The organism is Myxococcus sp. CA040A, from assembly GCF_013336725.1.
Taxonomy (GTDB): Bacteria; Myxococcota; Myxococcia; order Myxococcales; family Myxococcaceae; genus Myxococcus; species Myxococcus llanfairpwllgwyngyllgogerychwyrndrobwllllantysiliogogogochensis.
The window spans coordinates 918,467-960,455 of the sequence record NZ_JABUMR010000006.1; the positions used below are offsets into that span (position 1 = coordinate 918,467).

Here is a 41,989-nt window from a genome sequence, read left to right on the forward strand (position 1 = left end):
CGTAGACTCGCCCCCAGGGTCGCCGTGAGGGGGAGGGGACCTCTATGCTGTCCACCATGGCCAGCGTCGCGAAGCACAGCTCCGTGCTCGTCGTGGAGGACGAGGACGACATCCGTGCCGCCATCGCGGAGATTCTGGAGAGCGAGGGCTACGACGTCACCATCGCGACCAATGGGCGCGAGGCGATGGAGGAGCTCTCCGACGTGCGCTACGTGCCCCGGCTCATCCTGCTGGACTTGATGATGCCGGAGATGAACGGGCATGAGTTCCTCGCGCGGCGGCAGACCATCCCCCGGTTGCGAAACGTTCCGGTGATGGTGCTCACCGCCGTCACCACCGACATTCCACCCGGCGCCAATGCGCTCCTGCGCAAGCCCTTCTCCGTGGAGGAGCTGCTGGAGGCGGTGCGCAGCATGTTGCCCATCGCCGCCTGAGTGGCGGGGGGCCGGTGCTCACGGCTCGCGCTCCACGGAGAGCAACGTCAACGTGCGCGAGCGCTCGTCCCACGAGTAGCCCAGGGCGAGCCCATGGTGCGCCAGCACGTGTCGACCCAGGCCGCCGCCTTCGGGCAGCGGACCCCGCACCGTGGTGTCCCCCAGCCGCTCCAGCGCGCCCTGCAGCGCCCCGAAGGCCTCCGCGCTCATACGCCCCACCTCTCGCCACGCCTGGGGCGAGTAGTGGATGCGGTGCGGTCCGGGTGGGCGTTGGCGGAGCTGCGGCATGTCCTGGCGTCGACGTTCCTTTCCAGGGGGACTCCCTTGCCAATCCCGTGCCCGCGCGGATCCACCCCGTTCGTCCCCTCTGGGTGCGGGGGAGATGGTTCGAAGCTGAAGGAGTTACAGGAGGAAGCGAAAGAGGCCGGAAGAAACGACAGGTGACGAGGGGTCCTCTGCTCGGGAGGAGGGCGGGGGATCAGCCTCGCCGTGCCCTCGCCCGAGAAGGGGACGAGCCCGCCCGGGTGGCCGGGGGGGAGGCGGCACCCCGAGCCGTCGTCGTGCCCTGGCTGCCCGCTCGCGGCCCGCGTGCTCACGTTTCGACACACGGGGAGGCACGTGGCCCCGGACAAGGAGAAGCCATGGCGGCACGGCGCAGATACACCCCCTGGTCTGCCACGAACGGGCTGCTGTTCGGCGTCATCGCGGGCGTGGTGTTGGGGTTGGCGGAGGTGGTGATGGCCCTGGCCGCGGGTGACAGTCCCTTGCGGCCGGTGCGCATGTCCGCGGGCATGGTGCTGGGGCCTCGAGTCTTCGGCGAGGGCTTCCCGGTGGGGACGATGGTGCTGGTGGGCGTGGGCCTCCACCTGGCCGTGTCCGCGCTGGTGGGCGTGTTCTATTCGTTCCTCGACGCCATGCTTCCGGTGGATGGACGGGGACGCTGGGAGTTCCAGGCCGCGGTGGGAATGTTGTTCGGCATCGCGGTGTGGCTGGTGGACTTCCAGTTCATCGCGCGGGGCTACTACCCGTGGTTCCTCGACGTGCCGCAGTTCCCCCAAATCGTGTTGCACGCCGTGTTCCTCGGGTTGCCGTTGGCGTTGCTCTTCACCGCGGCGGAGCGACGCCGCGCGCTGATGGACGTGGCGGAGAGCGCGTCTTCATCACCGTGACGTGCGAGTGAAGCGGGAGGCCGCGAGAGGCGCGCGCGAGGCGTGGCGCGCGTTTGAAAAAACGCTGAAGGTATGGTGAAAGTACCCGACCTTCAGGGTTATCTAGGGGCTTCCGAGGCGCCTGGAGCGGGGCCCTCCTTTCGTGGACGACTGACACACGCATGGACACAGAACTGGCGAGCATGCTGGGCGCGGCGGCGAGGGCTGCCCGGGTGCGGATGGGCCTGACGCAGGCCGATGTGGCGGAGCGGATTGGGATGGCGTCGGAGGTGTACGGCCGCCTGGAGCGAGGTCACATGCTCCCCAGCGTGCAGAACCTGCGGCGACTGTGCGTGGTGCTGAATGTGCCGCCCCACCAACTGCTGGGGTTGGGTGATGACCTGGCCGCGCCGCCGCCCGCGAAGGACAAGGCGGGCAGCAAGTCTCGCGAGGATGACACGCCGGAGATGCGGCGGCTGATGCGCAACCTGCGCAAGCTGTCCCCGGTGCAACTCAAGCTGATGAACCTGGTCGCCTCGGCGATGCAGCAGAAGAAGAAGTGAGGCACCGGGCCCCGGCGCCGTGAGCGCGGGGGCTGTGTCCTGGGCTCGCGGGCCCCGAGGTTCGGAGGTTCGGAGGTCCGCTGGAGTCCGTGTGGATCCGACCGGTTCGTGCGGAGGATCCACCGACGTGCCCGCTGGGGTGACTCACCTCGGGGCGGGTGATGCCACGAGCACCTCGTCGGGGCCCATCGTCCCAGAGAGGGCGGCCTCCGGTGCGCAGCGCAGGGCCGAGAGCGCCCACCCCAGCAGGAGGATCAACACGACCCACGCGCCCACCATCCAGGGGCTCAGCGTGATGCGGAGTTCTCGGCGTGCCTTGCGGGGATGTGCCCGTGCGCCTCCTCCGGATGAGGACGTGGGCCTCGCCTGGGAACGGGAGCCTCCTGGAGGCGTTGGTCTCCTCGGGGGCCTGTGGATCAGGGGTGTGGGCCAGGGGCCCAGGGTGGAGGAGTCACGAGAGGCGCGTCGGGAGTCCGTCGCGTTCTTCTCGGGAGGTGGCCGCGAGAACAGGGGCCTGTCCCAGTCGAGGGTCGCCGCGCGCAGCGCCGTTTCGAGCGCATCGTGCAGCGCGCCGCCATCCGGGAACCGTTCTTCGGGACGCTTGCGGAGCAGCCGCTGGGTGATGGCCTCCAGCGCGAGGGGGACGTGCTCGTTCAGCGTGGAGGCTGGTGGAGGCATGCGCGTCTCGATGTGCTCGGCCAGCACCTCGCGTGGGAGCGTGAGCGAGAAGGCGGGTGTTCCCGTGAGGACCTCGTGGAGCGTCACGCCCAGGGCGTAGAGGTCATCCGTGGCGCGGAAGGCATAGCGAGCGCTCTTCTGGGAGTGGTGCTCGCGGTGGAAGCGCAGGGCCTCCGGGCTGCGGTACTGGGGCGTGCCTGGAGGGAGGGGACCTTCCGTGAGTGGCAGGGACTCGGCGTGGTTCGCGCTGCCGAAGTCCACCAGGACCGGGGAGTCATCGATGGCGCGCACCAGGATGTTGGACGGCTTGAGGTCGCGGTGGAAGACGCTGCGCGCGTGGAGTTCCTGGAGCGTCAGGGCGAGTCGGGAGAACAGGCGCGCCACGCGGCGCGCGGAGGGGGCCTCGCGCTTCACCCAGGCGGCCAGCGTGGCGCCCTCCACGTAGTCGAGGACGACGTAGTGGTAGCCCGTCCGAGCATCCGGCCAGCGGCCGTGAGCCCAGACGCGCACGACATGGGGATGCACGGCATGGAGCAGACACGCCAGCTCCCGGATGGCCCGCGCGTCCGTGCGGTCCAGGTCGTCACTGCCCGGCCCGCGCAGCGCGAACTTGAGCGCATGCAGTCGCCCGCCGTGCTCCACCTGGAACACCGCGCCAAAGGAACCCTGGCCCAGCCGAGCGAGGACACGCCAGGGACCCACCTTCATCCCCGGACGCAGCGCGAGCGGATGGCCCGTCATCATGGCGTCCCCCGGAGCACCGTGACGGTGGCGCGTCCGAGACGCCTGGACCCCGCGCTCCGTCCGGGCCTCGGGAGGGACGCGTCCACGTCATCCATCGACGCGGCGTGCTCGTGGGTGCATCCGTGCCTCGCGAGAGTCCTCCTGGCGGACGCGTCGCACAGCGGACGCATCGACCGTTCCAGGTGAGGGCACGCGAGGCGGGAGAAGGGGGCAATCATCGACAGGACCCGGGGGTTGGGTTGGAACAATGGGTGACGACCTCCTGGGTCACAACCTAACAGGGTGGCCCCACGTTGGAAGATGGAACAGGTAGGGTCTCGCGCTTGGGGGACGGAGGACCCTCCTGGAATCCATGCACCTCCGGGCTGTAACCACGGGGCGCGCGCCGACGTAGCGGGGAACGACACCCTTCGGGTGGGCCCATGGCCCGCCGTCACGTGACGAGGTCCCCCTGTGCGACTGTGCTTCGCGCCGTGCGCCGTGCTCCTGCTGCTGACCGCCTGTGGTCCGTCCTCCTCCGTGGATGAAGGGCTGGGCGTGGTGGGGGAACTGGACACGTCCGAGGCGGGCATCACCGCCTTCGTGCGGCAGGGGCTCTACCGGGACTGGCTCGCCGAGCCCGCGCCACGCAAGTCCGTGAACTCCCATGGGGACAAGGTCCGCGTGTTCTTCAACCCGATGCTGGCGCAGTCGATGGAGGCGGGGAACGCCACGCACCCGGTGGGCAGCATCACGGTGAAGGAGCTCTTCGAGTCGGACGGGAAGACGGTGCGAGGGCACGCGCTCGACGTGAAGGTGTCCGAGGGCTCGGGCAAGAACACCTGGGTCTTCTACGAGGGCTTCGGGCCGGACTACGACGACAACTACTACGGCCGGGGACACGACACCTGTCATGGATGCCACGCGGCCAACGGGACGGACTACGTCGCCACCCCGCTGCCTCGCTGACGGCGCGTAGACTGGCGCCCATGGTCGACGAGCTGATTCGCGGGCTGGGCCTCGTGCCTCATCCCGAGGGTGGTTTCTACAAGGAGACGTACCGCGCGGCGCTGAAGGTGGAGACCCCTCGGGGGACTCGCTCCGCGGGCACGGCCATCTACTACCTGCTGACGCAGGACACCTTCGCCGCATGGCACAGCGTCACCTCCGACGAGGTGTGGCACTTCTACGAAGGAGCGCCGCTCGCGCTGTACCTCGTGGGCGAGGACGGACGGCTGGAGACGGTGGTGCTGGGGCGCGACGTGACGAAGGGCGAGCAGCCTCAAGTCGTCGTCCCCGCGGGCGTGTTGCAGGCGGGGGAGTCTCGGGGCGCGTACTCGCTGGTGGGCTGCACGGTGGCCCCGGGCTTCGACTTCTCCGACTGGGAGATGCCGACCCCGGAGTCGCTGGTGTCCGAGCACCCGGCGCACTCGGAGCTGATGCGCCGGCTGTCTCGGACCCGTCCCTAGCCGCGTGCTCGTGCGCTACGGCGCGTTGTGCGTGAAGAAGGGGAACGTCTGGAGGGCGAAGTTCCCCGCGTGGTCCTCCAGCCAGACCTCCACGGTGTGCGCGCCGTCCATCAGCTCGCGCGTGTCCAACTCCGCGGTCCACAGGCCCTCCGCGTTCAGCGTCGCGCCGCGAATGCCCGAGCCGTCTCGCGTGAAGGCCACGCTCCGCACACCGCTGACCGCGTCCGTCACGCGCGCCGTCAACGTCACCACGCCGCTGTACGTCCCCTCCGCTTGGGGAATCAGCAGCTCCGCCACGGGAGGCGCGTTGTCGTAGCGCACCGTGCGAGTGAGCGTCGTGCGCAGGCCCGCCTCGTTCGTCACGGTCAGCGTGAACACGTTGTCACCCTGCATCAGGGGCAGCAGCGCCCGCACTCCGCCCCCTCCGCGCGGCAGCGAGTACGTACCTCCGCCGGGGCTCACGTCCACCCGGGTCGCCGACTCCGCGTACACGCCGATGTCGTAGGCCAGGACGTCATCGGGCTGCGGCCCCACGAGCCACCCGTCCGGAAGTCCCGTCGCCACCCAAGGGGCCTGCGCATCCACCCAGACGCGCACCACGCGCTCCGTCACGTGGCCCACCGCGTCCGTCGCGCGAATCAGGACGTCATTCGCCCCCTGTGAGAGCCCCACCGTATGCGTCACCGCGCCACCGCCAGCGGGAAGGTCCGTGACGTGAATCCAATTCGTCTCCACGCGCACCGGCGACCAATCACGCACCACCACGCGGACCTCCACCTGTCCGTCCGCCAGCGTCGAGTCCTCCTCGGGCGAGAGCACCGTGATTTCGGGCGCGGTGGCATCCACCATCACCGTCGCCTCCTGGCTCGCCTGTCCGCCCAGCGTGTCCATGGCGACCAGCCGGATGACGTTCGCTCCGTCGCGCAGCGGAAGCTCGGTCCACACGAAGCCGCCGCTGAAGTCCGGCACCACCGGGTAGCGCTCGCCGTGGAGGAGGAAGGCCACGGACTCGATGGAGGCACCCGGGGCCAGGGCCGTCACGAAGCCACACACGCCCACGGAGGTATCACTCGTGAAGCCGGGCAGCCCGCACAGCGTCACCGATGGCCTCGGGTAGGGTGACGGCAGAATCTCCACCGTGCGCGAGGAGGAGCTGCCCAGTCGGTTGTCCCGCATCGGCTGGAGCGTCACGCCCGAGTACACCGCGCGCACATCCGAGGCCCCCAGCACGTCCCACGTCGCACGCGGTCGCCACACGAGCGAGTACACGCCGTCCCCATCCGCGTCGTTGTCCGCGCCCACGGTGACACCCGCCACCATGAACGTCACCACACCCAGACCCGGACCCCGCGCCTCCCATCCGTCCTCACCCGTCACTCGCGCGGAGAGCACGTTGTCCATCGCCACCGTGAGCTGTCCGTCCACGGGTGACTCCACGGTGGTGGTGGTCGGCAGGCCCTGGGTGGGCGGCGGCGGATTGGTGTACGTGGTGACGAGCACGGAGCCCTTCACGCCGTGCGTGCTGTCCGACGTGGCCACCACCATGACGCCCGACGAGAGGGACGGAGCGAGCCCCGGAGGCGCGGACACGGTGAGCGTGACGGTGGCCTCGGCGTCGGGGCCCAGCTCCAACGTGGTGGGGGCAATCGTCGCCGTCCATCCCGTCAGCCCACCCTGCGTGTCGAGCGTGTACGTGTCCGCCTTGTAGCCATGGTTGCGCACGGTGAGCGTGTACGTGGCGCTCTGGATTCGCGGCAGGTCCTGCTCCAGCGGCCTGCTCGGAGCGCCGTCCACGGCGACGCTGACGCTGTAGTCCCCGAAGCACGCGAGCGCGAGCGCGCCGAAGGTGGTGGGGATGTCCGGATAGCGCGTGCCCACGCCCCAGCTCCCGTCCTCGGCCTGTCGCGACTTGAGCCAGTCGAGCGCCTGGGTCATCCGTCCATCCGCGCCCGGCTTGCGACCCGCGAGGCACAACGCGTACAGCGCCAGACTGGTGGACGTCTCGTCCGCGGGTGCTCCGTCCAGGTTGCCCCAGCCCGGTGCATCACCGAGGGCCCGCGTCGCGAGCAGTCGCGAGGCCAGCGAGTCGAGCGCGGCGGTGTTCTCGCCCTGCTCACCGGGGCCGGCGACCTTCATGCCCACGGCGGCCCATGCCACCTGGTACGTGTAGCGCTGGCTGTCCTCCAGCGGCCCGTCGGTCATGTCGTCCAGGTGCGCGCGGATGTACGCGGCGGCGCGTCGCAGCGACTCCTGGTAGCGCGCGGCCCTGGCCGGGTCCACGCGCTCGCGGGCCTGGGCCACGGCGGTCATCAGCCGCGCGGTGATACCCATGTTGGAGGCGCCCACGGGCTCGAAGGGGAAGTCCTCCACCCACCGGCCACTCAGCTCCTGGGTGCTCACCGCCCAGTCGGCCGCGCGCACCAGCGCCTCCGTGTAGCGCGTGCCCACCTTCGCGTCGTAACCGGCGAGCCCGAAGGCCGAGTAGCTGGAGCGCGCGTTGCGGTAGTGGATGCGCTCGTGAATCCACGAGCCGTCGGGCTCCTGCTGCGCCTGGAGGTCCCGCGCCATCGTCTCCATGTTCTCGCGGTTGGTGCGGCCGTTGCGCGTAGCGGCGTCCAGGTCGAAGCCGGAGGCGCCCGCGTGGGCCAGGCCGTAGAGGGCCGCGCCATGCCGGTGACAGGCGGTGCAGCCGAAGATGCCCGACCACCCCACCGCGTCCGCGCTGACGAAGTCGAGCGCCTTCTGCGCCGCCTCCGCGTTGGTGGCCGCGCGCGCCGACGTGACGGACAACAGCAGCGTGAGCACGAGCCCCAGCGAGGTGGACGAGACAGGACGAAGCGAGAGCGCGCGGAAGAGCATCGAACGTGTGTACCCATGGGCCGGACCGCGCGTGTTTCACGCCCAGGTGCCTTGGCGCCTGAGATGAATCATCGCGCGTGCGGGCCTCATCACAAACAAAGCCACACGAGTGTCCGCGCCCCTCCGCGCGAGAGGGCGGAACGTGAAGTCGCGCCGTGCTCAGAGCGTGGATGACGCATGTCTGAAAACAGGAAGGAGTGTCAGCGCCGGGGCTGGAGAGAGGAATCCACGAGTCGTGTCATCGAGTCCGTGGAATCCCGAATGACAGTCATTGTGAAACGAGCCCCGGGCCCTGGGCTCGGCGCCAGGGTCGGAGAGCGGGCGAGCTGCTTCTCCCTCGCGTGGAGTTGGAGCGGCTTTCGTTTCGGCTCGCGAGGCTCCGTCATTCCCCGGACTTCCGAGCGGGTGACTCGTCCTCACGTGGCGCGGGCCGCGACGGCTGCTCCGGCTCCAGGTCGCCGGCCGGAAGCTGGGGCAGCGGCCAGCCCTCGAACATGGGCCATGCGCGGTACATGGAGCGGCGCTCCTCGGGCGTGAGCGGGTGCGGTGCCTCGGTGGGCTCCTCGACGCGGGGTGTGCTCCGGGGCGCGGCGGGCGTGGGCTCGCGCAGCAACACGGTGCCCAGCACGATGCACAGCAGGGACATCACGACGATGCTCCACGCGCGTGCGGGTCCGCGCAGTCCCTTTGGCTCTTCCACGAGTGGGGGCCCTCGACCTCAGAAAGTACCCTGGCTCAACACGTCTCTCTTGGAGATGGTTCCGAGCAACCGACGGCCACCATCCACCACGGGCAGCCGCTCGAGCGCCGTCCGCGCGAACCGGGAGGCCACCTCTCCCAGCGACAGCTCGGGGGTGATGGGCTGCACCTGCGTGTCCATGACGTCCTCGGCGATGGTCGCCTGGAGCAGCGCGTGGTCCGGCACATGCCCCTTGAGCGCATCCAGCACCAGCATGCCCCGGTACCGGCCCTCTTCATCCGTGACGTAGAGGTCCTCCCCCGCGGGTGCCTCCAGCAGCAACGCGACCACTTCCTGGAACGGCGCCGAGGGCGATACGCGCTGGCTCACGGGCTTCAGCAACGCCCGCGCGCCCTCCTGTCGCAGCCAATGGGGGATGGTGGCCGGCATGCGCACGTTGCGACGGTTGAGCACGGATGTGTAGAGCGACTCGGGCTCCAGTCGCCGACTGACGGCGGCGGCCACCACCGCGCTGAGCATCAGCGGCAACACCAGCGGGTAGTCACCGGTCATCTCGAAGATGAGCAGCACCGCGGACACCGACGCATGCGTCGTCCCCGCCAGCACCGCCCCCATGCCCAGCAGCGCATACGCCCCACTGGGAGCACCGCCGGGAAGCAGTCGCTCGGCCATCATCCCGAAGGCGCCGCCCAGCAGCGCGCCGTAGAACAGCGACGGCGTGAAGAGTCCGCCCGGCACCCCCGCGCCCGCGCACAGCGACGTCAGCGCGAGCTTCGCCAGCGGCAACACGAGCAGCAGGGCGAAGGGCAGTCGCCCCAACAGCGCCGAGTTCACCGCGTCGTAGCCGTTCCCCAGCAACTGGGGCAGCCACACCGCTGTGATTCCCACGAACGTCATCGCCAGCAGCGGCAGGAACGGCGCGAGCCACGACGCGGCGCGGTCCAGCAAATCCGACATCACGTTGACGCCCCGTACGTAGAACGCGGAGGCGACGCCGAGCACCGCGCCCAGCACCACCGCCAGGAGCAGCTCGCGCGGGTGCAGGAGCGCATAGTCGGGGATGACGTAGCTGGGGTGGTCCGCGATGAGCAGGCGCGAGACGAGCGTGGCCACCACGCAGGAGACGACGATGGGGCCGAACAGCTCCAGCGCGAAGCTGCCCAGCAGCACCTCCAGCCCGAAGAGGGCCGCGCCGATGGGCACGTTGTACGCGGACGCCATGCCGGCCGAAGCCCCGCACGCCACCAGCAGGCGAGCCTGTCCCGGACCCAACCGGAGCCACCGGGCGAGCGACGAGCCGCTCGCCGCGCCCGTGGACAGCAGCGCGCCCTCACGGCCCAGGGGCGCACCCATGGCCACGGCGAGGATGGAGACGAACCCGCGCAACAGCGCGCGCGGCAGGGGCAGTCGTCCCGAGCGCACCCAGATGGACTCGATGATGCCCGCGGTGCCGTGGCCCCGCAGCGGCTGACCGACGAGGAGCGACAACAACGTCACCAGCGCGCCGCCGAGCACGGGAATGAGCAGACGCCGCCACGTGGGCGCCGCCGCGACTCCGGACAGGAAGTCCTCCGACGCGCTCCGCCAGAAGAGCTCCTGGGTGAAGCGCAGCACCTTGAGCAACCCCACCGCGCCCAGCCCCGCGATGAGCCCCACCGCCACCACCAGCACCCAGAAGCGCTTCTCCACCCGGGTGAGGTCGCGCAGGTAGTCCGCGACGGAGTGGTGGAACTTGCGCGTGACGTTCACGCCGGGAGGTCCAACCTCGGGGTCTGGCGGGGTGTCGCGCGGAGGGCCCACGCGTGTCCAACCTAGGCACCCTGGCGTCCAGGCTCCGCGCCCGCGGACTCGTCTGCCCAGCACTCGAGGCGGGCCGCTTGTCCTCTTGTCCCCAGAGGTTCTCGGGCTCTCTCGAACCTGGATGCGGAGCACGCGCACCCGGGCGAATGTCCTCGGGTTTCCGGGAGCGCGAGGAGTGCATGCGCGCTTCCAACGGGACGCGGGCCCGTCAGAAGGGCCACACGGGTGCTGGCCGACCTGTGGGCCTGAGGGGTGAAGCGACCCCGTCGCCCGGGAGGGCCTCCGTGCTTCGAGGCCACCCCGAGCGCGGGGAGGTGCATCAGTTGTCGACGAAGAAGTTGAAGCGCTGGACGGTGGAGTTACCCACGCCGTCGCTCATCCACACGTCGATGGTGTGCGCGCCGTCGAGCAGCTCCGTGGTGTCGAGCAGCGCCGTCCAGTTGCCGTCCGGCTGGAGCGTGCCCTGGCGGATGCCGGACATGTCGCGGCTGAAGCCGATGTTGGACACCGGGCCGAAGTTGTCGGTGACGCGAGCGCGCAGGGTGATGGTGCCGCTGACGGTGCTGCCCGTGGTGGGCGCGAGCAGCGTGGCGGTGGGGGCCTGCACGTCGTAGTTCACCCGACGCGTGAGGGTGGAGGAGACGCCCGTCTCGCTCAGGGTGACGATGGAGAGGTTGTTGACGCCCGGGCTGAGGGTGAGCGTCGTCTGCACCGCGCCGCCGCCGCGTCCCACCGCGATGGGCGCGCCGCCGTTGATGCGCACCGTCGTCGCGGAGAGCGACTGGACGTTGACGGTGTACGTCAGGGCGTTGTTCGCCAGCGGGCCGTAGAGCTGGTTGTCCGCCGGGTTGGTGCTCACCACGGGCGAGCCCGGGTCCACCCAGATGAACACCAGCTTCTCCGTCACGTTGAAGGCGCTGTCCGTGGCGCGCACCAGGATGACCTGGTCGCCGTAGTTCATCGGCACCGTGTGCTCCACCGTGCCGTTGCCGAACTCCAGGAGCGACGTGGCCACCCACTGCGTCTCCACGCGCACCGGCGTCTGGTCCTGAACCGACGACGTCACCGTGACGTTCAGTCCGCTGAGCGCCGCGCCGTTGGTGGGCGCCAGGATGGTGAGGACGGGCGGCACGCGGTCCACCGTGAGGTTGACCTGCTTGGTGGTGACGCCACCGAAGCTGTCGCGCGCGGTGAGCTGGATGATGTTGGGGCCTTCGGTCAGGGTGATGGTGGTGTAGATGAGACCACCGTTGCCGGGCGTGAGGGGGATGGTCGTCGCGCCGTTGATGATGAAGGCGGCGTAGGTGATGACGGCGCCGGGCGCGCGCGGCGTGGCATAGCCCCAGATGTCCAGCGTCGTCTCCTGCGTGAAGGCCGGAGGGTTGCCGATGGTGACCGACGGCGTGTCATGCGGGAACGCGTCGATGATGACGGTGCGCGCGTCGGTGCTGCCCAGCAGGTTGGCCAGGGGCGGCGCCAGCTCCACGCCCGAGTACACCGCGCGGAAGTCCTGCGAGCCCGTCACCGTCCACGTGTCGGTGGGCGGCACCCAGTTGAAGGTGAAGAGTCCATCGCCATCCACGTCCGCGTCTCCGCCCACGGGCACGCCCGCGACGTAGAAGGTGACGACGCCGCGGTTGGGACCGACGACGGGCAGGTTGTTCGAGTCCCGCACGCGCGCGGACAGCACATTGCCCGTGCCAATGGTGATGTGCGCGTTGACGGCGGGCGCCTGGATGGTGGTGACGGTGGGCAGGCCGGTGACGGGAGGCAGCGGCGGGGTGTACGCGTTGACGCGGGCCGAGCCGGACACGCCCGGCGCGCCACCCGAGGCGGCGACCAGCGTGAACTCCGACGTGAGCGCGGGAATCAGGCCCGCGGGCGCGGTGACGGTGACGGTGACGGTGCTCTCGTCACCCGCGGCCAGGAACAGGCTGACGGGCGTGGGGAACGACGTCCAGCCGGGCAGGCCGCCCGTGGTGCTCAGCGTATAGGTGTCCGCCTGGTAGCCGTGGTTCTTCACGTTGAACGTGAAGGTGACCTGCTGCGCCTGCTGCGAGCCGATGACCAGCTCCTTGCGGGCCGCTCCCACCACGGTGACGTGCACGCTGAAGTCGCCGTAGCAGGACAGACCCAGCGACGCGAAGGTGGTGGGGATGTCGAACGTCGCGGAGCCGGTGCGCCAGCTTCCGTCGGCGGACTGGCGCGTCTTCAGCCACTCGATGCTGCTGCGCACGCGCGGGTCCGTGGCGGGCTCGCGGCCGGCGAGGCACAGCGCGTAGATGGCGCTGCCGGTGGCCACGTCGTTGGCGGCGGCGTTGGGCAAGTCTCCCCAGCCCGGGTTGCCGGGAGAGACGCGGGTGAGCAGCCGGTTGGCCAGGGTGTTGATGGCGGTGACGTTCGCGTTGGCCGGGCCGGGGCCCGCGGCCTTCAGGCCCACCACGGCCCAGGCGACCTGGAAGGTGTACGGCATGCCGTTGCCGGTGGCGGACGTGTCGCCGTTGTCCAGGTTGGCCCGGATGTACGCGGCGGAGCGGTCCAGCGCGGCCTGGTACGCGGCGGCCCGCGCGGGGTCCACGCGCTGCTTCGCCTGGGCGATGCCCGTCATGATGCGCGCGGTGGTGGGCAGGCTGCCGTGGTCCACCGGGAAGCTGGCGTGGTCGGACGCCCACCGGCCACTGGCCTCCTGCGTGGCGAGCGCCCAGTTGGCCGCGGCCACCAGCGACGCGCTGTACTGCGTGGAGACGTTCTGGTCATACCCGGCCAGGCCGAACGTGGCGTAGGACGTCTTCTCGTTGCGGAACGAGACGCCCTCGTGAATCCACGAGCCGTTGGCGAGCTGCTCGTTCTTGATGCGCTGGCCGAGGAACTCCAGGTTGAACTGGTTCGTCCGGCCGTTGGAGGCGACGACGTTCATGTCGTAGCCGTTGGCGCGCGCCGCGGCGATGCCGAACGTCGTGGCGCCCACGCGGTGACAGGCCGCGCAGCCGTTGGCGGTGACCCAGTTGGACACGTCCGCGCTCAGGAAGTTGATGGCGCGCTGGGTGGACTGGGTGTTGGTCTGCGTCTGCGCCGACGCGGGCGCGGACAAGAAGGCGACGACGAGCGTCAGCAGGCCCAACAGGGCCGGCCGCCGCGCGGGAAGCCGCGACGAGGTAGCAAGGGAAGACATGGTGCTCCGAAGAGGTGGATGGCTGGCGCCAGCCATTGGCGCCGTGCGCGACACCTTTCGGGGCTCTGGGACGTGGCCGTGCCGTTCCAGAGCCGGAATCCCTCCAGGGTTCCTGTCCGAACGGGTGTGTCCAAAGAGTGAGTGGCCCCCCCACAGGCAGCGCGTATTCGTGAAATACTGCAAGGTTGCTGAAATTGTCCAGTAGCCGAAATTCGGACAGTCCCAGTGATAACGGGGTTTTGAGTGACACCCACCCTCTATGAGAGGGCCGTGCATCGCCTGTGGTCGTGAAAGACCCGGGAGCGTGGGAGGCGGGTGACTCGGGCGTCTGGTGGGGTTGTCCCAGGCCGAAGGCGAGGGTGGCGCCGACGGTGGGGCGGGTGTTCAGCCCGAGCCGGGCGTCATCCCAGCCGCCCCGCGCCGCGAGCCCGCGGAAGCGAGCCTGGATGCAGAGGCTCGCGCGCAGGGGGCCGTGAGTCGGTCGAGGCTCAGCCGCCGACGATGTCGAGCGTCTGGCCGACGCCTCGGGTCCGCGCGACGTCGTAGAGGGCGCGGGCGAGGGCGACGTCCTGGAGCGCGAGGCCGGTGGAGTCGAAGATGGTGACTTCGTCTCCGGCGCGGCCGGGCTTCTTGCCGGCGACGACCTCTCCGAGGGTGCCGGCGATCTGCTCGGCGCGCAGCAGGCCGTCATGCAGGGGGACGTTGACCTCGCCGGAGTGGAGGGCCTGGTCGGTGTCGTCGATGAAGACGCGGCCCTCGGTGAGGATGCGCGGATCCAACTCCTGCTTGCCGGGGGCATCCGCGCCCATGGCGTTGATGTGAGCGCCGGGCTTGAGCCACTCGCGCTTCACCACGGGGGTGCGCGAGGGCGTGGAGGTGCAGACGATGTCCGCGCCGGAGGCTTCCTGGAGGCTGACCACGCGGCCACCCTTTTCGGCCTGGAGGGCCTTGGCGGAGGCCTCCGAGACGTCGGCCAGGAGCAGCTCCAGCTCGCCGAAGATGGCGCGGTGCGCGTCGATGAGGACGCGGGCCTGCACGCCACAGCCGACGAGGCCGAGGGTGCGAGGCTTGGGCTTCGCGAGGAACTTGGACGCGACGCCGCCCGCGGCGCCGGTGCGCCAGGCGGTGAGCAGCGTGCCGTCGAGGATGGCGAGCGGGGACGCGGTGTCCGGGTCGCTGAGGATGTAGAGGGCGCGCACGGTGGGCAGGCCGTGCTTCTTGGGGTTCTGGGGATGGGCGTTGACCCACTTCACACCCGCGGCGCCGTCGAGGAACGCCGGCATGGCGCGGAAGTCGCCGTCGTACTGCGGCAGGGAGAGGTACACCTTGGGAGGCATGAGCGACTCGCCACGACCGTGGGCCCGGAAGGCCCGCTCGACGGCGTCCAGGCCGAGCTCGACGGTGTAGAGGCCGCGCAGCTCTTTCGCGCTGAGGATGAGGGTGGACATGGCGGCGCTATATACCGGAGCGGCCGGGATGGCGCCGTAAGCGCGGTATTGGCGGTGCTTCGGGAAAGGACTTCGCCCCGTGGACTTGTTCACTTCGCCCCTGTTGGAGCGGCTCGCGTCGGCCCGTCACGTGCTCATCGCGGGCGGTGGGGGTGGCTTCGACGTGTTCAGCGGGCTGCCGCTGTACTTCCGGCTGCGCGCGCTGGGGAAGACGGTGACGCTGGCGAACCTCAGCTTCACGCGGCTGGAGGCGCTGGAGTGTGAGCGGCCGGTGCCCGGCGTGTTCCGGGTGGACGCCTCCACCGAGGGGCGGGGGTACTACTTTCCCGAGGGGTGGCTGGCGCGCTGGTTCGAGCGTCGGGGCGAGCAGGTGCCCCTTTACTGCTTCGAGCAGACCGGGATGGCGCCGCTGCGGGAGGCGTATGCCGCGCTGCACGCGCACCTGGGGTTCGATGCGGTGGTGTTGGTGGATGGGGGCACGGACATCCTGATGCGCGGGGACGAGGTGGGCCTGGGCACGCCGCAGGAGGACATCGCGAGCCTGGGGGCGGTGCATGCGCTGCCGGTGCGCGACAAGCTGGTGGTGTGCCTGGGCTTCGGGGTGGATACCCACCATGGCGTCTGCCACGCGCACTTCCTGGAGGCGGTGGCGGCGCTGAGCAAGGAGGGTGGCTACCTGGGTGTCACCGCGCTCCTGGAGGCGATGCCGGAGGTGGCGCTGTACAAGGAAGCCGTGGGCTACGTCTGCGAGCAGATGTCCCGCTCGCCGAGCATCGTCTCGCTCTCCGTGGTGTCGGCGCTGGAGGGGGACTATGGCGACGTGCATCGCACGCAGCGCACCCAGGGCAGCACGCTGTGGATCAACCCGCTGATGAGCATGTACTGGGCGTTCGATTTGACGCCCGTGGCGCGGCGCTGTCTGTACCTGGACGCGCTGAAGGACACGCGCACGCCGTGGGAGATGAACCTCATCATCGAGACGTTCCGCGCCTCGCTGTCCATCCGGCCATGGAAGGACATCCCGGTGTGACGTCGGGTGTGGGATGGCGCCTGGATTCCCAGGGAATCCTCGGGCGATGGGGCCTCCGACATGGCTTCCGACAGGTCAGGCCATGCCCGCCGCCATGACGGACAGGGCTAGGATGTCGAGGGCGCTGGGAGGGTTGGGAGGTCGCTGTCAGGCGGTCATCCTCGCGGCGTCCTGACCCGCCGATGCGCCCTGATCCATCTCCGTCCTCCGTCCTCTCGCCGGCCCCTCTCTTCCTCTCGAATCCGCCCATCGAGTCCGTGACGCCCGACCTGTATGCGCGGGTGCGGGACCTCTACGAGCAGGGCCTCTATGTCCAGGCGTACCGGCTGACCGAAGCGGGCGTGCCCCTGGAGCAGTGGACGGGGCCTCGGGCGCGGGTGCTGGCGGGGCGACTGTTGCACCAGCTCGGCGCCTCGCGCGCGGCCTGTCTCCAGTGGACGCGCGCCTTCCGCGAGTCGCCGAATCACGCGGAGGCCCGCTACTACTTCTCGGCACTGCTCGCGCGCCGCAAGGGCCCACTGGCCGTGCTGGACTTCCTGGAGGGCGCGGTGGACCTGGAGTCCGCTTCGCTGGAGCAGCGCGCGGATCTGCTGCTCGCCCGCGCGGAGGCGCTCGTCGTCCTGCGCGACTTCGAGGACGCCGAGCGCTGGGTGAAGGAAGCGCTCACCCTCGTCCCCGAACATCCCTGGGTCCACGTGGTGCGCGCGTCGCTCCTGGAGGAACAGGACCGGCGTGAAGAGGCGCTCGAGGCGGTGCGGTATTCGCTCTCGCTGCACCCCTTCTATCGCCCGGCCGTGCACACGGCGGGGAGCCTCCTCACCCACCTGGGACAGGACGCGGAGGCGCTGGAGTTGCTGTCGACGGCGTCACAGCGGCTGGAGTGCTCGGCGGTGTCGGGACAGCTCGCGCGGCTCCAGGAGGAGCTGGGCCTGTACGACGATGCCTGGGCGAGCTGGGAGCGCGCGTTGCTGCTGGCACCGAGGCTGGAGTCGAAGAACTTCTCGATGCTGATGTCCATGTGCTCGGACACGGCCTACCTGCGCGGGGATGTGCAACGGGCCATCGACCTGGCCCAATTGAGTGGCTCTCCCTTCCACGCCCAGGTGGCGGAGCGGATGGCGGCGAGCACGGAGGGCCGTCGGCGGCTGTTGCCCGTGCGCTTCGTGCGGCAGCACCACAAGACGTGTGCGCCCGCGACGCTGGCCTCGGTGGCGGCGCTGTGGGACGTGCCGGTGGAGCACCTGCAGGTGGCGGAGTCCATCTGCTACGACGGGACGCCCGCGTACCAGGAGCGCCACTGGGCGGCGACCACGGGCTGGCACGTGCGCGAGTTCCGCGTCACCTGGGACAGCGCCCGCGCGCTCCTGGACCAGGGCATCGCCTTCACGCTCACCACGCAGGAGCCGGGCAACAGCCACCTGCAGGCCGTGGTGGGCTACGACGAGCGCCGGGGCACGCTGCTGGTGAGAGACCCGTCCACGCGCCACCTCGTCGAGTTCGACACGGAGAAGGCGCTGGCGCACTACGCCTCCTGCGGTCCGCGCGGCATGGCGCTGGTGCCCGTGGCGCAGACCGCGCGGCTGGACGCGGTGGAGCTGCCGGAGGCCTCGCTGTACGACGCGCTCCACCGGATGGACGCGGCGCTGGTGGCGAATGACCGGACGGCGGCGACGGGCGTGCTGGAGTCGATGGAGCGCGACGCGCCCGGGCACCGGCTGACGTGGCAGGCGAAGCGCGCGCTGGCCGGCTACGACGACAGCACGCTGGATGCGCTGGCGGCGCTGAGCGGGCTGCGCGAGGCGTACCCCGACAACCTCAACTACCTGATGTCGTGGCTGGGCTGCCTGAACGAACTGGGCCGCCGCGAGGAGCTGCTTGGCGTGCTGCGCGAGCGCGCTCGGGAGAAGAAGGCGCACCCCATCCTGTGGCACGCGCTGGCGGCCGAGCTGATGACGGACGCGCGCGAGGAGGCCGAGGCGGAGCGACTGCTGGCTCGCACCCTGCGCATGCACCCCACCTTCGCGCCCACGTATCGCTCGCTGGCGCAGTTGCGTGACTCCCAGCTCCGTCGGGACCAGGCGCTGCGGCTGTACCGCGCGGCGGCGTGCCTGGAGAAGCTGAGTGAAGGGTATGCCTGGAGCTATTTCGTGGCGGCCCAGGCGCGAGGAGAGACGGCGCGCGCGCTGGACTTCGTGACGGACCGCTTCCAGCGCTTCGGTGCGCGCAACGCCGCGCCCGCGCGCACGTTGTGCCGCGCGCTGGAGGAGCTGAGCCGGCCGCTGGAGGCGCTCGAGTTGCTGGAGCAGGCGTGCTCGCTGCGGCCCGAGGATGGAGAGCTGGCCCTCTTCGCCGCGGAGATGCACTCGCGCCTGGGCAACGAGGAGGCGGCGTCGCGTCACCTGCGCTCGGCGGAGGGCCGGGTGCGGGACGTGGCGTGGCACCGTGCCGCCGCCATCCTGTCGTCCGCGCGCGGAGAGCTCGCGGTGTCGCTGGGGCATTGGGAGCAGGTGCTCGCACGCGAGCCGCTGCCCTCGGATGCGCACCGGGAGCGGGTGCGGTTGCTCACCGACCTGGGCCGTGCTCCGGAGGCGAAGGCGCACCTGGATGCGGTGTGCGCGCGCTTCCCTCTTCACGCGGGCCTGCTGCAGCTGCGCGTCGCGTGGACTCGGGAGCACGCGCCGTCGGCGGCCTTCGATGCACTGGAGGCCTTCCTGTCCGCGCACCCGGAGGATGCGTGGGCCCGGCGCGAGCGCGCGTCGATGTTGTCGGACCAGGGACGCCGCGAGGAGGCGCTGGAGGAGTTGGTGCGCGCGGAGGCGTTGGAGCCGCGCCACCCGTCGCTGCACTACTGCCGAGGACAGATTCTGGAGGCGTGTGGACGCAACGCCGAGGCGGAGGTCGCCTACCGCGAGTCCCTGAGGATTCAACCCTCCCGGCCCGGGATGCACGCGCTGATGGCACTGGCGACGACGCCCGAGGCGCGGCGAGCCTCGCTGACCTTCGTGCGCGAGTCGCTGGAGGGCATGGCGCAGCTCGATGACTCGGTGTTGGCCTTCGAGAAGGTGGCGGGCGACGTGCTGTCGATGGAGGAGCTGGGGGCCTGTCTGGAGGGCCTGCTCCAGCGCCACCCCGACTGCTGGGAGGCGTGGGTGGCGCGGCTGCGTCAGTTGCTGCGCGCGCGGGAGCTGGACGAGGCGGCGCGCGTGGCGGAGCAGGCCACCACGCGCTTCGCGATGCTGGCGCCGGTGTGGCTGGAGCGCGCGTTGGTCCACCGGGCACGCGAGGACGACGCGGGTGAGCGTGAGGCGCTGGAGGCGGCGTGTCGGCACTCGCCGGGCTGGACGCGTCCGGCGTGCGAGCTGTCGGAGCTGCTGGAGCGCGTGGGCGAGGTGGCCCAGGCGCGCGAGGTGCTGGAGCGCGTGGGCCGCGAGAATCCCCGCGATGGCATGACGCGGGGGTTCCTGGCGGACCTGCTGTGGCGCTCGGAGGAGCATGACCTGGCGCTGGAGCGCCTCTTCGAATCGCTGCGGTTGGACCCGACGTACGGGTGGGGCTGGGCGCGGCTGCAGGAGTGGTCGGAGGAACTGGAGCGGCAGGCGGACGCGGTGGCCTTCGCGCGGGAGCTCTGCGAGGGCCCCCTGCCGGACCCCATGGCGCGGCTGGCGCTCGCGGAGCTGCTGGAGGAAGCAGGGGAGGCCACGCGCGAGGAGCGATTGGCGCTGCTGGACGGAGCGCTGGAGTCCTTCCCTCGCATGGATGACGCGCACGACGCGCGAGCACGGATGCTCGTCGAGGCGGGGCGACTGGACGAAGCGCTGGCGGCCTGCGCTCCGGCGGCCTACGGCGGCGAGCCTCCCTTGGCGCTGCGTGGCCGGGCCGCGTGGGTGCTCTTCGAGAAGGGCGCGCAGCGTGACGCGGTGACGGCGATGGAGGCCGTGCTCGCGGAGGCGCCTCGCTACGGCTGGGGCTGGCAGACGCTGGGCGAGTGGGCTCAGTCGCTCGAGGACGACGCCCTCCTCACGAAGGCGCGGGAGGCACTGGTGGAGCTGGGCCCCGAGGACCCGGTGGCGCACGCGCGGCTGGCCGACGTGCGCGCGAAGGCGGGCGATTTGAAGAGCGCCATCGCCGGGTGGGAGCGCGCGCTGGAGCTGGCGCCGGACTACGCCTATGCCGCGACGCACCTCTTCGACGCGCGACTGGAGCAGGGCCAGCTGGACGAGGCGGCGCGGGCGCTGGAGGCGGCGCGGGGACATGCCCCGGAAGTGTTGGTGGCCGCGCGTGAGGTGCGGCTGGCCTGTGCCCGGGGCGACGCGAAGGCGGCCGCGCGCCACGTGGAGCAGACGTTGGCGGTGGTGGGGGACAGCACCTGGGCGATGGAGCGCTGCACGGAGGCCATGCGCTCACGAGGCTGGGGCTCGGTGATGGAGCGCGCGGTGGACGCGGCGATGGCGGCGCGTGGAGGCGAGACCTCGGAGGTGCTCGCGCGAGCCTGGAGTCTCCAGCACGCGGAGCGGACGTGGACCTGGAGGGCGTGGGGACGGCTGCACGCGCTGGCCTCGGAGAGCGCCGTGGGTGTCGAGGCCCTGGCGGTGTACGTGGAGCGACTGGGTGAGCTGGGGCGCACCGTCCTGCTGGCGCTGTTCGTCTTCCTGTACGCGACCCCGCTGCGCTCGCATTCGCGAACCTGGGGCGCCGTGGGTTATGCGCTGATGAAGCAGCAGCGCAGGGCGCGGGCATGGCGTTGGCTGCGCGACTGGCGCGAGCAGCCCGCCGACGAGCTGCGTCCCTGGATGATGATGAACGTGCTGGTGGCCTGCTACGAGCACGGACGCCGCGGGGACGCCGAGGCGGCACTGGCTTTGGGGTTGGCGCTGCCGGAGGAGCCCACGAGCGGGCACATGAAGGTGTGGCATGCCTTCTTCAGCTCGCTGCGGGACGACCCCGAAGCCTTGTTGGACACGGCGCTGCTGGATGTGACGCATGTGCCCACGGATGGCCTGCTCAAGCTCGCCCTCGGGCTGGCCAGGACGGTGCAAGCCGCGCGGAAGTCGGGGGCCCGCGCGGCGCGCGCTGCGTTGGCCACGGCGGAGCAGGGCATGGAGGGCTTCCACTCGCATCCGTTGGCGCGCAGGGCGCATCGCGACGCGGTGGCCCGGGTGCGCGCGGTGGTGGGCTGGCGCGCGTGGCTGCGCTCTTTGTTCTGAGTGCCGCTGGCGGTCAGCGCCGCGAGTCCAGCCAGGACACCAGCACGTCGGCGTGACAGGGGCCGGGCTTGCACCAGCAACCCAGCCGCTGGCCCCGCAGCGCGAGCACGTCCTCGCGCCAGGCGGCGTCGTGACGGGTGCGCAAGTCCAGGTACCAGCGGAAGGACTCGAAGGCGTCCACGTCCGGGCCCATGCGACGCAGGGCCTCTTCGCGGATCTGCTGCTGCTCGGTCTCCGGCAGCGCGCCGAGCCAGGGGACGAAGTACTTCTTCAGCATGGCGCCCGGAGTGCCGACGCCTCCGGGTTTGAACGGGTTGCCGAAACGACCGGGCACGGGGTTGGTGGGGCTCGGCTTCGCCCACGCGCGGAAGGCCCGGCCCACGTACACGTCACAGCCTTCGTGCACATGGACCGCCGTGGTGCGCGCCCCGGTCATCGGCATCACCTTCAGGGCTACTTCTTGCGCTTCTTGCCGGACGCGGGGACGGCGGCGGGGGCGGCGGCCGCGGCCTGCTCGGCGGCGACCTTCAGCTCGTCGCGCTCCTTCGACACGTTGGCCAGCTCACCCTCCAGCTCGCCGACCTTCGTCTTGAGCGCCTCGTTCTCCGCGCTCAGCGTCTCCTTGTCCTTGCGCAGCACGTTCACTTCGACTTTCGCGCGGTTCAGCTCGCGCGAACCACCGCATCCGACGAGGGGAACCACCGCCAGCATCGCCACGGCCATCCATGCCTTCATGTGAGTCTGCTCCTCTGTGCCCCGGGCCCGAGGGCCTGGGGACTTGATTCATTCGGTGAGGGGAAGGGGCCGGAGGAGCCCACCCGTCCCACCGGCATCGAGCCGGCGAGCCTAGGCATGGAGCCGTCACGAGCGGAAGCCACCGTTGCGTCGGATGCGCTCGCGCCAGGGGAGGGAGTGTTTGCATCTCAAAGCGCGGCGCCGGGCCCCGCAGTGCCAGCTCCTTGGACTTCGTGAATCCACACGGACTCGACGCCCCAGGTGAAGAGGGCGCGGTGGTGGGAGAGGACGGTGAAGCCCTTGGTCTCCACGGGGCGGGTGACGGTGAGGACGCGGGTGCCGGGGCGGCAGGCGAGCAGGCGGGTGACGAGCCGGGCCCGGGTGTCTGGAGCGAAGGCCGTCCAGTTGATGAAGACGTGGGTGGCGTCGCCGAGCGAAAGGTCTGTCTGGGTGGCGTCCGCCTGCCGCAGCACCGCGCCGGTTCTGGCCAGGGGCCCCGAGGCGAGCGCGACGTGTTGTTCGAGCAGTTCGAGCCCCAGGGCCTCCGCGCCCAGCCAGCGCGCGGCGAGCAGGGCCCGCCCGCGTCCCGCGCCCAGGTCCACCAGCCGGGAGCCCTTCGTCAGCCCGGCTTTCCGGAAGAGCGACAGCGCGGTGTGCACGGGCGTCTCGCCGTACATCAGCTCGTGGAAGTCCTGGTGGCTCGCGCGCAGGACGCGGATCAACTCGAAGGAGCGACGCGGGCGGTAGGGTGAGACGAGCACCTCGCGCAGCCACAGTCGCAGCCAGGCGAGCAGGAGCCGGGGGCGCCACGCGAGCACGAGAAAATCCCCCAGCCGGTTCACCCCTTCCAGGCCCAGGCTCCAGACACGGATGACGAGGAGTCGGGGGAGGGAGATGTGGAGGTCGTCGTCGGATGACGAATCTCGCCGCGCGGGCGGGCTGGGTGAGTCCTCGGCCATGGCTGGGGCGGGCGAGGGTAGCACTCGTGAGAGCAAGGCTGTGCCGAGGTGCCCCGCGACTTTTCGCGGGGACCCGGGTTCGTACCTCCAGACCCGATGAGCCGGCCTGCCCGGCCTGACGCTGGAGATGAGCCATGAAGCGGAACGTGTGGACCGTGGGGACGCTGGTGCTGGGGTTGTTGTTGGCGCTGCCCGCGAGCGCGGCGAAGGCGGACCGTCGGCAGGTGCGCCAGCAGGCGCGCATCGTCCAGGGCGTGAAGAGCGGAGAGCTCACGGGCCGCGAGGCGGTGCGGCTCCAGTCCCAGCACCGCGAGCTCCGGCGGGACATCCGTGCGGCGCGAGCGGATGACGGCCGCCTCGATGTCCGGGAGCGCGCGAGCATCCAGCGCGAGCAGAACCAGCTCAACCGCCGCATCCATCGCCAGAAGCACGACGGACAGTCGCGTTAGACATTGGGCGAGGTGGCGCGAGGCCCTGCTCGTGAGGCTGGCGCCCTGAGTTCCGACGCGGACACAGGGCCCGTGCCGTGGACACCGTGGTCTCTCGGGAGTGGAGCCACGGCGTCGTGCCGTGTGACGGCGGCTCAGCGCGCGGGGGCCTTGGGGCGAGGCATCAGGTACTTCTGGACGACCTTCTCCAGCGCATGGACTTCTTTGTCGGTCAGGTTGCCGAAGTACCTGGTTCGCTTCCGCTTGGACAGGCGCCCTCCATTCTGGAGGCAGAACTGGACGAAGCGGTTGCGCAGCGTATCTGGCAGCTCGACGACGCCGTCGAGTTTCAGGCGGGCCTCGCGGTAGCGGACGACGAAGTCCAGCTCGTCGCGGAACTCCGTGCGGATGGTCTCTTCCGTCCACCGGTACAGGTCCTCGGCCATGCGAGTGAAGTCGACGTAGCGATAGAAGCCGCTCGTCTTGCCCTTCACCTTGAGGAGTCCCTTTTCGTTCACCGAGTAGTCGATGAGCTTCATCAACGGCTTGGAGAAGGACTCGAGGCAGGCGTCGTACTGGTCCTTCTTCTGCAACATGACGGCGGAGATGGGGAAGATGAGTCCCTGGGGAGTGAACCCGGCCCTGGACAGGATGTAGTGGATGAGCAGCCTGTGGATTCGTCCGTTGCCGTCTTCGAAGGGGTGGATGAAGACGAAGCCGAAGGAGATGGCGGCCGCATGGACGATGGGGTCCACCTTGGAAGCCATCATCCGGTCCAGTGAGGACAGCAGGCCCGCCATCAAGCGCGGGACTGTCTTGCGCCGTGGCGGAATGAAATGGACCAACTGCCGCAGCCCCACGCCGACGGACTCCCCCACATAGTTCTGCTCTTCGCGGTAACCCTTCTCCGCGAAGCGTTCCACGATGACATTCTGCATGTGGACCAGCGCGGCCTCGTTCAGGGACTCCAACGCTGGGAGCTCACGCAGGAGGGAGACGAACCGTGCGGCGCGCTGCTGGCTGGGGGTCTCCCGTTCGATGTTGAAAGAGGAGCGGGTCTCCTTGGTGTAGAGGTAGTCGACGGCGCGGCGGAGGGCATCTTCGTCGTAGGACTTCACGATGAGCGCCGCCTCGTTCGCGAGCCGCTTCGCCTCGAACTCCTGAAGGACGGGCGTACGGCGCACCATGGGGCAGAAGTCCACATTGCCCAGGAGGTTGTCGCGCACGCGATGGCGCCGACTGTTGATGGGCGTCGCTGTGTAGTAGCGCTTCGGGTCGAGCAACTCGACATAGTTGCCTGTGGTCACGTCCTCGAGTGGAAGCCGACGTCCCGTGAGGAACTCATAGAGAAACCAGAGCCGACGGGTGTTCTGACCGGTGGGGCGTGCCTGGATGTGGCGGGACAGCTTGTCCTCGAAGGGTCCCTGTTTCACCGCGCGGAACAACGTGGCGAGCACCTCCAGGGAGATGCCTTCGTGCTTGAGCGCGAACTCCAGATGGTCACAAAGCGCCGGACCCGGGTCGTACGAACTCGGGTAGGTGACGAACTCGCGCCCGTCGCTGCTCCGCACATGCTTGACCGAGCCCACGCAGGCCGAGAGCTGATGGGGAGGCACGACGCCGAGGCCATGATCCTCGATGGCTTTCGCGTATCCGATGGGGATGCCTCTGCTCAGGTACATGGGGTCCCCCTTCAAGTACGGGTAGGACAAGCACGTGTAGGACTAGGACCTGCCTTTGCAGTGAACTGCGGGCGCACCGTGCTCTGAAGAATCGATAGGACCCGGCACTGTCCCCTATGAAGTTGTTAGAAGATTGCGGAAATCGTTAGAAAACGCCCCCTCACCCCAAAAATCATTACAAAAGTGAGGCCGATAGGAGAGCCGCCGGGCTGAAAGGCCCCTGCTTGGCTCCCTGCCCCGCAAACGAAGAAGGCCCCCACGTGGGAGGCCTCCAAGTGCCAGCGGACTGGCTGCTTCCCTTCAGCGACGGCGGCTCAGGCCGCGGGGGCCTTGGCGCGCAGAATCTTCATGAACTCGCGCATCCAAGCCGGATGGTCCGGCCAGGCGCGGGCGGAGACCATGTTCCCGTCGACGACGGCGGCGGAGTCGATGAACTCCGCGCCGGCGTCCCGCACGTCGAGCTTCAGTGCGGGGTACGCGGCGCTCTTGCGGCCCTTGAGGACGCCGGCCGCCGTGAGCAGCAGCGGGCCGTGGCAGATGTGGGCCACGGGTTGGTTCTTGTCGAAGAAGTGCCGGACGATGCGCTGACAATCGGCGTCGTTGCGGATGTACTCGGGGGCTCGGCCGCCGGGGATGACGAGCGCGACATAGTCGGCCGGCTTCACCTCGGAGAAGGCCAGGTCCGCCTGCCACGTGTAGCCGGGCTTCTCCGTGTACGTGTCGAAGCCGTCCACGAAGTCGTGCACCACGAACTGGAGCTTCTTCTTCGACGGGGCCGCGAGGTGGACCTCGTAACCCTCCTCCAGCAGTCGCTGGTACGGGTACATCACCTCCAGGGACTCCGCCGCGTCGCCTGCGAGCATCAGGACCTTGGCCATGGGTGTCACCTCCATTGGGGTCTCAACGAACGACCGCTCCATCGTCTCCGCTGGTCTGACCATCAGTCAATCAGGTAGTCTGTCCATCATGGTTTCCGGACGGACGTTCCAGGCGGTGGTTCGTAACCCCTTGTATCTCCAGGTGGCGGAGCGGATTCGGGAGGCCATCCTCAGTGGAGGGATGCCGCCTGGGGACGCGCTGCCCCCGGAGCGGGAGCTGGCGGAGCAGTTCGGGGTGAGCCGGGCCTCGGTGCGCGAGGCGCTCCGGGCGCTCCAGGCGCAGGGGTTGGTGGTGGGGCGGGGGAAGGCGCTGGTGGCGCGGGCGGCGAGCGGCCTGCTGAGCGAGGCGCTGACGCATGTGGTGCGGCTGCGGCTGGCGTCACTGGAGGACCTGGTCGACCTGCGGTGTGTGCTGGAGGCGGCGGCGCTGGAGCGGGCGGCGCGGCGGGCGGACCGGACGCACCTGGAGGCCGCGAGAGCGGCGCTGGAGGAGATGCGGCGGCCGGGTGTCACCGCGGAGTCCTTTCATGAGGCCGACGTGCGCTTCCACGTGGAGCTGGTGGCGGCGTCGGGCAATCGGGCCATGCACCTGGTGATGCTCGCGCTGCGCGACGCGATGGCGAGGCACCTGCTCGACGCGTTGGGGACGGAGGGACCGGGAGTGCTCCAGCGGCTCGCGGATGAGCACGCGACGATGCTCGACGCGGTGGAGCGAGGTGACGCGGCGGGCGCGGCGGCGCTGCTGCGCGAGCACATCGTGGGGTTCTACCGAGCGTCCGTCTCGGTGCCGGCGGAGGCCGCGCGATGAGCGGCCAGGGCGCGTGTGATTTCACGCCCACGCCGCGCCAGGAGGTTGCCCCATGAGGACCAGAGGGAAGGCAACCTCGCTGCGTCAGTCAACTCATCGCCGTGAGGGCAGCCTCATGAGTGCCGGGATTGCCTCGCGAGGACGCGCGCTCACGTCGCCGCGGCAGGAGGTTGCTCCATGACGACCGATGGGAACGGAGCGTTGCTGCGAGAGCTGGCGGCGGTGCTTCCCGCCGAGGCGCTCGTCACGGACGCGGACGTACTCGACGCGCACCGGAGGGACCAGGCCGAGTGGGCCCCCGCGGGCATGCCCCAGGTCCTCGTGCGCGCGACGTGCACGGAGGACGTGCGCGCGGTGCTGCGCATCGCCTCGGCACGTCGAGTCCCCGTGGTGCCTCGGGGCGCGGGCTCGGGGCTGTCTGGCGGAGCGAACGCGCTCGACGGGTGCATCGTCCTGTCGTTGATGCGGATGAACCGCGTGCTGGAGGTCGACGCGAAGGGGATGCTCGCCGTCGTGCAGCCCGGCGTGCTGAACGCGGAGGTGAAGGCCGCCGCCGCCGCGCACGGGCTCTGGTACTCACCGGACCCGGCGAGCTGGGAGTTCTCCAGTCTGGGGGGCAACCTCGCCACCAACGCGGGCGGACTGTGCTGCGTGAAGTACGGCGTGACGGGGGACGCGGTGCTCGGACTCGAGGTCGTCCTCGCGGATGGCTCCGTGGTGCGCACGGGCGGGCGCACGGTGAAGAACGTCGCGGGCTATGACCTGACGCGCCTGTTCGTCGGCTCGGAAGGCACGCTGGGCGTCATCACCGAGGCGACGCTCAAGCTGCGCCCCAAGCCGCCCAAGGCAACGACGCTGGTGGCCACCTTCCCCACGCTCGCGGGCGCGGGTGCGGCCGTCACGGACATCATGGCGCGCACGCGTCCGTCGATGCTGGAGCTGATGGACCAGGCCACGTGCCGCGCCGTGGAGGCCTACAAACCCCTGGGCCTGGACGTGGACGCGGCGGCGTTCCTCCTCGCGCGCTCGGACGCGGGCGGCGAGCAGGGCGTGGCGGAAATCGAGGCCATGGCGAGCTGCTGCGAGGCCACCGGGGCGACCTTCGTCATGCACACCTCGGATGAAGCCGAGGGGGAGCTGCTCCTCACCGCGCGCCGCCTCGCGTACCCGGCGCTGGAGCGGCAGGGCGCCACGCTGCTGGATGACGTGGGCGTGCCGCTGTCGCGAATCCCAGAGCTGTTCGCCGCCGTCGAGCGCATCGCCGCCGACCGGGGTGTCCTCGTCGGCACCTTCGGTCACGCGGGGGATGGGAACATGCACCCCACCGTCGTCTTCGACCGCCAGGACGCGGCGGCGCTGGAGCGGGCGCGCGGGGCGTTCGACGACATCCTCGGCGCGGCGCTCGATTTGGGCGGCACCATCACCGGCGAGCACGGAGTGGGCGCGCTGAAGCAGCCCTTCCTGGGCCGGCAGCTGGGGGAGGAGGGGCTGCGGCTGCACCGCCGCATCAAGGGGGCGATGGATCCACTGGGCATCCTCAACCCCGGCAAGGTGCTCTGAACCCCACGCCTCGCGCGGCGCGTGGGACTTCGACGCGCCGCGCATTTCCCGTGGAATCGCGCGCGGTTGTTCGCCGACCCGGGAGGTCGGTCGAATATCGTCATCGACGATGTCGAGACCTCGCTCCTGGCTCCGACATCTCGATGAACGCGCCCCAATGGAGGGGCGCGGTGCCAAGAGAAAGAGGGAGCCACCCATGAAGTACATGCTCATGATGAACACCCCGACCGGTGGGGCGTACCAGGTCGCCAGCTGGCCGCAGAAGGACCTCCAGGCGCACATCGCGTTCATGAAGGGCTTCGCGAAGAAGCTCGGCGCCTCGGGCGAGCTTCTAGGCGCCGAGGGCCTCGCTGGACCCGACCAGGCGAAGAGCGTGCGGGCCGGGGCGGACGGCAAGCCCATCACCGATGGCGTGTTCCCGGAGTCGAAGGAGTTCCTCGCGGGCTACTGGATTGTCGAGGTGGAGAACCCCGAGCGCGCCTATGCCATCGCCGCCGAGGCCTCCGCCGCGCCCGGACCTGGTGGCAAGCCGCTCAACCTGTCGATTGAAGTGCGGCAGGTGATGAGCGGTCCCCCTCCCGACATGGAGTGATGGTGGTCGCGGAACACGTCCACATCGAGCACCTGCTGCGTGAGCATGCGCCGCGGGTGCTGGGCGCGGTCATCCGGCGGTTTCGAGACTTCGGAGCCTCGGAGGACGCGGTCCAGGAAGCGCTGCTCGCGGCGGCCCTGCAGTGGCCTCGCGAGGGCGTGCCGGACGACCCGCGCGCGTGGCTGATTCAGGTCGCCTCGCGGCGCATCACAGACCATGTGCGCGCGGAGGCGGCCCGTCGCCACCGCGAGGAGCTGGTCGTCAGCCTGGTGCCGCCGGAGCTGCAACTCGTGTTGTCGCTGGACAGCGACGAGGCGCTGGGGCGGGACGATGCGCTCGTGTTGCTGTTCATGTGCTGTCACCCGGCGCTGTCGACGACGTCCGCGATTGCGCTGACGTTGCGCGCGGTGGGCGGCTTGACGACGGCCGAAATCGCCAAGGCGTTCCTCGTCCCTGAATCGACGATGGCGCAGCGAATCAGCCGCGCCAAGCAGACCATCAAGAGCTCAGGGGTGCCATTCCAGAAGCCCACGCCGGAAGAGACCGCGCAGCGATTGGGCACGGTGCTGCACGTGCTCTACCTCATCTTCAACGAGGGCTACACGGCGACGTCCGGTCCGGAGTTGCACCGCACGGACCTGTCGGGCGAGGCGATTCGCCTGACGCGGTTGTTGCACACGCTGTTGCCCGAGGACGGCGAGGTGACGGGGCTCCTCGCGTTGATGCTGCTCACGGACGCGCGCCGGAAGGCGAGGACGGGGGCGGCGGGGGAGCTGATTCCGCTCGACGTGCAGGACCGGACCCTGTGGGACGCGAGGATGATTACCGAGGGAATCGCGCTCATCTCCGCGACGCTGTCGAAGGGCTCGCTGGGGATGTACCAGGTGCAGGCGGCCATCGCGGCCGTGCATGACGAGGCGGCGCGCGCGGAGGACACGGACTGGCCACAAGTGCTGGCGCTCTACGGCGTGTTGATGTGCCTGTCCGACAACCCGGTGGTGGCGCTCAACCACGCCATCGCGACGGCGATGGTGCTGGGGCCGGAGGCGGGGTTGGTGCTGGTGAAGGGGCTGGATGAGGAAGGGCGGCTGGAGGGGAGCCATCGGCTCGATGCGGTCCGCGCGCACCTGCTGGAGCGAGCGGGGAAGCACGAGGCGGCGGTGGAGCACTACCGGAAGGCCGCGGCGCGCACCACGAGTCTGCCGGAGCGGAACTATCTGCTGACACAGGCGGCGAGGCTGAGCGACGCGAGGAAGTAGCGCGCGACGGACACTCTGGCGCGGCGCGGCGAACCCGTGGCTGCCGAGTGGAAGGAAGGGGAAGCCGCTATGCCCTGAGGTGCATGCCGCGAAATGCGGAGCCTCGACTAGCGTTCCTGGACGGTGAGGGAGTTGGGGCTCTTTCATCGACGAGGGGGAAGACCATGTCCACCACCCATGTCATTCGACGTGGCGAGTGCATGTTGCTGGTCGCACGGCGCTACGGAATCCTGGACTACCGGCAGGTCTACGAGCATCCGGCCAATGCGGAGCTGCGTCGCAAGCGGCCCAATCCGAGTGTGCTCTATCCCGGCGACACGGTGTTCATCCCGGAGCCGCGCCCCTCGTTGATGCCGCTCTGTGAAGGGTTGCCGCGCTCCCTCACTGTCAATGCGAGTGCCCGCTATCTGCGGCTCGAGTTGCGAGACGACGTGGGCGCACCGCTCGCGAGCAGACCCTATCTGTTGTTGTTCGGTCCCCGGGTGGTGGAGGGGGAGACGGACGGAAACGGCCTCCTGGTGCAGCGTGTTCCGCTCAGCGCGAGTCGTGCCGAGCTGGAGTGTGAGGACCAGTGGTGGGAGCTGGAGCTGGGCACGCTGCGTCCCATGCACGACGTGCCGGATGACGGTGTCGCGGGGGCGGAGGCCCGGCTCATCAACCTGGGGTACGCGCTGGCGCCGACGGGGCGGATGACGCTGGAGCTGCGCAGCGCGCTTCGAGCCTTCCAGCACCGCAATGGCCTGGCCGTCACGGGTCGGTTGGACGCGGAGACGTCGACAAGGCTCGAAGCGTTGCACGGGAGCTGAGGCATGACGGCGAAGGCGGCGAAGAGGCGGGGCGGGGCGGAAGCGGAATCTCCGAAGAAGGTCGCGGTGGCGACGGCGCCGGAGCGAGAGGCGCACCACGCGACGCTGAGAGAAGCGCAGTGTACGGACTGCGCGGTGGGACTGCTGCGGCAGTACGTGAGCGCGAGCCTGCGCAGGCAGGGGAAGGCGGACCCGGGGAACCGACGGTTCCACTTGAAGGGTGACGAGGCGCTGGAGTTCTCGCGGACGACGCCCCTGGCGCTTCAGCTCGTGGGACTGCGTCGGGAGCGCGGCGTGGCCCCGGGGTTCGAGGACCTGCTGCTCGTGCTCTATGACCCGGCGCTGCTCGTGGATGCGGAGCGGCCCCTGCTCGATGCGGAGGGCTTGCGCGAGGCGAACCTGGAGGACACGCAGGCGTATGTGGACGCGGTGCTGGAGGACCGCGTGCACGCGCCACCGAGGGACTGGCCATTTCCGGGCGTGAATGTGTCCTGTCCGAAGTGCAAGCACTGGCGCGTGGCGATGTTCCCCCTCACCACGGAGACAGGCCACTCTCCGGAAGAGGCCGCGCGGGGAACGAAGTCCCTTCACCTGAGCGCGATAGCGCCGGGGCTCTACAACGCGCACTTCCGAGTCGCGCCGCACGAGGAGGGAGCGGAGTCCTCTCCCGCACCGAGACGCTCTGACGACGCGCCTCCCGAGAAGAAGAACCAGTCCAACCGAGTCGCGCTGCATGAGGAAGATGCGGCGTCGCCCGTGCTGCGACTCTCCGAGGACGCGATACCCGTGAGAAGGCGTCACCTCATCGCTGAGTTGTTGAAGTCCGCGCAGGCGGCACACGACCAGGAAACAGACGAGGTGATTCGAGTGGGCTTCCTCGAGAAGGACACCGCGACGAGGACGTCTCAGGCGGGGTCCGCGCTGAACGATGCGGACGCGTCGGTGACGGAGCCCCAGTCACGGACCGATGCCGCGCGAGTGGCCGAGCACCGGAAGCGCCAGGCGGTGTCAGTCTTCGAGGCGTTCAAGGCGAGGCTCGAAGCACAGGAGCGGTGTCTCCGTTTGGAAGATGCAAACGGGACGGAGACGCGGGACTTCACGGCACAAGGCAACGCGCTGTCTCATCTGGAAGTCGTGGAGGACGAGACGGCTCCGATGAAGTCGGGCCTGCGGTGCGTCTTCAAGACACCCCCGTCGTCTCCGCCGAGGACACTGCGACTGACGGCGGAGTCCGTGCTCGTCACGCTCGGCACGACGAGCGGCGCGGGCTTCCATCCACCCGGAGTCGGAGGGTCGGGCGTCGAGACCCGTCAGGTGTTCCGCTCATCCGAGGACTTCAAGACCTTCCTCCGGATGGCGGTGCTGTCGAAGCGAGCACTCTGTCCCGCGCGCCAGTCGACCTGCACCGGGTCTCGAGGATGCCCGACTCGAATCCAGGACCTGGAGCCCTGTGACTTCGGAGCCTGTGGCTTCAGGTTCGACTACGTGCTGGCCGAGACGACTCGCGCGAACATGGAGGCGCTCGTGTCCCGACTGGGTGGCCCGGACTGGGACGCGCTCTTCGCGTCGTCCTGAGCCTCCCCAGTTGCGCGATATCGAAACAACGACTCAGCTCCGGACGGTGGCGTGCTCGGTGGCCCAGTTGAGGGCGAGGTCCGCGACGGCCTCCCAGCCCGGCTGCGCCACGGTGTAGTGCGAGCGGCCCTTGAGCTCCACGTACTCCGTCACCGCCTTCGACTTCGCGTAGCGCTTCACGTTCTCCCGCTGGATTTTCGCCGGGAGGATGATGTCCGAGTCACCCGAGAGGAACAGCAGCGGCGCGCGCTCGTCGTTCTTCAGATTCACGGTGACTTCGGAGCGCGGCGTCAGGTTGGCGAGGGCGCCCTGGAACAGCGCGCGGCCCGAGCCCGGCACGTACTGCGTGCGGTACACCTCGTCCGACTCCTCCTGCGTCAGCGTGTTGGTGAAGGCGTAGTGGAACTGCTCGGGCGTCATCGGCGCGGGGCGGTTCACATTGGCGGGGTTGAGCAGCGTGGACGCGGTCGACTTGATGGTGGTGAACGGCAGCGTGTAGACGCCCTTCACCGGCGCGGAGTGGATGGCGACGCCCGCGGCGCCCACGCCCCTGTCCAGCAGCATCTGTACGAAGGCGCCGCCGTACGAGTGGCCCATGAGGATGGGAGGGGTGGGCAGTGCGCGGATGATGCGCTCGTAGTGGTCGACAATCTGCTTCACGCGCAGATTCTCCAGCGGCGTCGGGTCCTTCTGGAGCGCCTCCACGCCGACCTCCAGGCCGGGCCACGACGGGGCGATGACGCGGTAGCCGGCCTTCGTGAAGCGGTCAATCCAGCCCTGCCAGCTACGGGGCGTCATCCACATGCCGTGGACGAGGACGATGGTGTCGGGCTGGGTCTGGGTCTTCTGGACGGTGGCGCTCATGGCGTACTCCCTCTTGGGTTCACCGCGTCTGCCGCGGTGTGCGTTGCTGACAAGAGGAACAGTAGAGACCTGGGCGTCCGCGAAAAATGGGGCGCCAGGCAGAGGACTGTTTCCACGCGGGAAACAATCCTCCCCAGGGGAGACCCGCTACTTCGAGGCCGCGCCGAGCTTCTCCAGCATCATCACGGCGTTGTTGTTCTTGGGGTCCAGCTCCAGCGACTTCTTGTAGCGGAAGATGGCCTCGTCTTTCCGCCCGGCCTCGGCGTAGCCCTCACCCAGGCTGTCGTGGGCGTTGGAGTCCTGCGGGTAGAGCTCGACGTTGGCCTCGAACATCTTCACGGCATCGGGGACCTTGCCCGAGCGCAGGAGCGAGTAGGCGATGTCGTTGAGGACGGCGGGAGACAGCTGCTTGTCCTCGGGTGTGGCGGCGCTCTTGCGGGCCTTGAACCAGGTGATGGCGGCCTCGGCGCCCTTCAATCGCGTCAGCAGGTCCACCGTGGTGAAGGCATTGTCGGGAGCGAGCGTGTAGCCCTTCCAGCCGTACTCGGCCATGACGCTCGCGATGATGGGCTCGAAGAGGCGTGAGCCCGCATCCGAGTTGGTCATGATGGCCACGCCGCTGCCCGACTCGAAGGCCATGAGGAAGCAGCGGTAGCCCTCGTTCGAGCCGCCATGGCCGAACCAGTCCTGGTCCGAAGGACGCTCGAAGCCGATGCCGAACCTCTCCGACTGGCGGGTGAGCATCTGCTTCGCCATCGCCTGGGACACCACGCGGCGGGACTGCCCCTTCGTCGCCTTGGACATCTCCAGCGCGACGCGGGCGAGGTCCGACGGCGTCGTCCACAGTCCGGCGGGGGCCATCTCCGGGTAGACATGCCAGCGGCCCTCGACGCTCTTGCCCCCGGAGTACGTGCCGCTGGCCGCCATGGACGCCAGGTGCTTGGGCAGCGGCTGCTCGTAGGTGCTGTGCTTCATGCCGAGCGGCGCGAGCACGGTCTCCTTCATGATTTGGGGGAAGGGCTTCTTGAGCTGATCCACCAGCATCTGCTGGACGATGGTGGTGCCGCCGCCGCTGTAGCGCGTCAGCGTGCCGGGCACGGTGTCCACGCGCACGGCGGACGTGTTCGCGGGCTTCTCGCCATCGAGCACCTGCTGGGTCGTGGGCACGGGCCCGGTGACGGAGTAGCCGGGGAAGCCGCTCACCGTCGTCCCCGCGCTGTGCGAGAGCAGCCGGCGCAGCGTCACCTTCTGCTCCTTGGTGAACTCGTTGTCGGGCAGCTTCCAGGAGATGAGCGTGTCGTTGATGTCCGCGTCGAGCGACCACTTGCGCTTCTCGGCGTGGTGCATCGCGGCGAGCGCCGCCACGGGCTTGCTGATGGACGCGGCCTGGAAGAGCGTGTCGACGGTGACGGCGTCGGTGCCGCCCACCTGCTTCACGCCATAGCCCTTGGCCCAGATGAGCGAGCCCTGGTCGAACACGGCGATGCTCACGCCAGGGATGCCATACAGCTCCATCCACTGAGGCAGCGAGAGCTGACGTGGCGCCTCGCCGGGGAGGGTTACCGCGGGCAGGCCCTGCTCCACGCGAGCGATGCGGGCGGCCTCGGTGGGGCGGGCCAGCCACTGCGTCGCGGGCTTGCGGGTGTCCGCGGCGGTGAGGAGGCCCAGGGCCGTGAGGCCCGAGAGGGCCACGGTGAGGAGACGGGATGAAGGTCTTGGGTTCATGGAAGGGGTTCCTGGAGGGACTCGCGTGAAATGCCGCGTCACACGAACCCTACGCGGTTCCCCCGGGTCGCTTGCGCTCGCCTGCTCATGAGGCGTTTCACGACCCGCTGGAAACCCCCGAGCGGCCACCCACCAATGTCCTGCGGCAACCCCTGGAGGTGTCGAAAGGGGAACAGACGCGCTGGGTTCAGCGTGCGCTGGGAAACCCCGAAATCACCGAATCGAAAATGAGGAGACGGGCTTCGACTTTCCGAAAGGAAGTGACGCATGGGGGGCACGGCGGCGATTCGAGGTGGCTCACCGACGACGTCGTCGACGGGGACCGCCGAGGCGGATGCGGCCCGGCGTGCGGAAGAGGCTCGGCGTCGCGCTGAGGCGGCGAGGAAGGCGGCGGAGGCCGCGCGTCGTGCGGCAGAGGAGTCGCGTCGTGCCGCGGAGGCCGCGCGTCGCGCGCAGGAGAAGGCGCGAGCGGAGGCGGCGAAGGCGAAGTCCCAGGCCGAGGCTCCGGGGCAGACTCCGACAGAGGCGAAGGACTCCAGGAAGGAGGCCGTGGAGGCGCAGCGGGCGGAGAAGCTCGCCGCGCAGCGGACGGCTCGGGCCGAGGAGTCGCAGCGGGCCGCGGAGGAGCATGCCGCGCGCTCCGCCCAGCGTGCGCAGGGCGCGATGCGTGAGGCGAACACGCAGGCGGGTGTCCAGGGCCTGCCGCCTCCGTATGACGCGCAGCGCCTCTCGGGCGCCACGTCCAATCCGGTGCGGAGCAGTGTGTCGAGCTTCGAGGACGCCTCGCGCAACGTGCTGCGCGACAAGCTGCTGGGCCATGTGCCTGCGCCCCCGGGGAGCTCGGAGGCGTCGTCGCTGCTCACGGAGGACGCGAAGGACGGCAAGGTCAACTGCCTGGATACGGCGGCGGACTGGGTGGACAAGGCGTCGCCGGAGTTGCTCGCGCGCTCGGAGATGGTCTTCCTGAAGGACCAGCGGCCGGGGACGGAGGGCCAGACGGGGCACGTGGTGGTGCGCCAGGGCGAGCAGGTGTTGGACCCGACGACGAACCAGTCGTACGAGTCGCTGGACGCATACAAGAAGGCGCAGCCGCAATACACGGAGGCGGGGACGGTGTCGGCGACGGATGCGAAGCGCATCTTCGACACGCCGCCCGGCTCACCCGAGCGCGCCGCGGAGTTGGACAAGGCGAAGCTGTCTCCCGAACTCCAGTCGATGATGGTCGCGGACGTGAGCACGCCGGAGAAGGAGGCGTGGGACCGCTACGACGCGCACGTGAAGAAGGGCCTGGACTTGAGGGACGTCCCAGGGGGCCTTCGCCAGGAGCTTCGCGCCGAACACACCGCGACGACGCAGCGGTTGAAGGACGAGGCGAACAAGTCGTCTGTCGACCGACTGCGGCAGGAGTTGAGCGCCACGCCGGAGGGCCAGAAGGCGCTCGCGGACCTGGATGCGCGCGGTGTCCAGGTGAACGTGGTGGACGACGCGTCCTATCCGGAGCTGCCCGGCGAGAAGACGGACGGCTACGCGTTGCCGGGCAATGGGGACATCACGTTGCGCCGCTCGGCGGCCACGTCGGACGTGTTGCTGCGCGAGGCCCAGAACTCGGCGCGGACGCAGGAGCTGAAGCTTCCGACGACGGAGGCGGACGGGAAGCGGCTGTCCGCGGCGGTGACGGAGCGCATCAACGCGAATCCAAGACAGCCGGTGGAGTTCGAGGCCGATGGCCTCCACGTGGTGGCGATGAAGAACGCCACGCCATCCGTTGTCGAGCATGGGGGCAGCATCGTCGACAACGTGTTGGGGAGCTGGGCGAGGCCGGAGGCGGCGAAGCCCTTCTCCAAACTGGCGCAGGAGGAGGGGCGCCAGCCAGGCAGCGACACCATCATCAACACCAGCTTCTATGGCGTCCCTTTCTCTGGGAGCAGTCCGGTGGGGAAGGTGATTGAGAACGGGAAGGTGCAGGGGGGTGAGTCGTCACCGGACCGGTTCTATGCGGCGTGGACGTCGAGTGGCCTGAAGTTCGGGCAGGGAGATCCGCCGGCGGATTCGAAGGTGGCGTTTGGTGGGGCGGTGCCGCTCATCATCAACAACACGCCGTATGGGGACGGGAATCAGTACAAGCCCGGGACGTCCTCGGCGGCGCCGCTCACGGGAGACCCGGGGGCTTATGCGTCCGACCTGACGCAGCGGAACAACGAGGGCTTCAAGGACCAGAACGAGCGGGGTGCGAACAGTGGAAAGGTCGTCGTCGGTTACGACCGGGACACGGGCACCACGTATGTCGTCGCGCAGGACGACGGGTCGAAGCCGGGCAGGACGCTCGCGGAGATTCGCGACTCGCTGGTGAAGCTGGGGGTGGATGACGCGGTGTCGTTCGACGGCTCGGACTCGGCCACGCTGGTTCGGGATGACCAGGTGAAGGTGGACCCTGGCGGCGTGAAGGACAGGACCATCCCCTACGGGCTCAAGCTGAGCCTGCCGTGACGCGGGGGACGGGGGCCCGGATGTGTGTCGGGCCCCGGAAAAGTAATTCCCGATGTAACCGTGTGGGCGCTTCTGGCGAAGAAGGGGTGTCTGTCCCTCATCGCACTTGGAAGGAAGTGACCCGTGAATTCGCTGACCAAGGTGGATGGCCGTTCGACGATGCGCCAGCAGGGCCCGAAGGCGGATGACGCGCAGCGCGCGGATGATGCGCGCAAGAAGGCGGAGGCGGAGGTTCGGGCGGCGAAGGCGGCGAAGGAGGCGGAGAAGAACGCGCGCAAGCAGGCCGAGGCCGCGGAGAAGGCGCTCGACGAGGCTTCGAAGAGGCGGGTGGAAGCGGAGATGAAGGCGAATGCGCCGGGGCAGACGCCGAAGCAGCAGGAGTCCTCGGCGAAGGCGCTCGCGGAGGCGCAGGCGGACGAGCAGACCGCCCTGGTGAAGTTGGCCAACGCGCAGAAGAAGCTCGAGTCCGCTTCCGCGAAGGCGTCCGAGTCCACGCGTCGCGCGGATGAGGCGAAGAAGAAGGCGAACGACGCGGCGGAGCGGGCGGGGCAGCCTCGGCCATTTGGCAAGGAGCAGCCCAAGGCCAACGAGAAGTCTCAGTCGACCTTCGAGGACGGACAGCGCCAGCCGGACATGGAGAAGATGATGGGCCGGACGCAGTCCGCGAACAGCATGGAGCCGGCGTTCTCCTCGAACATGCCGATGATGAAGCCCTCGGAGATGATGCAGTCGATGAGCGTCTGAGCGCTGCTCCGCTCACTTCGGCGTGGCGTGGTCCAGGACTTCCTTCCAGGCATCGAGCGCGCGGTGGATGTCCATGCGCTCGGTGGCGGTTGTCTCCTTCATCGCGAGGTCATGGATGCGGACGAGCGACTCCTCGATGACCCGGGGGTACTCATGCTTGGACGCGCGCTCCAGGTACATCGCCTTGAACTGGACGAAGCGCCGCGCCAGCCGGTCATCGCTGGGCGTCAGGGCTGGAGTCGAAAGCATCGCCAGCACGTGAGGGCCCGGCGCGCGCAGGGGCACCACGGAAGGAGGCGGTGGCGTGGGCTCGGGATGCGTGTCCGCTGACGACGGCGGCGCGGTGGCGACCTTGGGGGCCTGGAGCGCGCGCAGGTGCTGCGTCAGCGTGAAGATTGACGCGCTGACCTGTGTGCTCTCGGCCCGGGTCGTCGCCTTGAGTGCGCGTGCGTGGAGGTGCTTGAGCTCCTTCTCGAACTCCTCCGAAGGGGCGCGGCCCGAGGTCTGCTTCAAGTAGCGCTCCTCGAGGTTGTAGACGCGCTGGACCAGCTTGGGGTCCGGGGGCGCCTTCTCGCCGCGTGGCAGGAAGGCCGCTGGGTGCCTCGGCGTGGGCCGCGATGGCTGCTGCTTGGGGTCGGTCGCGGTCTTGTGGACGGCCGGGGTGGCCGTGGAGGCGTCCGCGTCGGAGACAGCGGGCGTGGAGGGCGCCTGGAGCGCCGCCGAGTTGGAGGGCTGTGTGCTTCCCTCGGAGCCGGGCTCGGGGAGGTTTGGAGTCGCGCCTTTCGAGGGGAGCGCCGGGTCGTTGACCGCGAGAGGTTGCGCGGAGGCTTCTTGCGTGGGAGGCGGCGGAGCAGGAACGGGCGCGCGCTCCGGAGGATTCTGACGGGGCGCCTCCGCCGTGGTGACGGTGGTCGGGACGGGTGTTGTCCCCGTGCGTCCGGGCCCCCAGGGTGAGAGCAGGAACGTTGCCGTCGCGACGCTGGAGAGGAGCGCGGCGCCGGCGGCCAGCCAGACACGTCCGCGCCGGGTCGTGGGGTGGGGGAGCTTCACCTGGGACCAGGTGGATTTCGTCCCACCTTCACGGCCGATGGGTTGAACGGTCGCGGTCGTTCCGGGGCCGAACGGAGGGACGACGGTGGGCGGAATCCGCTTCAACGCCTGTTGCACGGCCTCGGCGGACTCGGGGCGCAGGGCCGGGTCCTTGGCGAGCAGATGAAGGACGAGGGTGTCGAACTCGGGCGCGATGCCGGGGACGAGTGAGGAGGGGAGTGGGGGTGGTTGCTCGACGTGAGCGAAGAGGACCTGGAGCTGTTCGCCCTTGAAGGGGCGTTCGCCGGTCAGCATCTGGAAGGCCATGATGCCGACGGCATAGAGGTCGGTCGCGGACGTGACGGTGGTTCCGCGAATCTGCTCGGGGGCCATGTACTCGGGGGTTCCGAGGATGGTGCCGTCCACGGTGGTGGGGCCGTCGTGGCTGCGCACCAGCTTGGCGATGCCGAAGTCGACGAGCCTGACGGCGCGCGAGCCGTCGAGCATCTCCGCGAGGAACACGTTGCCGGGCTTCATGTCCCGGTGCACCACGCCCGCCTTGTGAGCGGCTCCGAGCGCCGAGAGAATCTGGTCGAGAATCCAGGCGGTGGTGTTGGGGTCCAGGCGTCCGCGTTGCTTGAGGGATTCGGAGAGGGACTGGCCGCGCAGCAGCTCCATGATGATGTAGGGCCGCGAGTCGGGCAGGCGTCCGAACCCGAAGATGTCGATGATGCCCGGGTGGCGGATGGAATTGACGGCGCGTGCCTCGATGAGCAGACGTTCCACCTGTTGCTGGGTGACGTGCTCGGCGCGGAGGACCTTGATGGCGACTTGTTTGCCAATCAAGGGGTGGACGGCGCGATAGACGACGCCCATGCCTCCCTCGCCGATGCGCTCCTCGATGATGAAGTCATTGACCTGGGTCGAAATCAGCGAGTCTTTGACTCGTGGACTTCGTTCCCCCCTCGTTGTCTCTCTCACGGTCATCGGTCTTGCCACGGAGCCTAGTGCCGGCGTGTGAGGCCACTCAAAACGAGGTGCGAGGTGTTGGCCCTGACAATGTCAGATGTTGGCCATCTGAGGGGAGAGGTGACAGCTGCGCCCCGCGCTGAGGCGTCAAGGCGGTGAGCGACCGCCGAGCTTCGGGAAGCGCTCGTAGGCCCGTAAGAGCGCGTCCAGGTGGGCGGGGTTGTCGAGATCGAGCGGCGCTTCGGTGAGCGGCACAATCCATCCACCCGTTGCCGTGCGCCGCGCCCGTGAGAGCAGGTCCGTGTCGCGGGCAGGGTCGGGGAACCCGATGGCTTCCGCGGCAGCATCCGACCAGTAGTTCAGCCAGCCGAGGTAATAGGGAATCTCAGGCGAGCGGATGTGCTCGAAGAGCTTCAGGGCGGGCAGCCCCCTGCGTGGGGACGGCGGCCCTTCCAGCGTGGGTGCTGTCTGATACGCAATGTCCAGCGCGGCTCCGTCCGGCGTCGCATGCCCCCAGAACGCGCGTGCGCCTTCCGCCATGCCCTCCAGCATCTCCACCGCTGCCGTGATGCTGGCCGCGTCCAGCGGCAACTTCGCATGGACTTGGAGCTGTTGCTGGCCGCCAGGGCTTGCGCTCGCGGAGCGTCGCATCCCAGAAATGGTTACTGGGTAGCTCTCGTCACCGTTGCATAGCAGTGGGAACTTTCCGCGTGTTGCCGCCTCAGCGAGCCACGCCTCGCGTTGTGGTAGCTCGATGGGGCGCCCTCCTTTGCTCACTTCCCACTCCAGGCGCAAACCGGGCAGCGCCCGTTCCATGCCACGGACGACAGCGAGTGTGCGGCCGTCGTGCCCCGCGAGTGTAGGCGCGTAGACGGTCATATCGAGGCGCTTTCGCGTGGTCATCGTTTGCATCCCGTGACGGCGATTCTGAGGCTGGAGTCCTGTCGCAGCAGCGCATCTTTGTGCGCGGCACTACTCACCCCAACGACGAAGCTATATCCACAGGCCGCTGCGATGTCGCGGTCCTCCTGGAGCTCTTCCAACTGATCTTCGACGACCCGATCCCGGAGGAAGTCACTGTACGTGTCAAACTGATGGGTCTTGATCTCCCACAGCACACGCGCGCCGACTTGAAGCGCATCAAACCGCTTGCCGCCAACGAGCACGTCATTGCCGGGATAGCGGTTGGGCGGAAACGTGTCGGCGCACTCGTTATGCGGAGCATCCTCGCCCGCGTGCGGCACCGGGACGGGCCTGCACTCCGGATGGCGTTCTCGGTCCAGTGGATCGGTCGGCGCCGGGGGGAACCAGTCCTGCCCTGCTGGCTCGGGCTTTCGGTGCGTCAAACGCTCCTGCTCATCGGGGGGCCGCGTTTGGGTCTCAGGCTGCGCACCCTCACGAGATGCCCTCCGATATGCATCCAACTCTTCTTTGATGGCGACGGCCACCACGACTGCTCCAGCGACAATCACGGCTCCAACGACTATCTCGGGTGCTATCAGGATGCAGACCCCTAAACCCAATGCCGTTCACTTTAGGGACGGACGCGACGTAGGGGCCTGCGGGAGCGTGCTCGTCGGTCCGGGCGGGGACGCTTCCGTGGGTAGCTGCTCATCTTGATTTTCACCGCACGCGGATACCGTCTGTGACTTCGCCGCAGC

General features: G+C 69.3%; 33 protein-coding genes. 16 read left to right on the plus strand and 17 right to left on the minus strand.

The genetic code is table 11. From position 1 onward, the window contains the following. The first annotated feature begins 44 nt into the window (after positions 1–44). Positions 45–434, plus strand: a complete 390-nt coding sequence (locus HUA75_RS29935) for a response regulator transcription factor (protein ID WP_141642464.1) — start codon at positions 45–47, stop codon at positions 432–434. Between the two features lie 18 nt (positions 435–452). On the opposite strand, the gene HUA75_RS29940 is transcribed toward HUA75_RS29935, so the two are convergent. Beyond that, complete coding sequence (locus tag HUA75_RS29940; protein WP_246137148.1) at positions 453–722, minus strand: hypothetical protein; 270 nt, start codon at positions 720–722, stop codon at positions 453–455. 353 nt (positions 723–1,075) lie between these two features. Between HUA75_RS29940 and HUA75_RS29945 the strand changes: the two genes are divergently transcribed. Together HUA75_RS29945 and HUA75_RS29950 are read left to right on the plus strand one after the other, a co-directional pair. Next, positions 1,076–1,603: a hypothetical protein gene (locus tag HUA75_RS29945; protein WP_174488309.1), complete on the plus strand. Its 528-nt coding sequence runs from the start codon at positions 1,076–1,078 to the stop codon at positions 1,601–1,603. A gap of 161 nt (positions 1,604–1,764) precedes the next feature. Continuing rightward, positions 1,765–2,145 (plus strand): helix-turn-helix domain-containing protein, encoded by a 381-nt coding sequence (locus HUA75_RS29950; protein WP_141642466.1) that lies wholly within the window; start codon positions 1,765–1,767, stop codon positions 2,143–2,145. Between the two features lie 144 nt (positions 2,146–2,289). Here the strand turns inward: HUA75_RS29950 and HUA75_RS29955 are convergent, their stop codons facing one another. Beyond that, positions 2,290–3,567, minus strand: a complete 1,278-nt coding sequence (locus HUA75_RS29955) for a serine/threonine-protein kinase (protein ID WP_174488310.1) — start codon at positions 3,565–3,567, stop codon at positions 2,290–2,292. Positions 3,568–4,020: 453 nt separating this feature from the next. On the opposite strand from HUA75_RS29955, the gene HUA75_RS29960 reads away from it, so the two are divergent. Next, complete coding sequence (locus HUA75_RS29960; RefSeq protein ID WP_174488311.1) at positions 4,021–4,515, plus strand: hypothetical protein; 495 nt, start codon at positions 4,021–4,023, stop codon at positions 4,513–4,515. 20 nt (positions 4,516–4,535) lie between these two features. After that, complete coding sequence (locus HUA75_RS29965) at positions 4,536–5,015, plus strand: cupin domain-containing protein (RefSeq protein WP_174460383.1); 480 nt, start codon at positions 4,536–4,538, stop codon at positions 5,013–5,015. Positions 5,016–5,030: 15 nt separating this feature from the next. Here HUA75_RS29965 and HUA75_RS29970 read toward each other — a convergent pair whose 3' ends face one another. The 5 genes from HUA75_RS29970 to HUA75_RS29990 all read right to left on the minus strand — a co-directional run bounded on the left by HUA75_RS29970 (position 5,031) and on the right by HUA75_RS29990 (position 14,994). Next, complete coding sequence (locus tag HUA75_RS29970) at positions 5,031–7,874, minus strand: Ig-like domain-containing protein (RefSeq protein WP_174488312.1); 2,844 nt, start codon at positions 7,872–7,874, stop codon at positions 5,031–5,033. Positions 7,875–8,256: 382 nt separating this feature from the next. After that, positions 8,257–8,520, minus strand: a complete 264-nt coding sequence (locus HUA75_RS29975) for a hypothetical protein (RefSeq protein ID WP_254627845.1) — start codon at positions 8,518–8,520, stop codon at positions 8,257–8,259. Between the two features lie 72 nt (positions 8,521–8,592). Continuing rightward, positions 8,593–10,323 carry a chloride channel protein gene (locus HUA75_RS29980; RefSeq protein WP_371746222.1) on the minus strand — a complete coding sequence of 577 codons (1,731 nt, stop codon included), beginning with the start codon at positions 10,321–10,323 and terminating at the stop codon, positions 8,593–8,595. A 370-nt stretch (positions 10,324–10,693) separates the two neighbouring features. After that, positions 10,694–13,546 carry an Ig-like domain-containing protein gene (locus HUA75_RS29985; RefSeq protein WP_174488315.1) on the minus strand — a complete coding sequence of 951 codons (2,853 nt, stop codon included), beginning with the start codon at positions 13,544–13,546 and terminating at the stop codon, positions 10,694–10,696. A 488-nt stretch (positions 13,547–14,034) separates the two neighbouring features. Continuing rightward, entirely contained in the window at positions 14,035–14,994 is a 960-nt protein-coding gene (locus HUA75_RS29990) for an ornithine cyclodeaminase family protein (protein ID WP_141642473.1), read from the minus strand. 79 nt (positions 14,995–15,073) lie between these two features. Between HUA75_RS29990 and HUA75_RS29995 the strand changes: the two genes are divergently transcribed. Further along, entirely contained in the window at positions 15,074–16,024 is a 951-nt protein-coding gene (locus HUA75_RS29995; protein ID WP_141642474.1) for a DUF1152 domain-containing protein, read from the plus strand. A gap of 257 nt (positions 16,025–16,281) precedes the next feature. Then, positions 16,282–21,228 (plus strand): tetratricopeptide repeat protein, encoded by a 4,947-nt coding sequence (locus HUA75_RS30000; protein ID WP_174488316.1) that lies wholly within the window; start codon positions 16,282–16,284, stop codon positions 21,226–21,228. Positions 21,229–21,241: 13 nt separating this feature from the next. On the opposite strand, the gene HUA75_RS30005 is transcribed toward HUA75_RS30000, so the two are convergent. The 3 genes from HUA75_RS30005 to HUA75_RS30015 all read right to left on the minus strand — a co-directional run bounded on the left by HUA75_RS30005 (position 21,242) and on the right by HUA75_RS30015 (position 22,922). Next, positions 21,242–21,670 carry a DUF4326 domain-containing protein gene (locus tag HUA75_RS30005; RefSeq protein ID WP_254627846.1) on the minus strand — a complete coding sequence of 143 codons (429 nt, stop codon included), beginning with the start codon at positions 21,668–21,670 and terminating at the stop codon, positions 21,242–21,244. 11 nt (positions 21,671–21,681) lie between these two features. After that, the gene (locus HUA75_RS30010; RefSeq protein WP_141642476.1) at positions 21,682–21,963 is read right to left on the minus strand and encodes a hypothetical protein; all 282 of its coding nucleotides are present in this window, start codon (positions 21,961–21,963) and stop codon (positions 21,682–21,684) included. A 188-nt stretch (positions 21,964–22,151) separates the two neighbouring features. Beyond that, the gene (locus tag HUA75_RS30015) at positions 22,152–22,922 is read right to left on the minus strand and encodes a class I SAM-dependent methyltransferase (RefSeq protein WP_217446310.1); all 771 of its coding nucleotides are present in this window, start codon (positions 22,920–22,922) and stop codon (positions 22,152–22,154) included. 134 nt (positions 22,923–23,056) lie between these two features. Here HUA75_RS30015 and HUA75_RS30020 point away from each other — a divergent pair, with 134 nt between their 5' ends. Beyond that, positions 23,057–23,371 (plus strand): hypothetical protein, encoded by a 315-nt coding sequence (locus HUA75_RS30020; protein ID WP_174456131.1) that lies wholly within the window; start codon positions 23,057–23,059, stop codon positions 23,369–23,371. A gap of 134 nt (positions 23,372–23,505) precedes the next feature. Here the strand turns inward: HUA75_RS30020 and HUA75_RS30025 are convergent, their stop codons facing one another. Together HUA75_RS30025 and HUA75_RS30030 are read right to left on the minus strand one after the other, a co-directional pair. Next, the gene (locus HUA75_RS30025) at positions 23,506–25,032 is read right to left on the minus strand and encodes a Fic family protein (protein ID WP_174488317.1); all 1,527 of its coding nucleotides are present in this window, start codon (positions 25,030–25,032) and stop codon (positions 23,506–23,508) included. Between the two features lie 314 nt (positions 25,033–25,346). After that, positions 25,347–25,910, minus strand: a complete 564-nt coding sequence (locus HUA75_RS30030; RefSeq protein ID WP_141642479.1) for a DJ-1/PfpI family protein — start codon at positions 25,908–25,910, stop codon at positions 25,347–25,349. Between the two features lie 88 nt (positions 25,911–25,998). Between HUA75_RS30030 and HUA75_RS30035 the strand changes: the two genes are divergently transcribed. The 6 genes from HUA75_RS30035 (at position 25,999) to HUA75_RS30060 (ending at position 32,510) form a co-directional block, all read left to right on the plus strand. After that, a complete protein-coding gene (locus HUA75_RS30035; RefSeq protein ID WP_174456133.1) occupies positions 25,999–26,718 on the plus strand; it encodes a FadR/GntR family transcriptional regulator in 720 nt (239 codons plus the stop codon). 177 nt (positions 26,719–26,895) lie between these two features. After that, entirely contained in the window at positions 26,896–28,278 is a 1,383-nt protein-coding gene (locus HUA75_RS30040) for an FAD-binding oxidoreductase (protein ID WP_174488318.1), read from the plus strand. A gap of 196 nt (positions 28,279–28,474) precedes the next feature. Then, complete coding sequence (locus tag HUA75_RS30045) at positions 28,475–28,870, plus strand: YciI family protein (protein WP_141642482.1); 396 nt, start codon at positions 28,475–28,477, stop codon at positions 28,868–28,870. After that, the gene (locus HUA75_RS30050; RefSeq protein WP_174488319.1) at positions 28,870–30,129 is read left to right on the plus strand and encodes an RNA polymerase sigma factor; all 1,260 of its coding nucleotides are present in this window, start codon (positions 28,870–28,872) and stop codon (positions 30,127–30,129) included. The genes HUA75_RS30045 and HUA75_RS30050 overlap by 1 nt, the downstream gene beginning before the upstream one ends. Positions 30,130–30,293: 164 nt before the next feature. Beyond that, a complete protein-coding gene (locus HUA75_RS30055) occupies positions 30,294–30,935 on the plus strand; it encodes a peptidoglycan-binding domain-containing protein (RefSeq protein ID WP_174456137.1) in 642 nt (213 codons plus the stop codon). A 3-nt stretch (positions 30,936–30,938) separates the two neighbouring features. Then, the gene (locus HUA75_RS30060) at positions 30,939–32,510 is read left to right on the plus strand and encodes a hypothetical protein (protein ID WP_174488320.1); all 1,572 of its coding nucleotides are present in this window, start codon (positions 30,939–30,941) and stop codon (positions 32,508–32,510) included. Between the two features lie 33 nt (positions 32,511–32,543). Here HUA75_RS30060 and HUA75_RS30065 read toward each other — a convergent pair whose 3' ends face one another. Both HUA75_RS30065 and HUA75_RS30070 read right to left on the minus strand, forming a co-directional pair. Continuing rightward, positions 32,544–33,374, minus strand: coding sequence for an alpha/beta hydrolase (locus HUA75_RS30065; protein WP_174460395.1), 831 nt, complete (start codon positions 33,372–33,374; stop codon positions 32,544–32,546). Positions 33,375–33,521: 147 nt separating this feature from the next. Further along, the gene (locus HUA75_RS30070) at positions 33,522–35,099 is read right to left on the minus strand and encodes a serine hydrolase (RefSeq protein WP_174488321.1); all 1,578 of its coding nucleotides are present in this window, start codon (positions 35,097–35,099) and stop codon (positions 33,522–33,524) included. A gap of 267 nt (positions 35,100–35,366) precedes the next feature. Here HUA75_RS30070 and HUA75_RS30075 point away from each other — a divergent pair, with 267 nt between their 5' ends. Next, complete coding sequence (locus tag HUA75_RS30075) at positions 35,367–37,586, plus strand: phosphodiester glycosidase family protein (RefSeq protein WP_174488322.1); 2,220 nt, start codon at positions 35,367–35,369, stop codon at positions 37,584–37,586. Positions 37,587–37,709: 123 nt separating this feature from the next. Continuing rightward, positions 37,710–38,330 carry a hypothetical protein gene (locus tag HUA75_RS30080; RefSeq protein ID WP_174488323.1) on the plus strand — a complete coding sequence of 207 codons (621 nt, stop codon included), beginning with the start codon at positions 37,710–37,712 and terminating at the stop codon, positions 38,328–38,330. Positions 38,331–38,342: 12 nt separating this feature from the next. On the opposite strand, the gene HUA75_RS30085 is transcribed toward HUA75_RS30080, so the two are convergent. From HUA75_RS30085 to HUA75_RS30095, 3 genes are all read right to left on the minus strand, one after another. Then, positions 38,343–40,340, minus strand: coding sequence for a serine/threonine-protein kinase (locus tag HUA75_RS30085; RefSeq protein WP_371746223.1), 1,998 nt, complete (start codon positions 40,338–40,340; stop codon positions 38,343–38,345). A 135-nt stretch (positions 40,341–40,475) separates the two neighbouring features. Further along, a complete protein-coding gene (locus tag HUA75_RS30090) occupies positions 40,476–41,231 on the minus strand; it encodes a DUF5953 family protein (RefSeq protein ID WP_141642491.1) in 756 nt (251 codons plus the stop codon). Next, entirely contained in the window at positions 41,228–41,776 is a 549-nt protein-coding gene (locus tag HUA75_RS30095) for a DUF6310 domain-containing protein (RefSeq protein WP_306440874.1), read from the minus strand. The genes HUA75_RS30090 and HUA75_RS30095 overlap by 4 nt, the downstream gene beginning before the upstream one ends. Between the last annotated feature and the right edge of the window lie 213 nt (positions 41,777–41,989).

Bases quoted from the DNA above. Each gene is read 5' to 3' on its own strand.
- HUA75_RS30045 (WP_141642482.1), top strand. From the start codon at position 28,475: ATGAAGTACATGCTCATGATGAACACCCCGACCGGTGGGGCGTACCAG.
- HUA75_RS29940 (WP_246137148.1), bottom strand. From the start codon at position 722: ATGCCGCAGCTCCGCCAACGCCCACCCGGACCGCACCGCATCCACTAC.
- HUA75_RS30090 (WP_141642491.1), bottom strand. From the start codon at position 41,231: ATGACCACGCGAAAGCGCCTCGATATGACCGTCTACGCGCCTACACTC.
- HUA75_RS29935 (WP_141642464.1), top strand. From the start codon at position 45: ATGCTGTCCACCATGGCCAGCGTCGCGAAGCACAGCTCCGTGCTCGTC.
- HUA75_RS29975 (WP_254627845.1), bottom strand. From the start codon at position 8,520: ATGTCCCTGCTGTGCATCGTGCTGGGCACCGTGTTGCTGCGCGAGCCC.
- HUA75_RS29985 (WP_174488315.1), bottom strand. From the start codon at position 13,546: ATGTCTTCCCTTGCTACCTCGTCGCGGCTTCCCGCGCGGCGGCCGGCC.
- HUA75_RS30020 (WP_174456131.1), top strand. From the start codon at position 23,057: ATGAAGCGGAACGTGTGGACCGTGGGGACGCTGGTGCTGGGGTTGTTG.
- HUA75_RS29950 (WP_141642466.1), top strand. From the start codon at position 1,765: ATGGACACAGAACTGGCGAGCATGCTGGGCGCGGCGGCGAGGGCTGCC.
- HUA75_RS30060 (WP_174488320.1), top strand. From the start codon at position 30,939: ATGACGGCGAAGGCGGCGAAGAGGCGGGGCGGGGCGGAAGCGGAATCT.
- HUA75_RS30070 (WP_174488321.1), bottom strand. From the start codon at position 35,099: ATGAACCCAAGACCTTCATCCCGTCTCCTCACCGTGGCCCTCTCGGGC.
- HUA75_RS30005 (WP_254627846.1), bottom strand. From the start codon at position 21,670: ATGCCGATGACCGGGGCGCGCACCACGGCGGTCCATGTGCACGAAGGC.
- HUA75_RS29965 (WP_174460383.1), top strand. From the start codon at position 4,536: ATGGTCGACGAGCTGATTCGCGGGCTGGGCCTCGTGCCTCATCCCGAG.
- HUA75_RS30030 (WP_141642479.1), bottom strand. From the start codon at position 25,910: ATGGCCAAGGTCCTGATGCTCGCAGGCGACGCGGCGGAGTCCCTGGAG.
- HUA75_RS30040 (WP_174488318.1), top strand. From the start codon at position 26,896: ATGACGACCGATGGGAACGGAGCGTTGCTGCGAGAGCTGGCGGCGGTG.
- HUA75_RS30075 (WP_174488322.1), top strand. From the start codon at position 35,367: ATGGGGGGCACGGCGGCGATTCGAGGTGGCTCACCGACGACGTCGTCG.
- HUA75_RS30015 (WP_217446310.1), bottom strand. From the start codon at position 22,922: ATGGCCGAGGACTCACCCAGCCCGCCCGCGCGGCGAGATTCGTCATCC.
- HUA75_RS30010 (WP_141642476.1), bottom strand. From the start codon at position 21,963: ATGAAGGCATGGATGGCCGTGGCGATGCTGGCGGTGGTTCCCCTCGTC.
- HUA75_RS30035 (WP_174456133.1), top strand. From the start codon at position 25,999: ATGGTTTCCGGACGGACGTTCCAGGCGGTGGTTCGTAACCCCTTGTAT.
- HUA75_RS29955 (WP_174488310.1), bottom strand. From the start codon at position 3,567: ATGATGACGGGCCATCCGCTCGCGCTGCGTCCGGGGATGAAGGTGGGT.
- HUA75_RS30055 (WP_174456137.1), top strand. From the start codon at position 30,294: ATGTCCACCACCCATGTCATTCGACGTGGCGAGTGCATGTTGCTGGTC.
- HUA75_RS30065 (WP_174460395.1), bottom strand. From the start codon at position 33,374: ATGAGCGCCACCGTCCAGAAGACCCAGACCCAGCCCGACACCATCGTC.
- HUA75_RS30050 (WP_174488319.1), top strand. From the start codon at position 28,870: ATGGTGGTCGCGGAACACGTCCACATCGAGCACCTGCTGCGTGAGCAT.
- HUA75_RS29945 (WP_174488309.1), top strand. From the start codon at position 1,076: ATGGCGGCACGGCGCAGATACACCCCCTGGTCTGCCACGAACGGGCTG.
- HUA75_RS29970 (WP_174488312.1), bottom strand. From the start codon at position 7,874: ATGCTCTTCCGCGCGCTCTCGCTTCGTCCTGTCTCGTCCACCTCGCTG.
- HUA75_RS29990 (WP_141642473.1), bottom strand. From the start codon at position 14,994: ATGTCCACCCTCATCCTCAGCGCGAAAGAGCTGCGCGGCCTCTACACC.
- HUA75_RS30025 (WP_174488317.1), bottom strand. From the start codon at position 25,032: ATGTACCTGAGCAGAGGCATCCCCATCGGATACGCGAAAGCCATCGAG.